Below are 45,391 nucleotides of genomic sequence, written 5' to 3'. Positions count from 1 at the left end.
AAGCACCTCATCTCCGCTCGACTTGCATGTGTTAAGCCTGCCGCCAGCGTTCAATCTGAGCCATGATCAAACTCTTCAGTTTAATATTGCTTAGTGCCTTAAAGGGCACCAATCTTGGCTCATCAATTTTCTGACAAATATTTCTCAAATAAACTTCGAGTAATTTCTACCATCAATCAATGAAAATAATTTCGATCAATCAATCAGTAAAAATCCACACAAGTTGTTCTTCATAAGCTCTTAATGATCTTTCTAACACCTCGTCAGTGCTAGAAGCTGGACTCAATATACTTAACAACTCAGCACTTCATGCTTCGTTCGTTTCCGTCTATCTCGTCGGTATGGGTGCATTCTAGTGGATTTAGAAATCATTGCAAGTGCTTTTAACACCCTGCTTTACTGGGTGTTTCTTTTTTATGCACCAAAATATAGCAAATATCACATTTACATGACTTAAGTTGATAATTTAAAAGCAAAAATATCGTTTTTAACATTTTTGCTTTTATTTTCTTTATTTCTTCACTGCTGGTGCTTTTATCTTCACACTTTGAATCACGACAGGAGTTTCCGGTACATTTTGATGCATGCCTTCGTTTCCAGTGGATACTTTTTCTATTTTATCGACCACATCCATACCTTTAATCACTTTACCAAAGACTGCATAGCCTGCATTCATTGGGCTTTTATTCAAAAAGCCATTATCTGCAGTATTTATAAAAAATTGACTGGTTGCAGAATTCGGATTATTGGTTCGTGCCATTGCCAAAGTACCACGAGTATTCTTTACACCATTATAGGATTCATTCTGAATAGGGGCACGTGTTTGCTTTTCTACTAACTGTATATCCATTCCCCCACCCTGAATCATAAAACCAGGAATCACGCGATGAAAGATGGTGTCGTTATAAAAGCCTGCTTTGGCATATTCTTCAAAGTTTTTTGCTGAAATTGGCGCTTTGTCATTAAACAGCTCTATTTCAACAGTACCTTGATTGGTTTTAACTTCTACAATTGAGTTATCAGCCCAAACATTTAGGCTCATACTTATAAGGGTGGCAAAAAGTGCTTTTTTTAACATTTGTTCACTCATCTATTCAGGTTGTACTTATCTCTGTGTGTATTTTAATCTGTCATTCAAAATAAAGCAGTACTTCTCTCTCACTTTTACAGAGTCATTCCAAGAAAAATCATGCAACTATCTCTATCCATTGTAATAGAGGCTCTGACTTATTCGCTTTATTTGAGCCGTATAATGATTTATTTATTCTGAATCATCCTTTAATTTCGAAACAGCACCTGAGCTTGATACCTAAAGTGCGATATCGCAAGGAAAGTACTATCAGCTTGTACTGCTATTTCATCTTCATTTTTCGAAGCTATATTCTGTGCAATGGGAAAATACATCAAATATTTTACCAACGCTTCTTAAGCCAAATCTTTACTAAACTTTTATATCGCTAAATTTGAATTGGTGTTTCACGTGAAACACCTTTAATCGAATCAGCTGGCTTTTTTATCCCAAAATTTACGGAAATTTTTACCAACTTCAATCCAATACTTTTTAGCCTTATAAGACACTGGAGTTAGGTTGATAAAGCCATGAGTCTGATCAGGATATTCTTGATAATGTACTTTAACGCCTTGTTGACGAAGTTTATGTGAGTAAATCTCCCCTTCATCATGAAGAACATCATAACCAGCAGTAATAATATAGGTCGGTGCTAACCTTTCTAATTTACCAAAAGTTGGAGAGATGAGTGGATCGTCTAGTGCAACCTGATGTTGTTCTGCATAAAAGGTCGTGACATGGTTGATATCTTGTTCCGTGAGTACCAAACCATCTTTATAAGCAAAGAATGAAGGATGTCGACTTTTGAAATCAGTGACAGGATAAATCAGAAGCTGTGCATGTGGCGCATATGCTTTTTGTGCTGTCCGTTGTGCAACAACCGTGGCTATATTGCCCCCTGCACTATCTCCTGCGACCGCAATACGTCCTTTTAGAATTTTTAATTGACGGCTATTTTGAAATACCCACGCCAGTGCATCTTCACAGCATTGTATTAATTGTTTGGGACTGACCTCTGGCGCCAAAGGATAATCAATACTTAAGACCTGTGCTTTTGCATGTAAGGCCAGTAATCTGCAAGCTTCATCATGTGTCTCTAAATTACCCACAACAAAACCACCACCATGGTAAAACACGATCATTGGTAATTTTTTATTGGGCGCAGGATGGTAATGACGCGCAAAGACCGTACCGCTTTGTAAAGGTAAGCGTAAATCTTCCACTTGTTTCACTGCTGTAGGTTTGGTTTTAATTGATTGCATCTGCAAATCAAAAGCTTTACGAGAACGATGTACGTCTGCACCAATAAAACCAGATTTCCCCTGCTTCAACTGAGCAGCCATCATGCATTTAATTAATGGGTCTAAATCTGGAAATAAAAACGGATAACCCAAACCTTTGGCCAAGCTCTCCTGAACAAAGCTTGGTAGTTTATCAAGTGCACGTACTGCCGTGCCCTGACCTTTTTCTAAGAGTTCTTGTAAGCGTTGATTCAATGCCGTCATTGTCCCTATCCTTTATTGATCTTCTTCATCATTCCTACATGATCAGCCTTTATGTGACCATATTCTTATATAAGTCTAAACATCCCAATACAGAGTGCATGCCTGCTTAAGCTATGCTTCTTTTAATGACTTGTCATTGACAATTTACTTTTAGTTTTTGGAGTTTTTTGCAGCTCCTTGAATATAGGATATAGACCATGGCTAAAAAACTCATTCTCCTGTCTTTGGCAACAGTATTTATGGCTGTCGGTTGCGTTGCATTGCCTGAGCAGGGCTACGCTGATGGCCGTTACGATAATGGACGGATTTATGACCGAGGCTATGATGATCGTTATGATCGCGAGCGTGACCGCCAACGTTGGGAAAACCGTCAACAACGCGACCGCATTGAACGTGAACGACGTCAACAAGACCTTAAACGACGCAACTGGGAACAACAGCGTCAAAACCAGCAAAACTGGGAACGTCGAAAACAGGATTTAGAGCGTCATCGCATTGAGCAACAGCGCCAAAAAGCACACAATGAAGGTCAAAAGCATAAAACCCATGACCGCGAAAAAGCCCAAAAGAATGGACAACACCAACAATGGGATAAAGGTCGCCAAGAATCCAATAAGCGTTGGGATGAACAGCGACAGAATCCAAACAAGTCGCAACGACGCGAAAATAGAGACTAATTGATCAGATCAATCTTTAATTGGTCACGTTCTAATCTAAGTGCGATATAGCGCTTAGAAAAACCTTCACGGAATAAAGCATAAATCTGAGATCTTCCTTCTTGAATGAGGTGAGTGTCATTCATGATGCAACTTTGACTTGGGTCGGTCGAAAGCAAAATGCTATCTCATCTCACTTCTGATCTAAATTAATCTCTGTTGCACTTCGTCTGAGACTCTAAGAACAAAAAAAAGCGCATATACAGCTTAGATTAGCTGTGAAAATACGTTTTAGAGGAAGTGATGCTCACTCCGTCCTGTATAGACTCATGTTTTAAAGTACACGTTTTTATCTATTTGGCAGGTTTTTTGATAAAAAAAGTACATTTAATGACTGAGTTCGCTTGAATTTTTATAGACAGCCCCGACTTCTTTAGTAATCAAGAAATTCTGCAAACTCATGGCAGTTCAGAATAAACGCAGTGAATACTGACGCAATAGGAACTGTACATGTTTAAAAACCTATTCAAACGGAGTAAAGCAATGGCGACTGAGCAAAACCACGACGCTCAAGATCTTCAACAAGAGCAAGCTGCAGAACAAGAAACAGCGCAAACTCAAGCTGGAACAGAGCAGAATGAAGTTTCCGTTGAATCTTTACAAGAGCAAATTGCACAACTTGAAGGTGACTTAAAGTTAGAGAAAGCACGTACTGCAAATGCAGTGTATGAAGCACAAAAAAGTGTGGAACGTATTCAACGTGAGTCTGAAAAACATAAAGACACCGTGTTAGAAAAATTTGCTAAAGAGTTACTCGATTCTGTCGATAACTTAGAACGTGCAATTACTGCAGCAGGTGACGACACTTCTGCCTTATCTGAAGGTGTAGTCTTAACGCTTAAATCTTTACTGACTTCTTTAGAGAAATTTGGCGTCGTTGTTGTAGACACAAACAATGGTTTCAATGCAGAACTACATCAAGCCGTGGGTATTGCACCAGATGCGAAAGCCAATGAAATTGGTGTAGTTCTACAAAAAGGTTATAGCTTAAATGGTCGTTTATTACGTCCAGCTATGGTCTTGGTTGGTCAATAAGACCCAAAAATTCGAGAGTTAATGAAAAAAATTAAGTAAATCAACTTGAAAAATTTTGATTGGCTCTCATATCGGATAACAAGCGAAAACATCGTAAAAGAATTTAAGAGGAAACACCCAAATGGCTAAAATCATTGGTATTGACTTAGGTACAACAAACTCATGTGTTGCAGTACTTGAAGGCGACACAGTTAAAGTAATTGAAAACGCTGAAGGCGCGCGTACAACACCATCTATTATTGCGTATAAAGATGGCGAGATCCTTGTGGGTCAATCTGCAAAACGCCAAGCAGTAACCAACCCTAAAAATACATTATATGCAATCAAACGTTTGATCGGTCGTAAATACCAAGATCAAGCGGTGCAAAAAGACATCGGTCTTGTCCCTTACAAAATTATTCAAGCTGAAAATGGCGATGCTTGGGTAGATGTAAATGACAAAAAATTAGCGCCACAACAAGTCTCTGCTGAAATCTTGAAAAAGATGAAAAAGACAGCAGAAGATTACCTTGGCGAAACAGTGACAGAAGCAGTGATTACTGTTCCTGCTTACTTCAATGATGCTCAACGTCAAGCAACCAAAGATGCAGGTAAAATTGCAGGCTTAGAAGTGAAACGTATCATCAACGAACCAACGGCTGCAGCACTTGCATTCGGTATGGACAAAAAAGAAGGCGACCGTAAAATTGCGGTTTACGACTTAGGTGGTGGTACTTTTGACGTATCAATCATTGAAATTGCTGACCTTGATGGCGACCAACAAATTGAAGTGTTATCAACCAATGGTGATACCTTCCTTGGTGGTGAAGACTTCGATAACGCATTGATTGAGTTCTTGGTTGAAGAGTTCAAGAAAGAGCAAGGCGTAAACTTGAAACAAGATCCACTTGCACTTCAACGTTTAAAAGAAGCAGCAGAAAAAGCGAAAATTGAGCTTTCTTCTTCGAATGCAACTGAAATCAACCTGCCATACATCACTGCAGATGCAACAGGCCCTAAACACTTAGTGATTAACATCACTCGTGCAAAACTTGAAGGTCTAGTGGCTGATTTGGTTGCGCGTACTATTGAGCCTTGCCGTATTGCGCTTAAAGATGCTGGTCTTTCGACTTCTGACATCTCTGACGTAATTTTGGTCGGTGGTCAATCACGTATGCCAATGGTTCAACAGAAAGTTCAAGAATTCTTCGGTAAAGAGCCACGTAAAGACGTGAACCCTGACGAAGCTGTTGCAATGGGCGCAGGAATTCAAGGCGCAGTATTGTCTGGCGACAAAACTGACGTACTTTTATTGGACGTGACTCCATTGACACTTGGTATTGAAACCATGGGTGGCGTGTTAACTGCAATCATTGAGAAAAACACCACGATTCCTGCGAAGAAATCTCAAGTATTCTCAACAGCTGCAGACAACCAACCTGCTGTAGACATTTCTGTGTTCCAAGGTGAACGTAAAATGGCGCAGCAAAACAAATTATTGGGTAACTTCCAATTAGGCGATATCCCACCTGCGCCACGTGGTGTGCCACAAATTGAAGTATCTTTCGACATCAATGCTGATGGTATCTTGAAAGTATCTGCGAAAGACAAGAGCACAGGTAAAGAGCAATCAATTCAAATTAAAGCGAACTCTGGTTTGAGCGATGCTGAAATTGAAGCGATGATTAAAGATGCTGAAGCAAATGCTGAAGAAGATCGTAAATTTGAAGAATTAGCAAAAGCACGTAACGAAGCGGATGCTTTAGTTTCATCTTCACAAAAAGCAGTGAAAGATCTAGGCGAGCAAGTCACTGCTGACGAAAAAACGGCTATTGAAACTGCGGTTTCTGAGCTTGAAGCTTCTACTAAAGAAAATGATGTAGAAGAGATTAAAGCGAAAACTGAAGCGCTTCAAAATATCATCATGCCTATTTCTCAGCGTGCTTATGAAGCAGCGCAAGGTCAAGGCGGTGCTGAAGGTTTTGATCCTAACGCTTTCCAAGGCGGTGAAGGTCAACAACAAAAAGCGGATGATGGCGTTGTAGATGCTGAGTTCACTGAAGTTAAAGATGACAAAAAATAATTTGTCGTTTTAACAGACTCGAAAGAGTTAAGAAAAACCGCGCGAAAGCGCGGTTTTTTTATGCACAGAAGCATTTTCAAAGGATAAATTTTCAGCTACATTATTTTAAATATAAAACTTAATAAAGACTTATGCGCATTATTGTCATTGCAATAGTCACGCTGACTATCCTATTTTTCAATTATCAATCTTACACCCATCATCAACTACGGTTTAACTCATGGTCTGACCGTCTATTACACCCTTTAGACACACGCTTGCGCTATCAAATTGCGGAAGTAGATCCAAGGTTTGGTCTCAGTAAAAATGAAGTGATTCAACTCAGTCAAGAGGCCATTCAAATTTGGCATGAAGGTACGCATCAACCCTTGTTTGTCTATGATGACCAAGCCCTGCTCAAAATTCACCTTATCTATGATGATCGACAAGCAGAATACAACGCCTTTAAAAAGACCCAACAACAGTTAAATCGAGAAAATAATAATAACCAAAGGATTTCAAACAACTTAGATCTGTCCAAAAGCAATCTTGACCAAATGCAACGCAGTTTAAGACAACAGCACATTCAACTTCAGGCCGATGCGCAATCGCTTCAACAGCAAAATATGAGCTGGAGCCGCATAGAAAATGCGCATGGTGAAAACCGCCAACATATTGAAAATCAATTTCAGCAACTCAAAGAAAAAGCACGACGCTTAGAGAGTGATATTGCCTATTACAATCAACTCAATCACAATTTAAATCAGCAAGTGAATGAACATAATAGCAATATTGATCATTATAATAAGGGAATCGTGCAAGCTAAAAACCGCTTTCCACCTCATGAATTTCACAAAGGCGTATTTATGGGCAATCAAATTCAAATCTATCAGTTTGATGCGCAAGATGATTTACGCCTAACCCTCGCGCATGAACTGGGACATGCTTTAGGGCTTGGCCACCATGCTGATCCAGAAGCATTGATGTATCCAGTCTTGGGTGAACAAAATTTACAACATTTCAAATTAAAACCCGCAGATCAAAGTTTGCTGTATGCACGCTAAACCGTTGCATGCTGTTGCAAAAAACCATAATTTCTATATGCCTATCCGCATGAATTGAACAACAAAACTTCAATTTCATGCTATTGTGGAAAAGAATAATTTATTTTAAATGTCTGCGAATGGAGAGCATTGTGAGTTACTACCATATCTTAATTGAAGTGAATGACCATATCAGCACAATTGAGCAAACTCGTGATCTCGAAATCTTTGATATTACTGAAATTCAGCCCTATCTCCATTCTGTTTTATTGCCATTTTTTAATGAACAACTGATAGAATTAGAAGATGAAAATTTAGAATTTAAAGATGTCTTGCATCTATCCGTAAAACAAACACTTTTACCCATTCGCGACTTAATTGAAGAAGAACAAAAACTGCTACCAAGTGATACTGATGTCACCATTACCGCTTATGAAGTTTTTAATAATCGTGATTTAAGTCAGGACGTCACCACCATTATTTTTGATCTGCTCGACGCTATTAAACTAGACCCTGAAGCTTAATTTACTTAAATAAAGTCATAAAAAAACCCTCATTTTTTGAGGGTTTTTTTATGACTTTATTAAATATTACATTGAGAATGATGAACCACAACCACAAGTGGTCGTTGCATTCGGATTCTGTACTACAAAACGCGAGCCTTCTAAGCCTTCAATATAATCAACAACTGAACCGATTAAATATTGATAGCTCAATGAATCGACGAGCATTTTTACATCACCATTCATATATTCAGCGTCGTCTTCATTTTGACTTTCTGCAAAATTAAAACCGTACGAGAACCCAGAACAGCCACCACCAGTCACATAAACACGTAGCATCAAGTCTTGATTACCTTCACTATCACGCAATTGACGTACTTTATTGGCAGCATTTTCAGTCAGCACAAGTGTTTGGGCAGTCATGATTGATTCCTCTGTTGAGTTCGAGCATCTTTAAATTGAAAGATAATTTTTCAAGTATAGCATACTCAATATAGGGTCGATTTTGCAGATTAAAAGTCAATTCAGAGTAATTTTATCAAGTTTATTTATAGTTCTCATCCTGTAATGCACATTCAAAGTTTTTAGCATCTTGTTTGCAACGGAATTGCCACAGCAATTTCATCATGCGTTTTTCATATACACCCCGTTTGGTTAAATCAATCCGTGCTTCACGCATCATTTTTTGATAACCCGCTTTATCTGCAGATGGTACATCCATCCAGTATTTTTTAGGAATTTCGGCTTTCATTTTTCCTAAAATATTAAAGGCACGTGGTAGCTGACCTTTAATCCATTCACGTGATTTTTGCCCATATCCCTCAGGAAATTTATCTTGATGAATAATAATATTGCCTGTGACCTGCAAAATTGGATAATTTACAATTGCGCCTTTACTCCCCAATCCCTTATGGAGTTCCAGTGGCTTAAAGACCGCTGCAGGTGCGCCAATAATATCGACCTGACCATTGTTAAATTTAGCCCCGAAATTGGTGACATCTGCACTGACCGCCTGTGCGCCCACTTGTTGCACCATAATTTTCTGCGCTTCGTCATAGTCTAAAACTGCAATTTTCTTTCCAGCAGCTTTTGCAACAGTATTAATACTTCGATCATTTACCAGTAAATAGGCATCACCCACGGGTACCACGCCAACAACTTCATAGCGACCTTTCACCATGCTTTTAGCAAAAGTGGGGCTGGCCAGTCCTTGCATGACTTTAACCGCCAAATTTAAATCTGGAATAGCACCAATGGCATCTAAAGAACCAATAAAGGTATTAAATTGACGACCACGCATCCCCGTCACGCTAATTCCATCACACTTACCTGCTTTAAAATCTTCTGCAATCACAGCTTCATTCTGCCCCACACGAAGTTCAATATCTGCGCCCCAATTTTTGGCAGCCAATTGATAATCTTTCATTAATGCGTAAACATCGCCACTTTTACCAACCAGATCAAATACACAAAGCACTTGTTTGGCCTGTACTGCACCCGCAATTGTCATTAAGCCTGCACTCAGTGCGGCCACTTTCATCCATTGCTTCATCATGATGTCACTTTCCTTATTTCATTATTTTTACTTTTATGGTTTAGGTTTCGATTTTTTATACCCAAAGGCTTACCAGACGAATAGCACTGACAACTCAATGATATTTATTGCTCATTTCACTGCATAACGAGCTGAAAATGCACTTTTACCTACACATCATTACCTGCTTTAAAGCATGACTCAATGGCAACAATGACGAAGATATTCATAAAAAAAAGCCTAGATAAATCTAGGCTTTTTCTTTAAAAATCAAATTATTCGCCACCAAGCGAACATTCAAAATTGGCTTTATCGACAGAACAACGGGCTTTTTTCAATACACTCATCATTGATGCATCATAAATACCGCGTTTGGTCATATCCATACGCCCTTCACGCAACAGTTTTTGATACTTGGTTTTATCTTCAGGTGTTAAATTCATCTTCAATTTCGATGGAATACCCGCTTCTAAACGGCTAATCATAGAGAAGCTTTTTGGTAAATTCTTCACAAACCAGTCACGTGACTTTTGACCAAAACCAGCAGGAAATTGGTCTGGACGAATAATAAAATCAGCCGTCACTTGTAAAACAGGGAAATTAAACATTGCCCCATTGCTACCTAAACCTTTATAAATTTCCAATGGCTTATATGCATAGGCTGGTGCACCGACCATATCGACCTGACCATTATTAAACTTCGCCACAAAGTTAGACACATCAGAAATAACCGCTTGTGCACCTACGCGTTGCACCATAATTTTTTGTGCTTCGTCATACCCTAAGACTGCAAATTTTTTGCCTGCAGCTTTTTCAATCGAATTGATACTTTTATCGCGGACAAAAATAAAAGCTGAACCTAAAGGTGCAATACCCGCAACTTCATATTTTTTGCCACTTAAATTGCTCACCATTTTACTTTCATTGCGTTTATCTAAGGCAAAGGTAATGGCACGTTTAGCAATTTCATTGCTCGGTGCGCCACCTAATGCATCAATAGAACCTGCAAATTTATTGTATTGGCGCGCGCGCATAGCCGTCATAAATACGCCATCACATTTGCCTGCTTTGAAATCATTATCCGCAACAGCTTCATCTTGACGTGGAATCAGATTTACGTCTGCTCCCCAACCTTTGGCAGCCAATGCCCATTCCTGCGCCATTTGAAACGATTCGCCTGACTTGCCGAGCAAATCAAAGACACAGATATCAACTTTGGCTGCTTGTACTGTCCCTGCTAATCCAATTGCAGAGAACGCAACCATAGATAAGAGCGTTTTTTTCATGGTATTGATCCTTTTAAAATCTTTTTTTGTTTGATGGCTATCCATATACGTAGTAAATAATAAGCAAGTTATTTTAATAAAAATAGAGCATTTACTCCATTTTGTGTTGTCATTTCAGCATATTTTGCCAATTTGGTATTATTAAGACACATTTTAAATACATATTATTTATATTTATCAACATATTACGTTACATAAAAAACCTAATAATATTGATACTGAATACTAAAAATTTACAAAGTTATGTAAAAATTTTAGTTATTCCCCACCCAGTGAACATTCAAAGTTGGTTCGCTCTACAGTACAACGTGCTTTTTTCAAGACCGTCATCATCGTCGAATCATAGATCCCTTGCGCCGTGAGATCCATACGACCATCTCGAAGTAGCTTTTGATATTCATCTTTATTTTCTTTGCTCAGGGACACTTTATATTTTGCTGGAATTTCAGCTTCCATTCGTTTCACCATCGCAAAACTTTTAGGTAACTGTTTCACAAACCATGCGCGTGACTGTCCTGCATACCCTTCAGGAAATTTATTTTGGCGCAAGACCAAATCGGCCGTGACATTCACCACGGGAAAATCAATCATCCCTCCTTTTGTACCAAGACCTTTATAAATTTCTAATGGCTTGAAGGCATAGGCTGGTGCAGCCACAATATCGACGTCGTTATGATTAAATTTGCGCACAAAATTAGAAATATCGGACATCACAGGTTTTGCACCAATGCGCTCGACCATGCTTTTTTGCGCCTGATCATAATGTAAGATCGCAAATTTTTTATCTTTAACATCTTGAATAGAATTGAAGTTACGGTCTTTGACAAAAATATAGGCCGATCCAATTTGACCAATGCCTGCCACTTCATAAGTTTCATTGCCAATCTTAGTAACCAGCCGACGGTTATTGCGCTTGTCTAACACATATGCAATGGCTTTTTGGGCAATGCTATTACTTGGCACGCCACCTAGGGCATCAATGGAACCTGCAAATTTATTATAAGCACGTGCACGCATAGAGGTCATATAAAATGCATCACAAACGCCGTCTTTAAAATCTTTATCTACTTTGGCTTCATCTTGATAAGACAATAAATTGACTTCGGCACCCCAAGTTTTACTCAGAAGTGACCATTCTTCCATGAACTTATAAGACTCCCCAGCCTTGCCCAATAAATCAAATACGCACACATTCACTTTGGCCTGAAGCTGTGTGGAACACGTTAAAATTGCCAGTGCCGATAAAGTCAAAATCCTTTTTTGCATTCTCTTTTATCCTCATTATTTTTCATTGGTTTTGTGTCTTGAATATAGGCAGTATTTTAATATTCGACCAGTGAGCTGATCATTTTTCCGACAAATGAGCTCAAAATTACACAGGATGGGGATTGCATAAAAATAAAACTAACGCTTTTTATGTTTTTACTCTGGCTTCCTTTAGAATAGGCGCATATTTTTGTGGTGTTTTGACAATTTCATGATTCAGTTAGATCAACTTTCTATACGTCGCGGTGGACGTGTTTTATTTCAAAAAGCGTCTATGCAGTTACATCCAGGGTGGAAAATTGGCTTAACCGGCGTGAATGGCGCAGGTAAATCGACGCTTTTTTCTGCCTTATTGGGTGGTATGGAATCGGATAGTGGTTCGCTTACACGTCCTGCCACGTGGACGGTGTCCCATATGGCACAAGAAATTAAAGCCTTAGATATGAAGGCCATCGATTTTGTATTATCGGGTGACGAAGAGTTTTGGGATATCCAAAATCAATTAGATCAGCCTGAAAGTTTAAGCGACGATGAACTGGCTCATTTATATGGCCGTTTTGATGAAATTAATGGTTATTCTGCGCCGTCTAAAGCATCTCAGTTAATGGCAGGTCTAGGCTTCTTTGAGCATCAATCTCAACTTGATGTTTCAAGCTTTTCGGGCGGTTGGCGGATGCGTTTGAACCTTGCTCGCACACTGATGAGCCGTTCAGACTTACTACTTCTAGATGAACCGACCAACCATTTAGACTTAGATGCTATTTTATGGCTAGAAGATTGGTTGAAAGCCTATGAAGGCACATTGGTCCTGATTTCGCATGACCGTGATTTCTTAGATGCCATTACCGATCATATTTTACATATCGAAAATCAAGAATTGATTATGTATACCGGTAACTATTCAACTTTTGAACGTACTCGTAGTGAACGTTTAGCACAACAACAACAAGCCTATGAAAAGCAATTAGAGACGCGCGCGCATCTACAAAAATATATTGACCGTTTTAAAGCGCAGGCCACCAAAGCCAAACAAGCGCAAAGTCGTATTAAACAGTTAGAACGCATGCAAGAACTTTCTGCAGCCCATGTTGATACGCCGTTTACCTTTAGCTTCCGTGAACCAACAAAAATGAGTTCACCCTTGCTTGAGCTTGAAAATGCAGATATCGGTTATGGCGATAAACTGATTGTAACCAATGTCGATCTACAAATTACACCGACGAGCCGAATTGGTTTATTGGGGATGAATGGTGCAGGTAAATCAACCCTGATTAAGTCATTGGTCGGTGATTTGCCTTTAATGCAGGGACTGCGTAAAGATTCTGAACTGCTGAACATTGGTTATTTTGCACAGCATCAAATGGATGCCCTAGACGGTAATGCCAGCCCAATGTTGCAATTGGCACGTATTGCCGACAAAAAAATCAGTGAAGCCAGCTTACGTTCCTTCTTGGGTAGTTTTGGTTTTAGTGGCGAACGTATGGATACCCCTAGTGAAAGCTTCTCGGGCGGTGAGCGTGCGCGTTTAGCTTTGGCACTGATTGTTTGGCAACGTCCAAACGTGCTCATTTTAGACGAACCAACCAACCATTTAGACTTAGACATGCGTCATGCTTTAACCATGGCTTTACAAGATTTTGAAGGCGCTGTGGTACTGGTTTCGCATGAACGTCAATTGGTTGCCAGTGTCTGTGATGAACTTATTTTAGTGCATGGTGGTGAAAGTCGTGAATTTGATGGTGACTTGGTGGCTTATGCAGACTGGTTACGTCAAGCACGTATCGACATGATTAAAAATGGTGGGAAGCAACCTGCTACACCCGTCAAATCACAAGTCGAAATCAAACCGACTATTTCTAAATTAGATAAAGAAGCGCAACGTAAAGAAGCTGCACGTCGTCGTGAAGCCAGCCGTCCAATTCGTAAAAATATTGAAAAATTGGAAACTGAAATTGCAAAAATTCAGCCTAAATTAGTTGAAATTGAAACACAATTGGCTGATACCACTTTATATGATGCGAATCGTAAGGATGATTTGCTGAAATTAATGAATGAACAGACTGAACTAAAAGCCAAACTTGCACAGGCTGAAGAAAAGATGTTGGAATTCATGATGGAACTCGAAGAGTTTGAAGGCTCATTTGAAGAATAAATTATCTGTCTCACTCTGCTCAGCAGGGTGAGACTATTTAAATCCCCTCCTCCTGTTCCTCTCTCAAAATTTATCTATACAGCTACTGCTTCAACTCAATGCTTCATATCCATAATACCTACTAAAAAAACATCACTCACTCTTCTTCAACGCCCAAGCCAATAACAACTTTAAAAAAAGAAAAAATGAACAGATAAAATCTAATGTATCTAGAAATTTCAGCTTAGAACTCAGCTCAGGTCTACAGGTCACGCCAAATAAGATCAATCAGTCTATTAAATGACAAAATCAGATGCATGAGAGATCAATATGGATATGCTAAACAGACTTTCTGCGAATCTTAAATAAAAATATAACATATTGAAATTAAAAAAAATTAAGATCATTTTTTTCAAAAAACCCACTGTTTAGTTAATCTTAAAAAGAAAACCAGCACATTGTTTAGTTTTTCTTAACTTGATAGATTTCGAATATTATTCAATTTTGCAAAGTTATCTCTGCACCATAAAGGCTTATGACACAGAAATTTTAGCCCTATAAAACTTTAAATTCAAAAAATGCGCGCAGTGATTCTTTTTAAATTCAAAACCGACTTATTATTTTAAAATTATTCTTTTTAAACCAAGATTGTGGATAAAATTATACTCAGCCTCTCAGGTTTTTAAAAGTTTAAATTTAAAAACCTATCTACAATTGATGATTTTAAGTTGTTTTTTCACAAAATTTTTAATTTTTTATTCACACTAAACTGAATGTGGGACTGTCTTTTTTATTTTTAAAAAGCGTAATTCTTTAATTTTCCAAACACCATCATTCACCCAGAGCTCTCTAATCTGCTGGTGATCTCCTTCTAAAACAATAAGCACCTGACATTCATTTTGGTCATGATTAAACTCAAATTCTTCAGATTCAACATCAGGTTTTTGAGGTTTCCATACCCCATTTTTTACCGCATGTGCAATACGATCATAACGCGTATAATTACTTTCTATCCGCCCATCCTGCTCATAAACCACCTTAAAATGCTCATCTTCATACTGGGCCAAAGTCTCATAATTTCCCGTAAAAAAAGCATTTACCCAAATATCTCGAATTTGTTCTAATTGATTATCCATCATAATGACCTCTCATTTTGCTCAGTAAAAAACCTTATCTTAAGCATCATGACATCGCTATAAGTCAATTTGATAACACACAAATTGACTATAATTCAATCAACTTATTTAACATAGCACAAAAAAAAGCATTCCTAAGAATGCTTTTTTCATCAATTCTGTAAACTATTTACGCATCAATATCCGCATTCAAAGCATTTTCTTCAATGAAAGCACGACGTGGTTCAACATCATCCCCCATCAAACAAGAGAACATACGGTCTGCTTCAATCGCATCATTAATGGTGACTTGCAACATATTGCGGTTTTCAGGGTCCATTGTGGTTTCCCAAAGTTGCTCCGCATTCATCTCACCCAAGCCTTTATAGCGTTGAATCATCATGCCACGACGTGAGTCTTGCAAAATTTGTTGCCAAACCTGATGGAAGTTACTTACAGTAATTTTCCGCTCACCTCTTTGTAAATACGCACCTTCTTCAATTAAGCTAAACCAGCTTTTTGAATTTTTCAATAAGCGCGCATATTCACCTGAACCCAATAAACCTGCATCAAGCAAATAAGCATGTGGCAAGTTATGCACATAGACAGTCAAACGTGGCAAGTAAGTCTGAATTTTCTGTCCGTCTGCCGTTTCTTTTTCAAAAACTTCTAAAGATAATTCAGGACGTAAATTGGGTTGCGTTTTCTCAATCGCAGCCCGAACACCTTCACCCCATTGTTGCACATAGGCTTGATCCGCCATTTGATCTAGCTTAAAGCCTTCAACAGCAATAAGTGCATCTAACAGGCTTGCAGGATAACGTACCGTCAAGCGCGTTATACTTTTTTGCGAGGTTTGATAATCAGCAATCACGTTTGCCAACGCTTCACCACGAATTGCAGGAGCGTCTGCACTGATATGCAATTCAAGCTCATCAATCGCATTCGAAATAAGATAGGTCTCTAAAGCTTCATTATCTTTCAGATACTGCTCTTGCTTGCCTTTTTTCAGCTTATATAATGGTGGCTGTGCAATATAAATATAACCACGTTCTACCAATTCAGGCATTTGACGGAAAAAGAAGGTCAACAATAACGTACGAATATGCGAACCATCGACGTCCGCATCGGTCATGATAATGATTTTGTGATAACGCAGTTTGTCTGGGTTATATTCTTCACGACCAATACCACAGCCCAAAGCGGTAATTAACGTCCCCACTTCTTGTGAAGAAATCATTTTGTCAAAACGCGCACGCTCTACGTTTAAGATTTTACCCTTCAATGGCAAAATGGCTTGCATCTTACGATTACGACCCTGCTTTGCAGAACCGCCCGCAGAGTCACCTTCGACCAAGTACAGTTCAGACAATGCCGGATCTTTTTCCTGACAATCAGCTAACTTCCCAGGTAAACCAGCAATATCTAATGCGCTTTTACGACGTGTCATTTCACGGGCTTTACGCGCTGCATCACGAGCACGAGCCGCATCAATAATTTTACCTGCAATTGATTTGGCTGCTGCCGGATTCTCTAATAAATATTCAGAGAACGACTTATTCATGGCCTGCTCAACAGCAGTTTTCACTTCACTAGAAACCAATTTTTCTTTGGTTTGTGATGAGAATTTTGGATCAGGCACTTTCACCGAAACAATCGCGGTTAAACCTTCGCGTGCATCATCACCAGAAACTGCAACCTTTTCTTTTTTAAGTAGGTTTTCACTTTCAAGATATTGATTTAAGCCTCGGGTTAAAGCTGCGCGGAAGCCAGCTAAATGCGTACCACCATCTTTTTGCGGAATATTGTTGGTAAAACAACGAACATTTTCCTGATAGGTATCATTCCACTGCAATGCCACTTCAACAGTAATACCTGTTTCTGCAGATTCAGTTGTAAAATGGAAAATATCATTCAGATGCGTTTTACCTTGGTTCATGTACTTCACGAACTCAGATAAACCACCTTCATAATCAAAAATGTGTTCTGCATTGACGCGCTCATCACGCAATACAATACGAACACCCGCATTCAAAAATGAAAGTTCACGTAAGCGACGGGCCAAAATATCAACATTAAAAATCGTTTGAGAGAACGTCAGTTCACTTGGCCAGAAACGTACAACGGTTCCCGACACATCCGTATCACCCACAATTTTCAAAGGATAAACAGGATCGCCATGCTGGTATTCTTGCTGATGAATATGGCCTGCGCGTCGAATCGTTAACTCAAGCTTTCTTGAAAGCGCGTTTACAACCGATACACCGACACCGTGTAAACCACCAGAGACTTTATAGCTGTTATCGTCAAACTTACCACCAGCATGCAGAATGGTTAAAATTACTTCTGCAGCAGAAACACCTTCTTCTGGGTGAATATCTGTCGGAATACCGCGACCATTATCTGCAACGCTGACCGATTCATCTTCATGAATGGTCACTAAAATTTCATCACAATGGCCTGCAAGTGCTTCATCAATGGCGTTATCGACCACTTCAAACACCATATGATGCAAGCCTGAACCATCATCCGTATCACCAATATACATGCCTGGACGCTTACGAACTGCATCCAAACCACGTAATACTTTGATACTAGAGGAATCATAAGCCTTTTCTGTGGTTTGTTCTGTTTGGGAAGCAGCTTGTTGATCTTCTGAACTCATGGTTTCTCCCTAATGGAAAATAGGTCTATCCCCAAAATGGGTAAAATCTAAAATCATTGTGTAACAGCTTGGACTTGACCGTCTTCAACGTTGAATAATTGATAAGAAATAGACAAATCATGTAAGTGATTTTTTACTGATTCATGGTCTAAAGTAGTTATAAAAACTTGGCTACCCAGCTGGCTTAATCGATCAATTAAACGCCGTTGGGCGGTTAAATCTAATTCTGCTGTCAGATCATCTAATAATACCACAGTTTCCTTATTACAGGCGTGAAGCATTGCAATCTGTGAGAGTTTTAGCGCCATAATTAAAAGCTTTTTCTGCCCCCGAGATAACACCGCTTCAGCGTCTCCCATTGGGGTTTTTAAACGTAAATCAGCACGGTGTGGACCACACTCGGTATAACGTCGTTCTATATCTTTATAATGACCATTGGTTAAGTCATTTAACAACCCAGTTTCACTATGAAAGCCCGCATTATATTCCAATGTAATATTCAAATCGGGTAGCAAGTGCTTTAAGTCCTGCTCAAAATACCTTTGCCATTGCTCTACTGCACTGGCGCGTTGCACATGTAAAATTTCGCCATAATCACTCAGCATTTTGTTCCACGGCTCGACATCGGAAAGACTCAGATTGCGCTGTGACTTAAGCAGACTGTTACGTTGTTTTAACGCCCGCGAATAATACTGCCAAGCCTGATAAAACTCAGGTTCCACGTGGAACATCATCCAATCTAACAGCTGACGGCGTGGTTTTGCCCCATGGTCAATAATATCAGTGCTTTGTGGATCAATCAGTTGCAAAGGCAGAATCTTCGCCAACTGCCCCTGAGTCGCTACCAGATCACCATTGACCTTAATGAGCTGTTCACCTGACTGCATTTTTTGCATGCCAATCTTATCGGTCGCAGATTGGGCGAAGACAATGGCATCTAAAGCATTATGTTGAATGTAATGTTTGGGGATATGTGTTCTAAAAGATCGGCCTGTTGCCAGTAGATGTACCGCTTCAAGAATGGATGTTTTGCCCGAACCATTGTGCCCATAAAAGACATTAAACGGCTGCAACCCAGAGAGTGCAACCGTTTTTAAGTTTCGAACACGTTCTACATGTAAACGCGTAATATGCATAATCGTTTATATGCTATTAAACACGCATTGGCATGACAACGTAAGTTTGATCTTGCTGGGTCGGATCTTGCACCAACACCGACTGATTTGCTTCAGTCATAATCATAGATACATCATCACCATCTAGCGCACTCAATACATCCAGTAAATACTGCGCATTGAATGACATCTCCATTGGCGTATCGGCGTATTGAATGGCTAAGTCTTCAATCGCTTCATCTTGCTCTGGATTATTAGCACGCAATTGCAAAGTATCTGCATCAAAATTCAGAAACACACCACGTAATTTTTCATTACTTAAAATGGCTACACGTTGCAACGATTGTTTAAATACATCATGTGCAATCATCACGGTTTTATCACCACCACGTGGAATAACACGACGATAATCCGGGAATTTTCCATCAATTAATTTGGTGGTGAAACGCACCGTAATACCCGCTTGCTCTTTATCACGACTGGCTATACTAATCGTCACGTTTAATAATTCACGGCCAATCAGCAAAGATAATTGCTCATCTTCAACACTTAATAAGCGTTGTAATTCACCAACCGCTTTACGTGGCACAATAGCTTGAACCAATTGTGCTGTAGTGGATGAAGCACCTGTTTCACACAGCGCCAAACGGTGACCATCCGTCGTCACAGCACGCAGTTGGTTTTGATCAATTTCAAGCAAGGTGCCTGTCAAATAAAAACGTACATCCTGCACCGCCATCGCAAAAGCTGTTTTTTCAAATAAACGCTTCAATTCACGTTGCGTTACAGTTACTTGCGTGCCCTGGGTGTTTTCAGTATTGAGTAATGGATAATCTTCGGCAGGCAAAGTCCCCAATACAAAACGACTGTTGCCTGATTTTAAAATACAGCGCAAATCTTCAGTAATTTGTAAATCAATTAACGCAGCAGATGGTAAGGATTTACAAATATCCATGAGCTTACGTGCAGGAACTGTGGTTTCTCCGGCTTGTAGGCAAGCCCCTTCCAACAAAGGTGTGCTTGCAACCAATTCAACCTCTAAATCAGAGCCTGTAATCGTAAGCGCTTGTTCAGTAACCTGAACCTTAACGTTGGATAAAATGTTTAAGGTATGGCGACGTTCAACCGCTCCTACGACATGTGATAGAACATTCAGTAAGCTTTCTTTCGCGATTTTCAAACGCACGATACTTTCCTCTAAAAACTGAAGATGAATAACAAATAAATTAATTTTTTAGCAGTGTACTATGCGGCAGTTAATGCCACATTGCAAGAACAGAGTTTAAGCAAAAAATGATCAACTTTGTAGTAAGCGAAGTAAGTTTTTATAGTCTTCATTAAAGATCGGATCTTCTTGACGCAAGCTCTGGACTTTTTCACATGCATGCATAACTGTACTGTGATCACGACCACCAAACGCCATACCAATTTCAGGGAAGCTATCCCCCGTTAGTTCACGTGAAAGCCCCATTGAAAGCTGACGCGGACGTGCATAAATACGGGTACGTTTTGGCCCAACCAACTCTTTAAGCGGGATACGGAAATATTCGCTGACCACACGTTGAATATTCTCTGTGCTAATGGTGCGGGCACGAATAGCCAGAACATCCTTCAAGGACTCGCGTACCACTTCCAAATCAATCGGAGTGCCTTTAAAGCGTGAAATAGCCACGACCTTATTTAGCGCACCTTCCAATTCACGGACATTGGCCACCACTTGTTGGGCAATAAATAACGCACAATTACGTGGCAATTCCACATCATTGCTTTCTGCTTTTTTCAGCAAAATTTCAATACGCGTTTCAATATCGGGTGGTTCAACCCCGACAGATAAGCCCCACGAAAACCGTGAAACTAAACGGGGGTCTAATTCAGTCAACTCTTTAGGATAACGGTCAGAAGTCAAAATAATTTGCTTTGACTCATCCAATAACGCATTAAATGTATAAAAGAACTCAACTAAGCTGGCTTCTTTTCCAGCCAACAAATGAATATCATCAACTAAAAGCAAATCTAAAGAACGGCAGTTTTTCTTAAACTCTTCTACTTTGCCTTGTTGCAATGAACTGACAAAATCTTGTACAAAACTTTCAGCCGTCATATACATGACGCGTGCATTCGGTTTTGCTTGCAACAATGCATTGCCTACCGCTTGCATTAAATGGGTTTTACCCAAACCTGTTGGCCCATAAAGAAACAATGGATTATGTTGAGAAGCGCCCAATTGTGTCAGTACTTTGCGACAGGTTTCCGCCGCCATCTGGTTAGAGCGACCTTCAACAAATGAAGAAAAACTAAATAAGGGATTTAACTGACGCTTACGACCATTTTTAGTTGGTAGCTCATCTTTTTCTTTTTTGATTCTTGGGGCTGAAACAGGTCTAGTTTCTAAAGCGGCTGTTGTGGTAGCCGGTTGCTCGCTGGCAGATAGAATTGCACCAGGACGAGAATCTACTAAAATTTCAACCTTGCGAACACGCCCTTCAGACAATTGTTCTGCCAAAATTGTAATCAGCTCTAAATGATGCTCTTGAATATAACGTGTCCAATAAGGATTAGGTGCAAATAACCGCAAGGTATCTCCAACCTCTTCGGCCACTAGTGGCCTGATCCACATTGTAAAGACATTGCCAGATAACTCTTGACGTAAACGAGTTAAGCAGTCTGTCCAAAGCATATGTGAAACCCCTATTTTCAATCCATTGTGTATAAAAAAATATCTTGCCCGCTCTAGCGGGTCGCCATTCTAACCAAGTTATCCACATCTGTCATGACTAATTCAGCTTTTTCTAATAAAAATTGATTAATTTTAAATTTAAAACCACTTGTGGATAACATTCAGCAAGGGGTGTGGATAAAATATAACACAAAGTTATCCACAAAGTATCTAAATTATAAAAACATAGTTATTCACAAGATAACTTAATGTTATAATTAAATTAAAAGCACTTCCCCACAGAAAAACAGCTCCCTAATAGTAATAAATTTAAATTTATAAATTTGAATTTAATAATAAGAAGCCACTAATTTGTGGATAACAGAGCTATGTTTTAAATTTAAATTCAAAAAGTACCAAGCACAGTTTACTTGTGGATAAACCTGTATAAAAAGATATGGATAACTAATTAATAATTGAATAACAATAACTTAAATTGTGATTATCTTATTTTTTAAACAAAAAGAGCTTTAAACCATTTTTATCCCAAGTTTCAAACAATTTTGAAAGAAACTTTGTTTTTCATTGACAGCTCAAGCAATGAGCACTAAAATCGCGAACCTTTATACAAGATCAATTTTGGAGTTTCAAAATGAAACGTACTTTCCAGCCTTCTGAATTGAAACGTAAGCGCGTTCACGGTTTCCGTGCTCGTATGGCAACTAAAGCAGGTCGTCAAGTTTTGGCTCGCCGTCGTGCTAAAGGCCGCCATAGCTTAACTGTTTAATTAGTTAGAGCTAAACTGAATTGGGCGTCATGACTACGATTTATGGTTTCAGCACAGACGTACGTATACACTGTGCTGCTGATTATAAAAGTGTGTTTGATGGTGCGCTTTTTAAAGTGCATCAGCCCCATTTCTTATTTCTTGCAAAATATACCGAACAGCCGAATAGCCGTTTGGGCATTGTTGTTGCTAAGAAAAAAGTGCGTCGAGCACATGAACGAAATCGAGTAAAACGTCTTGCCCGCGAAAGTTTTCGCTTGCATCAACAGCAATTAGATCAATTAGATATTGTTGTCATGCCAAAAAATGGTATTGATGCTATACCTAATGCTGAATTGCATCAGCAATTACAATTTGCTTGGCAAAAACTTAACCGACTTGCCAAAAAGCATTCAAAAATAGCTCCCTCCCCGCAAAAGTAGAGATGGCCAATGGTACATTTACTGCATTGGTTGATCCGTTTTTATCAGATTGCGATTAGTCCATTACTTGGACCACGCTGTCGCTATATTCCCACATGTTCTCAATATTCATTGGAAGCAGTCCATATGCATGGTGCTGTACGTGGAGTCTGGCTGTCTGCTAAACGTATTTGCCGTTGTCATCCTTGGGGTGGATCGGGTTATGACCCAGTGCCGTGCAAGGCAGTTCGTTTTATTTCATTTCAGCAAATAGATTCTCAAACGCTTCACGTTGCTGTACCCTTTCGTGATCGTTTATCGAACCAAAATCACTCTAACCACTTGGGGTAATAGATATGCAACAATGGGCCAGAATTGCAATTCTCGGGGCCATGTTTGTTGTCGCATATTTGCTCATTTTGGCTTGGCAAAAAGATTACGGCCATGTGGACAGTAAACCTCAGCAAACCGCTGCAGTTGTGTCTCATGAAGTATCTGCTGACTTGCCAAATGGTCAAACTGTTGCAACATCATCCGATGTGCCACAGGCAAATATTGCATCACAGCAGACAGCAGATGCCACTGCACCTGTCAGTCAACAGCTTATTTCAGTTAAAACTGATCTTTATCATCTTTGGATTAATGCTAAAGGTGGCGATATTGTTCGTGTTGAATTACTCAATCATGACAAAAATAAAGACAGTGATGAACCTTTTGTTATGCTGGAAAGCGATGCTAAGCGTACTTATGTTGCTCAGTCTGGCTTAATTGGTTTGAATGGCCCAGACAGTAGTCGTGGTGGTCGTCCAGCATATGAAGTAGAAAAAGCCTCTTATAGCTTGGCTGATGCAAAATCAGTACAAGGTCAGGATGGTAAAACTGAAAAAGTTTTATCTGTACCAATGGTCTTTAAAACGGCTGATGGCGTAGAAATTATTAAAACCTTTACCTTTACGCAAGGTCAGTATCCTATTTCTGTTAGCCACAAAATTGTGAACCGTAGTGCTCATAACTGGCAAGGACAAATGTTCGGTCAGTTGAAGCGCGACAATTCAGATGATCCTGGTAAAACAGATCAAGGCATTTTCACTTTAGGTACATTCCTTGGTGGCGCATGGGGGTCACCAGAAGAACACTATAACAAACTCAAATTTGCCAACTTTAACGAAGAAAAACTAAACGTTGAAGCAAAAGGTGGTTGGGTTGCTATGGTACAACACTACTTCGTGAGCGCATGGGTGCCGGGTCAATTGAAATTGACTCAAGGCAATGGTCAAGAATATGCAGCCAAATTAGAGTCGCGTAAATCAACGGATGATATGAATATCATTGGATTTACCTCACCAACCATCAACGTGCCTGCAGGTACGGCTGCTGAAGTTGATGCGACTTTCTACTCTGGCCCTAAAATTCAGTCTGAACTGAAAAATCTGGCAGTAGGCTTAAACCAAACTGTTGATTATGGTTGGTTGTGGCCAATTGCGAAGTTGTTGTTCTTGGGCTTGCAATTCTTCCATGGTTTAGTCGGTAACTGGGGTTGGTCAATTATTCTTTTGACTGTGCTGGTAAAACTTATTCTTTGGCCATTATCTGCTAAGAGCTACCGCTCAATGGCAAAAATGCGTGTGATTGCACCTGAAATGCAACGCATGAAAGAAGAATTCGGTGAAGACCGCATGCGTTTCTCTCAAGAAATGATGGCACTGTACAAACGCGAGCAAGTGAACCCGCTGTCTGGCTGTTTACCACTCTTACTTCAAATGCCAATCTTCCTTGCGTTGTATTGGGTATTGATGGAATCGGTTGAACTACGTCATGCACCATGGTTGGGTTGGATTCAAGATTTATCTGCAATGGATCCATGGTTTATCCTGCCATTGTTGATGGGTGTAACGATGTTTATTCAGCAAAGTTTGAACCCACAACCTGCGGACCCAATGCAAGCGAAAGTGTTCAAAATCATGCCGATTATGTTCACAGTGTTCATGCTATTCTTCCCTGCTGGCTTGGTGATGTACTGGATTGTCAACAACAGTATTACTATCTTGCAACAAAGCTTGATTAATAAGAGCGTAGCAAAAGAGCGTGAAAAACGTGATGATGCGACCCCAGCAAACTAAGTGTTGCTGATGAGCTGAATAAATCCGCTTAAGATGGTAATCTTAGGCGGATTTTTCTTTGGCCCTTATTTACATATTTTTAGGTGAATGTTATGCAAAATTTAACCACTATCGCTGCAATTGCCACACCGCCAGGTCGTGGTGGCGTAGGGGTCATTCGTCTGTCTGGGCCAAAGTCCTATGCTATTGCCGAGGCATTGACACAAAAAACCTTACCCAAAGCGCGTTTTGCGGGCTTCCGTCAGTTTTATGATGTTACGGGTGAGGTGATGGATGAAGGCTTGGTAATTTGCTTTCCCAATCCGCATTCATTTACTGGTGAAGATGTAGTGGAACTACAAGGCCATGGTGGCCCTGTCATTCAAAATGCACTGTTGGCACGCTTACTCGAGCTTGGTGCAACGGCAGCCAAAGCGGGTGAATTTTCCATGCGTGCTTTTGAAAATGGTAAGCTTGATTTGGTTCAAGCGGAAGCCATTGCTGATTTGATTGATGCAACATCTCAAGCAGCAGCACGCTCGGCAGTTCGTTCATTACAAGGTGCATTTTCAGCCAAAGTGAATGCGGTATTAGAAAACTTAATTCACTTGCGTTTGCATGTAGAGGCTGCCATTGATTTTCCAGAAGAGGAAATTGATTTTTTGGCCGATGGTAAAATTTTAAAACTATTGGATCAAGTCAGTACTTCTGTGACTGCTGTTCAGCAGTCTGCACGCCAAGGTCAGCTGTTACGTGAAGGCTTACAAGTGGTGATTGCAGGTAAACCCAATGCAGGTAAATCATCACTGTTGAATACATTAGCAGGCAATGATCGTGCGATTGTGACTGATATTGCAGGGACAACGCGTGATGTACTACATGAAAAGATTAGTTTAAATGGTTTACCAATTACCTTGACCGATACGGCGGGTTTGCGTGAAACAGGCGATGTAGTCGAAAAAGAAGGTATTCGTCGTGCTATTAAAGAAATTGAACAAGCTGATTTGTTACTGTTGGTGTATGACTTGAGCCAAGGCGAAGACCCATTACAATTGGCACAAAACTATTTTGCTGAACATATTGAGCCAAAGCGCTTGATGCTAATTGGCAATAAAGCTGATTTAACCAATGTAACTACTGAAATTGGGGATGTTCAAGGATTTCGTCATATCACAGTGTCTGCCAAGCAGGAAACAGGCGTTCAAGCGCTTATAGATGCGATTACAGCACATGCAGGCTTCCAACCTGAAGAAGATACCTTTATTGCGCGTACTCGCCATCTGGATGCAATGAAGCGTACTCAGTGGTATTTGGCTGAAGCGCGTGAGCAATTGACTGTGTATCAGGCAGGTGAGTTGGTGGCTGAGTCATTGCGTTTGGCGCAAAATGCTTTAGGCGAAATTACGGGTGATTTTAGTGCAGATGATTTGTTGGGTAAGATTTTTGGATCATTCTGTATTGGAAAGTAAAGTGTAAAGTAATGTTCTGACTAAAAAAGTGCTCATTTTGAGCACTTTTTTATGTTTTGTATTTGAATATTTCTGGTTTTATGGTGCGTTGAAATATGAGTAACCCTAAACACAACAGCCCAATACAAACACAAAAGGTTAAGACACCGATACTTAAACCGAAATGGTCAGATAAATAGCCGACGCCAATAATGGGAACAATAGTACCTAAATAACCAATAAATAAATAAGTCGACATGACTGCAGCACGGTTGTCTATATTGGTCATGCCGTGAATCATGCGAAAAGTACCCAATAAACCTAACCCATGCCCGATTCCGACTAGTATCACGCTGATAAAAAAGAGCGGACTCCATTGTATTTGCATACAGAGGCTCAACAGAACATAACTCAAAATGAATGAAATTAGCCCTGCGCGTACAGCCGAATTTGGGGGGTATTTTTTTGCAATGAATTGCACTAAAGCCGACACCATTAAGATACTGGCAATGGTCGTGCCACTGACCAACGGGCCATGCCAAGGAATGATATCTCTAACAAAAGATGGAGCCAACGATGCAAATAAGCTAAAGGATGCAAAGGCACTAAAAGCCGTAAAACCTGCAATATAAAACAATCGATGGTATTGCAATACGGGCAACTGTAAATGTGGTGCTATGGAAAAAGGTTGCTTTTGCCTGCTACTCTGGGCGAGTTTAATCCGTGTTAACCCGATAAAGCATAAAATCGCGCCGACAATAACGGGTACGTAGGGAATGACCAAAGGCAATGATGAAAATTGAGCAATAATCCCCCCAATAAAAGGGCCTAAGCCAAAGCCAATAACCGTAATAATCGAACTAATTTGTGGTGCACTTTGCTTATGGCTATCGGGAATGGTGTAAATCAGCCCCAACATCGCCGATGTGCTGATTAAACCAGAGGCAATACCAATTAGAAACCGCGCCAAAGACAAAAACAGTGCATTCGGAGAAACCGCAGAAAGTACAAGCCCTACAATGACAAAGAGGATGCCCATTTGCAGTGTTTTTAAGAAACCAAAACTGTTGCTGGCACGCCCTAAAAATAGCAATGTCGTTAGACAGCCGAACATATAGGCCACAAAAATGAGTGTGATCTGGCTGGGAAGTAAATGCCAAAGTTCCTGATAAATAGGATACAGCGGACTGGCTAATGCCGTGCCAATTGTTCCCATAATCAGGGCAAGACTGACCATGATGAAGGGTCGCCAAGACTGAGAATTTGTCATTAAGTGCGTCACAGTGTAGCTCAGCGTATAAAAAGAAAATTCATACTGTGAGAAAATTAGGAGATATTAGTGTAGTTTAAATGTGAAACACTTTAATGGTCAAACCATCACATGTAACGGCTTATGCATCACGTGTTAATAACTTAAGAAATTTTACCCATTCTGCTTCATTGATAACATTGGTATTTGCAATGACATGATGGTGCAAATACGCTTTACTCAGTTCATCCATTAAGTTATTTACAAACCTTTATAGGGTTAATAAAAGAAACGGGAAAACTCGATTAGATATCGAAATGGATCATCCCCATTGTGAATGAAACTTGTGAAGTCATTGAAAATTTATCCATTGATGTCAAAATTACTGATTTATATGTGTGAAACGTCGCGACACGTAAATTTTCTGTATTTTGGCCCTAAAGTCTGAACATGTATTCACAGCGGATCACGTACGCGAAGCATTTTCTATTCATGATGAACTGGTGCATATTTCGATTGAAATGAATACATACTATACGATGGAATATGTTCCACGTGAAACAGTTTAGGGGCTGTTGTTTTTCAGTAAGCAGCTTGAAAAATGATATGTATAAGGCTGTATTCCAAGTAGAATTCGCAGTATAAAAATTTATGTAGTTAACATGATGATGAAAAAAATATGTGCCCTGCTAGTGGCGAGTGTACTTTCACAGTGGGCAATGGCAGATGCAACATCGATACAAAATCAGCTGAAAAGTAAATATCCTACTTTGAATATTGAAAATGTAAAAACGACGGAAATGCCTGGAATTTACAGTGCCACTGTCGCAGAGCAAGTGATTTATACTGGTGAAGATGCAGAACATATTTTAGTGGGTTCGATGATTCGCTTAAAAGATCAGAAAAATTTAACCAATTCTCTTATGTTGATGCAAAATCAAGTTGATTGGAAAAAACTGCCTTTAAAAGATGCAATTAAAAGTGTGAAAGGTACAGGTAAACGTCAGTTGGCGATCTTTTCTGACCCAAATTGCCCGTATTGTAAACAGCTTGAAGTAGAGTTGAATAAGCTCAATGATGTGACGATTTATACTTTTGTCTTGCCATTGAAGCCACAATCTATTGCGCCATCGAAACAGCTTTTTTGTGAAAAAGATCAAGCCTTGGCTTGGGAAAACTTGATTGCGAAAGGGATTCAACCAAGCACCAAGAAAAATTGTACGAATCCGATTGAACGTAATGTGCAGTTGGCCAAAACTTTGGGTTTAAATGGGACACCTGCCATTATTTTTTCAAATGGTACAAAGTTGATGGGTGCATACCCTGCACAGGAAATTGAAAAAGTTTGGAAAGAATTGGGCCTATAATCTTTAAATAAAAAAATCCCCTACTTCAGGGGATTTTTTACAAGAGCAGTATTTTAAGCTGACGTTTTTTTAGAAACCAGATTGTAAATAAACAGAATCACAAGTGCACCAATTACGGATGCGATAAAACCAGCAGCGGAGTTTTCACCATATAAGCCAAGTAAACGCCCGCCATAGGTCGCAAGTAGTGAACCTGCAATACCCAGTAAAGTGGTAACAATAAAGCCTGCTTTATCATTTCCAGGATGAATCGCGCGGGCAATTAAACCTGCTATAAAGCCAACCACAATTGCAACAATGAGTGACCACATGAGTACTCTCCTTTCTTATCATGTATTTATTTTGCATTATGTTCAAAATCTATATTGAGATAGAACGATGAGCAGTAAAAGGTAAATTAAGCTAAAACATGTTGTTTTTTTGTGCATTGCTAAGAGTGGAAATAAAAAAAGTGGCCTTTGGCCACTTTTAAATAGCTTAATAGACTTAAAGGCCAATTTCACCAATAAAAGGAATATGGCGGTACTTTTGATTGTAGTCCAAGCCATAACCAACAATAAATTTATCTTCTATTTCAAAGCCCAAAAAGCGAACATGTAAGTCAATTTCACGGCGTGAAGGCTTACTAATTAATGTGCATAATTCAATGGAGTTTGGGCCACGTGTTTGTAAAATTTCTAAAACTTTACTGAGGGTATTACCTGAGTCAATAATGTCTTCCACCACCAGGACATCTTTGCCTCGAATGTCACCATCTAGGTCTTTAAGAATTTTTACATCACGGCTAGAAACTGTACCACTACCATAGCTCGATACGGTCATAAAATCGAGTTCATGCGTTTTGGTAATGGTACGGCATAAATCAGCCATAAAAATAACTGAACCACGAAGTAAGCCAATCAGTACCAATTCTTTGTCGCTATTGGCATAGTGCGCATCAATGATTGCGCCAAGCGCTTTTACTTTAGCTTGAATTTCTTCAGTGGAAATCAATACGCTCATTTGAACGGTCATGGGTAGATACCTAAAAAATCAAATCAAAAAATAAAAAAGGCGTTGACTGGCAACACCTTTAAAGATAATTCGATTTTAATACAACTTCATTTTTGATGCATCTTTTTTACCGCTTAAAATGTAATCATCACCTTTTTTGAATGCAATTTTCATTGAGTAAGGTCACAACAATCTGTATAAAGATCGCCAATTAAAAGCGCTTATTGTGTCGATGTTGATGCTTTGACATATACGCATTGTCCATACACATAGGTACGGTGAATATTGCGGTCATCCCCCATCATCATCAGCGCAAAAAGTGAATCTTCTAAACCTCTAGCTTTCGATTGACGTAGTTGTTGTAAGGCTGTGGGGTTTAAATCTAGTACAACAAAATCGGCTTCTTTGCCAATGTTAAAGTTACCCAATTTATCGGCTAAATCGAGCGCGTTTGCGCCCCCTAAGGTCGCATGATACAGCGCTTCAAATGCGGATAATTTATTGCCTTGCAGTTGTTGCACTTTATACGCTTCTTGAATGGTTTGCAGTTGATTAAATGACGTACCTGCACCAATGTCTGTGCCTAAACCGACTTTCACTTGTTTGTCCCAAGTGGTTTTAAGTGGAAACAAACCACTGCCTAAAAATAGATTAGAGGTTGGGCAAAACGCAATTGCAGAATTGGTCTTGTGCAGGCAATTCCATTCGTCATCTTCTAAATGTACACAGTGTGCAAAGACAGAACGTGATCCGGTTAAACCATAATGGTCATAGACATCTAAATAACCTTTTTGCTCAGGGAACAGTGTGTTGACCCACGCAATTTCATTTTTATTTTCGCTTAAATGTGTATGCACATAAACATCAGGATATTCCGCTTTGAGTTGGCCTGCTTTTTGTAATTGTTCAGGGGTAGACGTTGGCGCAAAACGTGGCGTAATGGCATATAGGTTACGACCTTTACCGTGCCATTTTTCAATCAGTTGTTTCGATTCGCTGTAAGCTATTTCTGCCGTGTCACATAAGTCTTCGGGTGCATTGCGATCCATCAAGACCTTGCCAGCAATTAAACGCATTTGGTGCTGTTCTGCAACTTCAAATAAGGCATCGACAGATTGCGGATGCACAGTACAGAACACCAACGCCGTGGTGGTACCGTTTTTTAACAGTTCCTGTACAAAGAATTGTGCAATTTTTTGTGCATATGCAGGGTCTGAAAATTGTAGTTCAGTTGGAAATGTATAGGTGTTGAGCCATTCGAGTAGCTGTTCACCATAGGCACCAATAATTTCAGTTTGTGGAAAATGAATATGTGTGTCAATAAAACCCGGAACAATCAGTTGATCGGGATAATGAGCCACTTCAATCTTGGCGGGTAGATGGTGTTGTCCATTTTTCCAATCACCAAACCAGCGAATTTTGCCGTTTTCAGTGATCATTAAACCATCTTCTACATATCGCACTTGGCCGTGAATGTCATGGGCTTGGGCAACTGTATTCTGAATATCCAAGAAGCGTCCGCGGATAGCGGTCAGTGCATTGATAGAAGACATTGAGAACCTATGATTGTTAATTTTTTCAGTTGATTGTAACGTAAAAATTATTACGAAAGATGCATGCTTTACAGATATCTGTTCATTTGATGAGGTTGTAGAATTGAAAGAGGACGAATTATAGAAAGCTATAAAATGCCAAGGTAGCTTTTAAATGATGCTTGCATAAAATATGGAGGATTGAATGGGATGAAAAAAATAGTGCCCTGCCCTGATGCCGAACGGTTGCTTAAATGCCTTTCTGAAAATCGAGTTTTCATGGCATTGTTAAAAGCACTATATTTCATTGAGCCATCCGCTTATCTGGCCGCCGGAGTCATCCGTAATAGTATTTGGGCACATTTGCATGATCAGCACTATGCATTGAATCGGATTGAAGTTGATGTGATTTTTTTCAATCCACAAGACAATGGCTATCATGAACAGCGCATTCAAAAGTATCTTGAAGCCATTTTTCCGAAAATCATTTGGGATGTCACCAATCAGGCCTTGGTACATCAGTGGTATCAACAAGAGAATGGTGAAGGTATTGCACCGCTTACTTCTATTGCTCACGCACTTTCATTATGGCCTGAAACTGCCACGGCGGTTGCTGTACGTTTAAATGCACAAGATCATTTGGAATTTGAAGCACCTTTGGGTTTACAAGATTTATTTGAACTGAATTTAAGATGGAATTCTGCCTTAGTTAGTCAGGCCGTTTTTATGGAACGGATACAGACCAAACAATTTTTAGAAAAATGGCCTCTACTCACGTTAGTTCCTCCTCATTTCACGCAATAAAAAGGCCTTCTTAGAGAAGGCCTTCAATTTAGCTTAATTGAACGTTAAAGCGTGGTTTGATGATGCTTTTTACTATGACGGATAGACAACCATGCGGTAATGCCTAATGTAATAATAATAAACCCGAGTGAAATCCAGATTGGCATATGGAACACATCTAGCATTAGCATTTTGAAACCAATGAACAGTAAAATAATACCTAAACCATAAGGTAAGTAATGCATCTTAGATGCAGCCCCAGACAGCAAGAAAAACATGGCACGCAGGCCTAAAATTGCCATCAAGTTTGCGGTCAGGACAATAAACGGGTCAGAAGTTACTGCAAAAATAGCAGGAATCGAGTCGACGGCAAAAATTACATCCGATGCTTCAACTAAAATCAGCACCAAAAATAGCGGTGTTGCCCAGATTATGCCATTTTGACGAACAAAGAATTTATCACCCTGCATTTGTGGGGTAATACGCATGTGTTTGCGCAGCCATTTCAAAATCGCCATATCTTCAATATTTTTGTCTTCATCGTCTTGCCCTTTTAAGAACTTAAAGCCGGTGTAAACCAAAAATGCGCCAAAGATATATAGCACCCAAGAAAACTCTTGAACGAACCATGCACCAATAAAAATAAAGATGGTACGTAGCACAATTGCACCGAGTACGCCGTATAACAACAGTTTACGTTGTAATGCTGGTGGAATTGCAAAGGCTGCAAAAATCATCAACCACACAAAGACATTATCGACTGCTAGAGATTTTTCTAATAAATAACCCGCAAAGTATTCCATTACCTTGGTATTGGCGACGGTCACTCCTGCTGTTTGCTGTAGATAGAGCCATAAGCCACCACCAAAGAGTGTCGCGACTGAAACCCAAGCAATACTCCAATAGGCTGCAGTTTTTAGTTTAACTTCTTGGCCTTTATTCTGTTTAAAGCCTAAAAAGTCGATGATCAGCATGACGGTAACTAAACCGAAGAATGCTAAATATAGCCACAATGAGCCAATTGTTTCCATGTGAATCCTCCACATCTGACAATCGGCCATAAAAAAACCTTGACCTGCTGTCAGATGAATAAAACATCTGTGACAACATGATCAAGGTCTTGCCTACATTGTTCATCTTGAAGATGATCAATGCTCAGATACCGACTTTTTGCAAAGTGTAATGACGATATTCTGACACGCATTTACTGAATAAAAAGCAAAGCGTTTGGAGGAGGCTACTCCCCTTGTTCAACTAAATTTTGTTTTGGACACTGTCCAAATATGGCCAAATGATGGCAGATTTTTAATTAATAAGCAAATCATCAGTCATTATTTTTGTGAATATCAGGCATTAAATAAAGTCACGGCGTTGCACCAGTAGCGTGGCCAGTATGGTGCCAAAGACAGCAATAATCCCGCCAACAAGGCCAATACTGGACAAGCTATAATGGACAGAAACCATACCCCCCAGTAGCGCGCCGGCACCAATTCCGACATTGTATAAGCCTGAATAAATGGCCATAGCCACATCTGTAGCATCTGAGGCTAAGGTTAATGTTTTTGCTTGCAAAGCTAAACTAAAACCAATAATTCCAATACCCCAAAATAAACACAAGATACTAAAAGTATTCAAGCTGGCTGAAAGAGGAAGCATGAGTAACATTGAAATTGCGAGGCAACTGGTAAAAAATGGAATGGCTAAACGCGGGAAGCGAGCGCCGAATTTACCAAATAAATAAGAACCAATAAAACCTGCTCCGCCGTAAACCAATAAAAGAGCGGTGGTTTCTGATGAGGTAAAGGCTGCAATATTGAGTGAAAAAGGCTCAATGTAACTATAGGCGGTAAATTGCGCGGTGATGATAATTACCGTTAATGCAAAAACCAGTATTAAACTTGGCCGACCTGCGAAATCTTTTAAACTGCGGAGTGAACCTGAGTTTTGACTGGGTAACTTAGGCAAAGTTTTGGCAAGTGTGATACAGATAATCGTAGCGCCTAAGCCAATGAAAGCAAAGGTATTACGCCATCCGTAACTTTCCCCAATCATTCGTCCAAAAGGAATGCCAAGTACCATTGCCAACGCTGTGCCCGTGGCCAATAAGCCCAAGGCTTGAAATTCTTTGCCTTGAGGTGCGACACGCACAGCCAATGATGCGGTAATGGCCCAGAACAAGGCATGTGAAAATGCAATCCCCACACGACTAATCAGAAGGACATTAAAATTCCATGCCAAATACGACAGTAAATGGCTGACAATAAAGACCATAAATAGCGTAATAAGTAGAAAACGGCGCTCAATATTCTTGGTCAGTAGCATTATGGGGAGTGAAATCGGAGCGACTATCCACGCATAGAGCGTAATCATCAGACCAACATCGGTGGCAACCATATTAAAACTTTGGCCAATGTCACTTAGTAATGCGATTGGAATAAATTCGGTGGTATTAAAAATAAAAGCAGCAAAGGCGAGCGTAATCACGCTGACCCATTGCTGTGAACGACTGGGAGCCGTTTCGGGAGAGAGAGCTGACATGGTCATGCGTTCAAAAAAAATCTTGGCTATTTTAGATTTATAGTGATGAATTGTTAAGCGCTATTGAAAACTAACCTCAAATTTAATAAAAACAAAGAGGAATGAAAATAATACGATGAAATTTGAGGTTGATTTATGATCGTACAACAGCGTGATAATGAGCACAAAGGTGAATTTTTTGTAGAACAAGAAGGTGAGCGTTTAGCTGAAATGACTTACTCGTGGGCTGGAACAGATAAATTTATTATTGATCATACCGATGTCAGTGATACTTTGCGTGGTCAAGGTGTCGGACGATATTTATTAGATGCGGCTGTTCAGTTCGCACGTGATCGTCAGGTCAAGATTATTCCGCTTTGCCCTTTTGCAAAATCAGTGTTTCAAAAAGATGCCAACATACAAGATGTTTTAGTTTAAGCCTTTAAAACGCCCTTAACTTGTACAGAATGCTTAAAATTAAGGGAGAAGATAGAGTGAAATATCAATTATTTTACTCAATAGAATGACATTGCTCAGAAACGCGATTTATACATCGAAATTCCAATTAATAAAGCAATGAGCAATAAAAACAGGACAGCAATCAGATAAATATCCATACAACCCCAGCAAATAAAATGATGGTGTTAATCTAGGAGAATACGTCCTTTTTGCCTATCACTAAAATTGGGTATTTTTTTTAAAATCTGGATATAAATCAATAAATAAAAAATCATGTTATATCATAAGTGAAAAGAACAGGAGATTTAGCGCATGCAACACACCGACAATGGTCAAAAAGGTGAATTTTTTAAAGCCGATGCTTCGGGTAAGCGCATGGCTGAAATAAGCTATATTTGGCGTGATGACTCAACCATTGATGCCAACCACACATGGGTGGATGACTCACTTCAAGGTCAAGGAGTCGCTCGTCAATTATTAGATACCTTGGTTGAATTTGCACGTAAAAAAAAGGTGAAAATTGTGCCCACGTGTTCATATGTAGATGTGATGTTTAGGCGCGAAAAAAGCTTTACGGATATTGTGGCTTAGATATATTGTTATATTCAAATAAAATAAAAGGACTATAAAGATAGTCCTTTTATTTTAAACTATATCTGTTGTTATGCTTTTAAAGCACCAATCAGTTTTTGGTGTAGCCCGCCAAAACCGCCATTTGACATAATCACCACAGCATCGCCCTCACCTGCTTGAGTCGCAATCGTTTGAATAATTTCATCCAAAGTACGTGCAATCACTGCATTATTGGGTGCAGCCTCAATCACAGGTTGTAAATCCCAATCTAAACCTTCAGGTTGATACCAAATGACTTCATTCGCCAAACGTGCAGAATAAGCCAAACCATCTTTATGGCTCCCCATACGCATGGTATTTGAACGTGGTTCAATCACTGCCCAAAGTTTTCGTTCACCTAAGCGCTTACGGGCACCTTCTAAAGTGGTGTCAATTGCAGTCGGGTGATGGGCAAAATCATCATAAACCTCAATCCCACGGATTGTACCCAAAAGTTCCATACGGCGTTTTACACCGCCAAAATTCGATAAGGCTTCACAAGCTGTTTCAATAGAAACCCCAACATGCTCGGCTGCGACAATGGTTGCTAAGGCATTGGCAACACTGTGTTGTCCAGTCATATTCCACTTCACTTCACCTTTGACGACACCGTGTTGTAGTACTTTAAAGTGAGAGCCATCTGCTGATAGTTGCTCTGCATAAACTTCAGCAGCCTCGTTGGCATCTAAAGATGTACGAACGACTGGCGTCCAACAACCCTGCTCTAAAACTTCATCAATATTGCTTTCAGTAATGGGGGCAATAATGCGACCTTCGCTTGGAATGGTACGAACCAAATGATGGAATTGCTTTTGAATGGCTGCCAAGTCATCAAAGATATCGGCATGGTCAAATTCAAGATTATTTAAAATGGCGGTTTTCGGATGATAATGAACAAATTTAGAGCGTTTATCAAAGAAAGCAGAATCATATTCATCGGCTTCTACGCAGAAATATTGTCCACCACCTAATCGTGCACTTTCACTAAAACCTAAAGGTACACCACCAATTAAGAAACCAGGATTTAACCCTGCTTGATCCAATACCCAAGCCAACATCGTCGTGGTCGTGGTTTTACCGTGTGTTCCTGCAACGCCTAAGACATGTTTGCCTTGTAGGACGTGATCAGCCAAAAACTGTGGGCCTGAAATATAAGGTAGGCCTGCATTGAGCATATATTCCACGGCATCAATACCACGTTTCATGGCATTGCCGACAATGACTAAATCTGGGTGAGGTTGCAAATGACTACGATCATAGCCTTGCATTAAAGTAATGCCTGCATTTTCAAGTTGGGTCGACATTGGCGGATAAACATTTGCATCCGAACCTGTTACTTTATGGCCTAAATCACGTGCTAACAGCGCCAAAGAACCCATAAAGGTGCCACAAATACCCAAAATATGCAGATGCATATGCTTAACTCCACTGCTTTTATAGACACATCACTTCATTGTTGTGGTGTTGTCGTGATTAATTCGATTTAAAAGCAACGATAGCAAGGGTTTGAGTGAAAAGATAGTTTTTCTTGTATCTATTCAGAGGTTTTAAAACCCTTTTTTATAGCTATATTTTTTCTCTCTTTAAGGCAAGTATCATGGTCAAAAAACACATGTATTCTGCTGAGAACATCGTAAACTATGTTCCAAAATTTTGGATACAAAACTATGTCCCTCCCCCTTTTACTGCTGATTATTTCAAACTGTTTTATGACGTTGGCATGGTATGGGCATTTAAAATTTTTACACGGTGCGCCTTTGTGGCAAGCGATTTTATTTGGTTGGCTGATTGCACTGCTTGAATATAGCTTCATGATTCCAGCAACCCGCATGTTGGCCGCCGATGGTTGGTCTATGGGACAAATGAAAATTACCCAAGAAGTGCTCACCCTATTGGTTTTTGTTCCATTTATGATTTTGCTGTTTAAACAGCCTTTTAAGCTGGATTATTTATGGGCTGGGTTTTGCTTGCTGGGTTGCGTGTATTTTGTCTTTCGGAGCCAATAAGTTATTTATCTGTTTCGAAGCAATGATTTTTCTTAGATTTTTAGAGATTTAAGAGAAAATAATAAAAATGAGCACTTAGTTTGACGGTTAAATTTTGGTGAGATGGAAAATCAGTCTATAATATGGGGCTCTTATTAAAGCTTGGCTCTAGTCGAGATTTATCTCTCTTAACTATTTCTGGAAACATTGCAATGAATGCGGCCGCTTCACAAGACACACCTCTCGTTGGAATTATCATGGGTTCTCAATCCGATTGGGCAACCTTAGAAAACACTGCCAATATGCTTAAACAGCTTGGTGTCCCATTTGAAGCGGAAGTTGTGTCCGCACATCGTACTCCAGACCGTTTATTTGAATATGCTGAAACTGCGCGTGAACGTGGTATTCAGGTGATTATTGCGGGTGCAGGTGGTGCAGCGCATTTACCGGGTATGTGTGCAGCCAAAACTGATCTTCCTGTATTGGGTGTGCCAGTAAAGTCATCTATTCTAAATGGTGTAGATTCTTTGTTGTCAATCGTGCAAATGCCAGCAGGTATTGCTGTGGGAACATTGGCAATTGGTCCAGCAGGCGCAACCAATGCAGCCATTATGGCCGCTCAAATTTTAGGTTTAACGCGTCCTGACATTGCAAAAAATGTTGCCGATTTCCGCGCTGCTCAAACAGATAAAGTGGCAAGTAAAAATATTCCGGGCCAAGTTTAAAAAGAGACACAGATCATGGATAAAACCATCGGTATTTTTGGTGGCGGCCAACTGGGCCGAATGATGGCACAAGCAGCATTGCCATTGAATATTCAATGCACTTTTTTTGAAGCCAATACAGACTGCCCTTCAGAAATTTTGGGTCCTGTATTTTCAACCAAAGCTGAAAACGGACTGCAACAGTTTATTAACAGTGCAGATGTATTCAGCTTAGAATTTGAAAATACGCCATTAAGTGATGTGGATGTATTGACCAAAAGCAAAACTTTGCATCCGCCCCGTCAAGCTTTGGCCATTGCACAACATCGTTTGTCTGAAAAAGCTTTGTTTGATGAATTAGACATTCCTGTTGCGCCGTATAAAGCGGTCAATTCGTTGGACAGCTTAAAGAATGCCGTGACTGTTTTAGGCTTACCGATTGTGCTGAAAACGGCCACTGGTGGTTATGATGGCAAAGGTCAATTCGTTTTACGTAGTGAAGATCAGATTGATCAAGCGTGGATGGAACTTGGCCCTGCTGGTGAATTGGTTGCAGAAAGTTTTGTAACCTTCTCACGTGAAGTGTCGATTATTGCCGTGCGTGGTCAAAATGGTGATGTAAAAACTTGGCCATTGGCTGAAAATCATCATCATCATGGTATTTTGTCACATTCTATTGTCCCTGCACCGAACAGTGCAGATTTGCAACCTGTAGCACAAGACTACATTACTCGCCTGCTGAATCATTTGAATTATATCGGTGTTTTGACTTTAGAGCTGTTTGTTACAAGCCATGGTTTATTGGCCAATGAGATGGCACCTCGTGTGCACAATTCAGGTCATTGGTCGATTGAAGGTGCAGTTTGTTCGCAGTTTGAAAACCATGTCCGTGCCGTGGCAGGCTTGCCTTTGGGTTCAACAGAAGTGGTGCGGCCGACCGTTATGGTCAATATTATTGGTCAATATCCAAAAACTGAAGATGTTTTGGCTTTAGAAGGTGTTCATTTACATCTGTATGATAAGACTGAACGCGAAGGCCGTAAGATTGGCCACATTACTTTAATGCCAAATGATTCGACTAAATTGACAACATTATGTCGTCAATTGGCGAAAATTTTACCCAATCCTTTGTCATTAAGCGAAGATATGACCATTTAAACTTAAGTTTGAATGATAAAAAAGCGGTCATGCCAATGACCGCTTTTTTTGTGTCTATAGTTCAGGCATCATTGCGCCTCTTTTGAAAGACCAACTCTATATTGGATGCTTAATACTTATTGTTGAGTATCAAATGTTCGGCTGTTTATATTAAAAAATAATTTAAAAAACTACTTTGAATTTAAAGTTGAAGAATGAATTTAAAAGCGCGGTTTGAATTCAAAAAGAAATGAATTTGTAAAAATAGTTTGAATTTAAAACAGTTTAGGCGGTTTTTGCTGTAAATGAATTCAAAGTTCGTGATTTTGAATTTAAATTTTGAGAGTTTAAATTCAAAATTGAATGCAATTGTTTTTGTTGAGTATATTTTAAAAATTGTGGATAACTTTGTTTGAATTTAAAGATATTGATTTTTAAATTCAAAACAATTTTCTGGAAAATGAATTTAAATAATCGCTGTGGATAAAATTTTAAATTTAAAAGTGGTTTTTGAATTTAAAACACTAAAATGAATTTGAAATTACAGATCTTCATCTTTTATTCATGTGTAGTGATGCTATGGTGTACTCATCATTTGAGTTTAAAAAGATGAAGGATGTCATGCGCCAATTAGTATCAGTCTTAGGTTTAGCTATATTTGCAATGTCTCAGGCGCAAGCGGAGCTAATTATTAATGGTCAATCTGTTACAACGACAGCCAACCCAATAATGTCAAATTCGCAATCGTCTTATTCTTCTCAAAATAATTTTCAAAACTGTTTAGCAAATTTACGAAGCCAAGCCATCAATTCTGGTGTTTTAGCGAATACTTATGACCGCTACACACAAAATTTAACGCCTGATTATTCAGTGATTGAGAAACTCAACTATCAACCAGAATTTTCCACGCCAATTTGGGATTATTTATCTGGTTTAGTGGATGATGAGCGCGTGCAGCTTGGTCAACAACAATTGGTGCAACATCGTGCTGTATTGAATCGTGTTGCGACCACATATGGTGTTCCTGCAGAAACAGTTGTTGCTGTTTGGGGTGTAGAAAGCAACTTTGGTGGTATTTCGGGTTCTTATCCTTTATTACAGTCTTTGGGTACGCTGAGTTGTGAAGGGCGTCGCCAAGGTTATTTCCGTGGCGAATTTTTTGCAGCTATGCGTATTTTGCAACGTGGCGATTTAACCGAGCAGCAATTGAAAGGTTCTTGGGCAGGCGCATTTGGCCATACGCAGTTTATGCCGTCTACCTATGAAGAACTTGCTGTCGATTTTGATGGTGATGGTCGTCGTGACTTGGTTTCCAGTACGGCAGATGCCTTGGCTTCTACAGCCAATTTCTTAAAAAAGCGTGGTTGGCAAACAGGACAGCCATGGGGTTTTGAGGTAAAAATACCGCAAGGTCTATCTATTGGTGGTGAAAGTCGACGCAATAAAAAATCCTTAAGCAGTTGGGTGGATCAAGGCATTGTGCGAGCGGATGGCTCACCGCTGATTCAGGGGGCTTTAACTGAAAGCTCACAAGCAGGTTTAATGGCGCCAGCGGGTGCAAATGGGCCGGTGTTTTTAGTCTTTAAAAACTTTGATGCTATATATAGTTATAACGCAGCTGAAAGTTATGCCTTAGCGATTGCGCATTTATCAGATCGTTTACAGGGTAACGGTGGTTTTAGTACGCCTTGGCCTACAGATGATGCAGGTACATCACGTGTAGAGCGTCGCGAAATTCAGCAATTTTTACTCAATCGTGGCTATGATATTGGTGCAGTCGATGGTTTGATTGGGGATAAGAGCCGTCAAGCTATTCGTCAGGAGCAAATTCGTTTGGGCTTCAGTCCAACAGGGCGTGCCGGACAGCAAATTTTAAGTGCGTTTCGTTATGAAAATGCCAAAAAGATGATGCGCTAAGTTTTATGCTGAAAAAACCTGCAATTGCAGGTTTTTTCATTTTTATGGGGGGAATATTAAACGGCGGTAATGGTCCCTAAAATACGCTTACCTTTAGCACCTGTCACAGCGGGTAAATTACCACTAAGTTGCTTCATAAAGCGCATGGCCAGCCAAGCAAAAGCTGTGGCTTCTACCCATGTTGGGTTTAAACCTAAGTCTGCTGTACTTTGTACCGTCCATTGGTGTTTGCGTAAACGCCATCTTAATTGTTCTAATAAATGTGAATTATAGGCGCCACCACCACACACATAGACTTCACCCGTGTCCATATCTGAGCGATAAATGGCTTTTTTAATCGCGCGCGTGGTGAGTTTAAGTAAAGTGGCTTGTACATTTTCAGGACTATCTTCTAGCTCATTATATTCTTGGTCATTACGCCAATCGGCGATTTGTTCATCCAACCATTCTAAATTGAAATCTTCTCGGCCTGTGCTTTTCGGGGGCTCTTTAGAAAAATATGCATGGGCTTGCAAGCGATCTAAAAGGTTACGAATAGGCGTGCCATAGGCGGCCCAATTACCATTTTCATCATAGGGTTGGCCGGTATAACGGTGACACCAAGCATCCATTAAGATATTGGCTGGGCCTGTATCGAAACCATAAACAGCATCAGGATGGCCTGCGGGTAATAAACTGACATTGGCAATGCCACCTAAATTTAAAATTACGCGGTGGATGCTGGGGTGTTGGAAAACATCTTGATGAAATGCAGGAACCAATGGGGCACCTTGACCGCCTGCCGCCATATCACGACGGCGAAAGTCAGAGATGACAGGGATTTGGGTCATTTCAGTAATAATGTTGGGGTCGCCAATTTGCAGGCTAAAACCATGTTCGGGACGATGACGAATGGTTTGCCCATGCGAGCCAATGGCTTTAATTTGACTCCGATCTAGGTGATTTTCTTCAATTAAGCGATTAATGCCATGACCAATCATAGTGGCCAATGCCACATCGGCCACACCCATACGGTCAATTTCGTTATCACTGGGCAGTGTGAGCGCCATGAGTTCATCACGTAAATTGGGGTCAAATTCCAGTGTGAGCGTGGCATGAAGTTGTAATGGATCAAAAGAAGTCGCAGCAATATCTACACCATCCATACTTGTACCGGTCATTACTCCAATATAGATCGCTGTCATGATGATTCTAAAGCCTGCAATGTGCTGAAAAAATGTTAGTATATCGCACAAATTGAATAACTGATGTGTTTGGGTTTTGTGATGTCAAATTTCCTGCCGGCTGAAGAACAACTTGCTCTCATTCAACGAGGCACTCACGAAATTATTTCTGAAGAAGATCTTCTGAAAAAATTGAAAGAAAATCGTCCGCTTAAAATTAAAGCGGGTTTTGATCCGACTGCACCCGATTTACATTTGGGTCATACGGTCTTAATTAATAAGTTAAAAGTGTTTCAAGATTTAGGACACGATGTCACATTCTTGATTGGCGATTATACCGCCATGATTGGTGATCCAACGGGTAAAAGTGCCACACGTCCGCCATTGTCACGTGAACAAGTGCTTGAAAATGCAAAAACTTATCAAGAACAAGTGTTTAAAATTCTTGATCCGAAGAAAACCAAAGTTCGTTTTAACTCAGAATGGTTTGCTGAAAAAACCGCAGCTGATTTAATTCAGTTGGCTTCGCAACAAACAGTAGCGCGGATGTTGGAACGTGATGATTTTACGAAGCGTTACAATAATCATCAACCGATTGCGATTCATGAATTTTTGTATCCTTTGGTTCAGGGTTATGACTCGATTGCGCTAGAAGCAGATGTAGAGTTAGGTGGAACAGATCAAACCTTTAACTTGTTGATGGGACGTACTTTACAAGGGCGTTTTGATCAAGAAGCACAGGTATGTATTACTGTACCCATCCTTGAAGGTTTAGATGGCGTAAATAAAATGTCTAAATCTTTAGGCAATTATATTGGTGTGTTTGATGCACCAGGCGCGATGTACCAAAAAGTACTGTCTATGCCAGATAGCTTGATTGAGCGTTATTTTGACCTTTTAAGCTTTAAATCCATTGAAGAAATTCAACTTCTATTAAAAGAAGTGGCTGAAGGGTGTAATCCTCAGGATGTGAAAAAAATTCTTGCACTGGAATTGGTTGAGCGTTTTCATGGAAGTGATGCGGCTGCACATGCGCATAAAGGGGCTGGAAATTTAATTACGGAAGGTGAATTGCCAGAAGGTACACCTGAAGTGACAATTTCTCGTGCAGAATTTGGGGGCGAGCTTTTTATTACCTCTATTCTACGTGAGGCGGGTTTAACCAAGAACGCGGCACAAGCCAAAGATGCGATTGCGCGCGGTGCTGTAAAAGTGGATTGGAATACTGTTGATGCTTCATTTTCGGTTAAAGAAAATGTAACTTTAATTGTTCAAGCCAGTAAAAAAGCCATCGCAAAAGTAATTTTTATCGATTAATTTAAGCTAAAGCATTGAAAAAAGCAGACTTTGGTCTGCTTTTTTTTGAATTAGTATATTACTAAAATAGATAAGTAAATTCAAAAAAAACCTTATGAAAACAAGAGTTAAATTTTGCCAAATGGATTGCATTTTAATATTATTATGTATAAGATTTATTCGTCTAGAGAATGATAGAAAAAAGAAAATCTAGAGGGTGGGAAATAGTACTGACTTCACGATTTAAAGCTTCTTCCCCCAGAAGACTATTTTTCGTAAGTTGTTTAAAAATAACTATAATTATAATGCGATGGATCGATTAAAGATTCAACTCCAAGGAAGAGATTTTGGGAGAGATCTCTTCCTTTTATTTTTCTAAATTTAACAATCCTATTTTTTAACGACATGCTTACCTTATTTTCTTTTGGGTGGTACAGGTTTTTTAAGTCGTGCTCATAATAATATTGTCTAAGGTGCTATCGCTCTGCATTTTCTAAAGTATTAAGGTGAGAAATCTATCTAATGTCAATTGCATCCCTTGTGGTTTTACTTGCGACTCATGGGTTGAGCCTTAATAAATGGCCATACGTCAATAAAAGCTCAGATTTAAAAACCCTCAGTATTGCTGTTTAGGTGTCGCCATAAGTATTGAGTTGATTTGGTTGGAGCAAAAAAAGTAACTCAGGTTTTTGGGATCAAGTGATATGTCGTTTTATCTATATAAGTGGTGTAAGTAAGCTTAGTCAACAAAGTCGTCATTCATGAAAAAATACAAACAACGATATAGATAGAGAAATATTGAAGTGTTTTATCTTAAAAGTTATCAGAGAGAAGTTTTTTGCAATGAATAGGTATATTTGAAAGATAAATTCGAATAAATACGAAATTTTTATAAAAATTGACTAAAAAATAGATAAAAAAGCACTTTTTTTGCCATTTTTGTAGAAAAAAAATACATCCGTTAAGAATAACCTAAATTAGGGGTTGCAATGATTTCTAAATCCACTAGAATGCACCCATACCGACGAGATAGACGGAAACGAACGAAGCATGAAGTGCTGAGTTGTTAAGTATATTGAGTCCAGCTTCTAGCACTGACGAGGTGTTAGAAAGATCATTAAGAGCTTATGAAGAACAACTTGTGTGGATTTTTACTGATTGATTGATCGAAATTATTTTCATTGATTGATGGTAGAAATTACTCGAAGTTTATTTGAGAAATATTTGTCAGAAAATTGATGAGCCAAGATTGGTGCCCTTTA

40 protein-coding genes and 1 rRNA gene are annotated in these 45,391 nt (G+C 39.6%); 20 read left to right on the top strand and 21 right to left on the bottom strand.

The window, feature by feature from the left end; all coding sequences use genetic code 11:
* The 3 genes from BBP83_RS04145 to BBP83_RS04135 all read right to left on the bottom strand — a co-directional run.
* Window positions 1-82, bottom strand: a 16S ribosomal RNA gene (locus tag BBP83_RS04145); the annotation flags it as partial.
* Between the two features lie 429 nt (window positions 83-511).
* Window positions 512-1,078, bottom strand: coding sequence for a peptidylprolyl isomerase (locus BBP83_RS04140; RefSeq protein WP_068886158.1), 567 nt, complete (start codon window positions 1,076-1,078; stop codon window positions 512-514).
* A 422-nt stretch (window positions 1,079-1,500) separates the two neighbouring features.
* Window positions 1,501-2,574 carry an alpha/beta hydrolase gene (locus BBP83_RS04135; RefSeq protein WP_068886153.1) on the bottom strand — a complete coding sequence of 358 codons (1,074 nt, stop codon included), beginning with the start codon at window positions 2,572-2,574 and terminating at the stop codon, window positions 1,501-1,503.
* Between the two features lie 197 nt (window positions 2,575-2,771).
* On the opposite strand from BBP83_RS04135, the gene BBP83_RS04130 reads away from it, so the two are divergent.
* Window positions 2,772-3,251 (top strand): hypothetical protein, encoded by a 480-nt coding sequence (locus BBP83_RS04130; protein WP_068886152.1) that lies wholly within the window; start codon window positions 2,772-2,774, stop codon window positions 3,249-3,251.
* Here BBP83_RS04130 and BBP83_RS15570 read toward each other — a convergent pair.
* On the bottom strand, window positions 3,248-3,376 hold the full coding sequence (locus BBP83_RS15570; RefSeq protein ID WP_281181001.1) for a hypothetical protein: 129 nt from the start codon (window positions 3,374-3,376) through the stop codon (window positions 3,248-3,250). The two genes, BBP83_RS04130 and BBP83_RS15570, sit on opposite strands and share 4 nt — an antisense overlap.
* A gap of 397 nt (window positions 3,377-3,773) precedes the next feature.
* Here BBP83_RS15570 and grpE point away from each other — a divergent pair, with 397 nt between their 5' ends.
* The 4 genes from grpE to BBP83_RS04110 all read left to right on the top strand — a co-directional run bounded on the left by grpE (window position 3,774) and on the right by BBP83_RS04110 (window position 7,933).
* Window positions 3,774-4,325, top strand: coding sequence for a nucleotide exchange factor GrpE (grpE, locus tag BBP83_RS04125; protein ID WP_068886157.1), 552 nt, complete (start codon window positions 3,774-3,776; stop codon window positions 4,323-4,325).
* A 121-nt stretch (window positions 4,326-4,446) separates the two neighbouring features.
* Window positions 4,447-6,387 (top strand): molecular chaperone DnaK, encoded by a 1,941-nt coding sequence (dnaK, locus tag BBP83_RS04120; protein ID WP_068886151.1) that lies wholly within the window; start codon window positions 4,447-4,449, stop codon window positions 6,385-6,387.
* A gap of 131 nt (window positions 6,388-6,518) precedes the next feature.
* Window positions 6,519-7,430: a matrixin family metalloprotease gene (locus BBP83_RS04115; RefSeq protein ID WP_068886150.1), complete on the top strand. Its 912-nt coding sequence runs from the start codon at window positions 6,519-6,521 to the stop codon at window positions 7,428-7,430.
* 119 nt (window positions 7,431-7,549) lie between these two features.
* The gene (locus BBP83_RS04110) at window positions 7,550-7,933 is read left to right on the top strand and encodes a hypothetical protein (protein WP_171258031.1); all 384 of its coding nucleotides are present in this window, start codon (window positions 7,550-7,552) and stop codon (window positions 7,931-7,933) included.
* Window positions 7,934-7,999: 66 nt separating this feature from the next.
* On the opposite strand, the gene erpA is transcribed toward BBP83_RS04110, so the two are convergent.
* The 4 genes from erpA to BBP83_RS04090 form a co-directional block, all read right to left on the bottom strand.
* Complete coding sequence (gene erpA / locus BBP83_RS04105) at window positions 8,000-8,335, bottom strand: iron-sulfur cluster insertion protein ErpA (RefSeq protein ID WP_068886149.1); 336 nt, start codon at window positions 8,333-8,335, stop codon at window positions 8,000-8,002.
* 121 nt (window positions 8,336-8,456) lie between these two features.
* Window positions 8,457-9,452: a putative solute-binding protein gene (locus BBP83_RS04100; RefSeq protein ID WP_171258032.1), complete on the bottom strand. Its 996-nt coding sequence runs from the start codon at window positions 9,450-9,452 to the stop codon at window positions 8,457-8,459.
* A 269-nt stretch (window positions 9,453-9,721) separates the two neighbouring features.
* Complete coding sequence (locus tag BBP83_RS04095) at window positions 9,722-10,732, bottom strand: putative solute-binding protein (protein WP_068886147.1); 1,011 nt, start codon at window positions 10,730-10,732, stop codon at window positions 9,722-9,724.
* A 258-nt stretch (window positions 10,733-10,990) separates the two neighbouring features.
* On the bottom strand, window positions 10,991-11,998 hold the full coding sequence (locus BBP83_RS04090; RefSeq protein WP_068886146.1) for a putative solute-binding protein: 1,008 nt from the start codon (window positions 11,996-11,998) through the stop codon (window positions 10,991-10,993).
* Window positions 11,999-12,209: 211 nt separating this feature from the next.
* Between BBP83_RS04090 and BBP83_RS04085 the strand changes: the two genes are divergently transcribed.
* On the top strand, window positions 12,210-14,150 hold the full coding sequence (locus BBP83_RS04085) for an ATP-binding cassette domain-containing protein (protein ID WP_068886145.1): 1,941 nt from the start codon (window positions 12,210-12,212) through the stop codon (window positions 14,148-14,150).
* A 743-nt stretch (window positions 14,151-14,893) separates the two neighbouring features.
* On the opposite strand, the gene BBP83_RS04080 is transcribed toward BBP83_RS04085, so the two are convergent.
* The 5 genes from BBP83_RS04080 to dnaA form a co-directional block, all read right to left on the bottom strand.
* Complete coding sequence (locus tag BBP83_RS04080) at window positions 14,894-15,268, bottom strand: hypothetical protein (RefSeq protein ID WP_078055396.1); 375 nt, start codon at window positions 15,266-15,268, stop codon at window positions 14,894-14,896.
* 166 nt (window positions 15,269-15,434) lie between these two features.
* Entirely contained in the window at window positions 15,435-17,909 is a 2,475-nt protein-coding gene (gyrB, locus tag BBP83_RS04075; protein WP_068886143.1) for a DNA topoisomerase (ATP-hydrolyzing) subunit B, read from the bottom strand.
* A gap of 53 nt (window positions 17,910-17,962) precedes the next feature.
* Window positions 17,963-19,045 (bottom strand): DNA replication/repair protein RecF, encoded by a 1,083-nt coding sequence (gene recF / locus BBP83_RS04070; protein WP_068886142.1) that lies wholly within the window; start codon window positions 19,043-19,045, stop codon window positions 17,963-17,965.
* A gap of 16 nt (window positions 19,046-19,061) precedes the next feature.
* Window positions 19,062-20,210: a DNA polymerase III subunit beta gene (dnaN, locus tag BBP83_RS04065; protein WP_068886141.1), complete on the bottom strand. Its 1,149-nt coding sequence runs from the start codon at window positions 20,208-20,210 to the stop codon at window positions 19,062-19,064.
* Between the two features lie 111 nt (window positions 20,211-20,321).
* Complete coding sequence (gene dnaA, locus BBP83_RS04060) at window positions 20,322-21,701, bottom strand: chromosomal replication initiator protein DnaA (RefSeq protein ID WP_068886140.1); 1,380 nt, start codon at window positions 21,699-21,701, stop codon at window positions 20,322-20,324.
* A gap of 631 nt (window positions 21,702-22,332) precedes the next feature.
* Here dnaA and rpmH point away from each other — a divergent pair.
* The 5 genes from rpmH (at window position 22,333) to mnmE (ending at window position 26,436) form a co-directional block, all read left to right on the top strand.
* On the top strand, window positions 22,333-22,467 hold the full coding sequence (gene rpmH / locus BBP83_RS04055; RefSeq protein ID WP_000831329.1) for a 50S ribosomal protein L34: 135 nt from the start codon (window positions 22,333-22,335) through the stop codon (window positions 22,465-22,467).
* A gap of 29 nt (window positions 22,468-22,496) precedes the next feature.
* The gene (gene rnpA / locus BBP83_RS04050) at window positions 22,497-22,889 is read left to right on the top strand and encodes a ribonuclease P protein component (protein ID WP_068886139.1); all 393 of its coding nucleotides are present in this window, start codon (window positions 22,497-22,499) and stop codon (window positions 22,887-22,889) included.
* A gap of 9 nt (window positions 22,890-22,898) precedes the next feature.
* Window positions 22,899-23,219 (top strand): membrane protein insertion efficiency factor YidD, encoded by a 321-nt coding sequence (gene yidD, locus BBP83_RS04045; protein WP_068886138.1) that lies wholly within the window; start codon window positions 22,899-22,901, stop codon window positions 23,217-23,219.
* Window positions 23,220-23,224: 5 nt separating this feature from the next.
* Window positions 23,225-24,988: a membrane protein insertase YidC gene (yidC, locus tag BBP83_RS04040; RefSeq protein ID WP_068886137.1), complete on the top strand. Its 1,764-nt coding sequence runs from the start codon at window positions 23,225-23,227 to the stop codon at window positions 24,986-24,988.
* Between the two features lie 92 nt (window positions 24,989-25,080).
* Window positions 25,081-26,436 (top strand): tRNA uridine-5-carboxymethylaminomethyl(34) synthesis GTPase MnmE, encoded by a 1,356-nt coding sequence (gene mnmE / locus BBP83_RS04035; protein ID WP_068886136.1) that lies wholly within the window; start codon window positions 25,081-25,083, stop codon window positions 26,434-26,436.
* 49 nt (window positions 26,437-26,485) lie between these two features.
* Here the strand turns inward: mnmE and BBP83_RS04030 are convergent, their stop codons facing one another.
* The gene (locus tag BBP83_RS04030; RefSeq protein WP_078055395.1) at window positions 26,486-27,685 is read right to left on the bottom strand and encodes an MFS transporter; all 1,200 of its coding nucleotides are present in this window, start codon (window positions 27,683-27,685) and stop codon (window positions 26,486-26,488) included.
* A 644-nt stretch (window positions 27,686-28,329) separates the two neighbouring features.
* Here BBP83_RS04030 and BBP83_RS04025 point away from each other — a divergent pair.
* Window positions 28,330-29,031, top strand: coding sequence for a DsbC family protein (locus BBP83_RS04025; RefSeq protein WP_068886155.1), 702 nt, complete (start codon window positions 28,330-28,332; stop codon window positions 29,029-29,031).
* A 53-nt stretch (window positions 29,032-29,084) separates the two neighbouring features.
* Here the strand turns inward: BBP83_RS04025 and BBP83_RS04020 are convergent, their stop codons facing one another.
* The 3 genes from BBP83_RS04020 to guaD all read right to left on the bottom strand — a co-directional run bounded on the left by BBP83_RS04020 (window position 29,085) and on the right by guaD (window position 31,577).
* A complete protein-coding gene (locus BBP83_RS04020; RefSeq protein ID WP_068886134.1) occupies window positions 29,085-29,342 on the bottom strand; it encodes a GlsB/YeaQ/YmgE family stress response membrane protein in 258 nt (85 codons plus the stop codon).
* Between the two features lie 175 nt (window positions 29,343-29,517).
* Window positions 29,518-30,045 carry a hypoxanthine phosphoribosyltransferase gene (hpt, locus tag BBP83_RS04015; RefSeq protein WP_068886133.1) on the bottom strand — a complete coding sequence of 176 codons (528 nt, stop codon included), beginning with the start codon at window positions 30,043-30,045 and terminating at the stop codon, window positions 29,518-29,520.
* A gap of 200 nt (window positions 30,046-30,245) precedes the next feature.
* A complete protein-coding gene (gene guaD / locus BBP83_RS04010; protein WP_068886132.1) occupies window positions 30,246-31,577 on the bottom strand; it encodes a guanine deaminase in 1,332 nt (443 codons plus the stop codon).
* A gap of 189 nt (window positions 31,578-31,766) precedes the next feature.
* Between guaD and BBP83_RS04005 the strand changes: the two genes are divergently transcribed.
* Window positions 31,767-32,360 (top strand): nucleotidyltransferase family protein, encoded by a 594-nt coding sequence (locus BBP83_RS04005; RefSeq protein ID WP_141689948.1) that lies wholly within the window; start codon window positions 31,767-31,769, stop codon window positions 32,358-32,360.
* A gap of 44 nt (window positions 32,361-32,404) precedes the next feature.
* Here BBP83_RS04005 and BBP83_RS04000 read toward each other — a convergent pair whose 3' ends face one another.
* Together BBP83_RS04000 and BBP83_RS03995 are read right to left on the bottom strand one after the other, a co-directional pair.
* On the bottom strand, window positions 32,405-33,370 hold the full coding sequence (locus BBP83_RS04000; protein ID WP_068886131.1) for a TerC family protein: 966 nt from the start codon (window positions 33,368-33,370) through the stop codon (window positions 32,405-32,407).
* 322 nt (window positions 33,371-33,692) lie between these two features.
* Window positions 33,693-34,877, bottom strand: coding sequence for a sugar transporter (locus BBP83_RS03995; protein ID WP_068886130.1), 1,185 nt, complete (start codon window positions 34,875-34,877; stop codon window positions 33,693-33,695).
* A gap of 135 nt (window positions 34,878-35,012) precedes the next feature.
* On the opposite strand from BBP83_RS03995, the gene BBP83_RS03990 reads away from it, so the two are divergent.
* Window positions 35,013-35,294 carry a GNAT family N-acetyltransferase gene (locus BBP83_RS03990; RefSeq protein ID WP_068886129.1) on the top strand — a complete coding sequence of 94 codons (282 nt, stop codon included), beginning with the start codon at window positions 35,013-35,015 and terminating at the stop codon, window positions 35,292-35,294.
* 333 nt (window positions 35,295-35,627) lie between these two features.
* A complete protein-coding gene (locus BBP83_RS03985) occupies window positions 35,628-35,906 on the top strand; it encodes a GNAT family N-acetyltransferase (RefSeq protein ID WP_068886128.1) in 279 nt (92 codons plus the stop codon).
* A gap of 71 nt (window positions 35,907-35,977) precedes the next feature.
* On the opposite strand, the gene mpl is transcribed toward BBP83_RS03985, so the two are convergent.
* Complete coding sequence (gene mpl, locus BBP83_RS03980; RefSeq protein WP_068886127.1) at window positions 35,978-37,342, bottom strand: UDP-N-acetylmuramate:L-alanyl-gamma-D-glutamyl-meso-diaminopimelate ligase; 1,365 nt, start codon at window positions 37,340-37,342, stop codon at window positions 35,978-35,980.
* Window positions 37,343-37,594: 252 nt separating this feature from the next.
* Between mpl and BBP83_RS03975 the strand changes: the two genes are divergently transcribed.
* From BBP83_RS03975 to BBP83_RS03960, 4 genes are all read left to right on the top strand, one after another.
* Window positions 37,595-37,933, top strand: coding sequence for a DMT family protein (locus BBP83_RS03975; RefSeq protein ID WP_068886126.1), 339 nt, complete (start codon window positions 37,595-37,597; stop codon window positions 37,931-37,933).
* A 191-nt stretch (window positions 37,934-38,124) separates the two neighbouring features.
* On the top strand, window positions 38,125-38,637 hold the full coding sequence (purE, locus tag BBP83_RS03970; protein WP_068886125.1) for a 5-(carboxyamino)imidazole ribonucleotide mutase: 513 nt from the start codon (window positions 38,125-38,127) through the stop codon (window positions 38,635-38,637).
* Window positions 38,638-38,652: 15 nt separating this feature from the next.
* Entirely contained in the window at window positions 38,653-39,774 is a 1,122-nt protein-coding gene (locus BBP83_RS03965) for a 5-(carboxyamino)imidazole ribonucleotide synthase (RefSeq protein WP_068886124.1), read from the top strand.
* A 600-nt stretch (window positions 39,775-40,374) separates the two neighbouring features.
* Window positions 40,375-41,670: a lytic murein transglycosylase gene (locus BBP83_RS03960; protein ID WP_068886123.1), complete on the top strand. Its 1,296-nt coding sequence runs from the start codon at window positions 40,375-40,377 to the stop codon at window positions 41,668-41,670.
* 56 nt (window positions 41,671-41,726) lie between these two features.
* Here BBP83_RS03960 and BBP83_RS03955 read toward each other — a convergent pair whose 3' ends face one another.
* Window positions 41,727-42,854, bottom strand: a complete 1,128-nt coding sequence (locus BBP83_RS03955) for an anhydro-N-acetylmuramic acid kinase (RefSeq protein WP_068886122.1) — start codon at window positions 42,852-42,854, stop codon at window positions 41,727-41,729.
* A 63-nt stretch (window positions 42,855-42,917) separates the two neighbouring features.
* On the opposite strand from BBP83_RS03955, the gene tyrS reads away from it, so the two are divergent.
* Window positions 42,918-44,150 (top strand): tyrosine--tRNA ligase, encoded by a 1,233-nt coding sequence (gene tyrS / locus BBP83_RS03950; RefSeq protein ID WP_141689947.1) that lies wholly within the window; start codon window positions 42,918-42,920, stop codon window positions 44,148-44,150.
* The last annotated feature ends 1,241 nt before the right edge of the window (window positions 44,151-45,391 follow it).

Source organism: Acinetobacter celticus (assembly GCF_001707755.1).
Taxonomy (GTDB): Bacteria; Pseudomonadota; Gammaproteobacteria; order Pseudomonadales; family Moraxellaceae; genus Acinetobacter; species Acinetobacter celticus.
The sequence above is the reverse complement of the archived record's forward strand: the minus strand, read 5'-3'. Positions and strand labels throughout refer to the sequence as shown.

Excerpts from the sequence above, each read along its gene's own strand:
- BBP83_RS04115 (WP_068886150.1), top strand. The coding sequence starts at position 6,519 with ATGCGCATTATTGTCATTGCAATAGTCACGCTGACTATCCTATTTTTC.
- BBP83_RS03990 (WP_068886129.1), top strand. The coding sequence starts at position 35,013 with ATGATCGTACAACAGCGTGATAATGAGCACAAAGGTGAATTTTTTGTA.
- yidC (WP_068886137.1), top strand. The coding sequence starts at position 23,225 with ATGCAACAATGGGCCAGAATTGCAATTCTCGGGGCCATGTTTGTTGTC.
- dnaK (WP_068886151.1), top strand. The coding sequence starts at position 4,447 with ATGGCTAAAATCATTGGTATTGACTTAGGTACAACAAACTCATGTGTT.
- BBP83_RS04100 (WP_171258032.1), bottom strand. The coding sequence starts at position 9,452 with ATGAAAGTGGCCGCACTGAGTGCAGGCTTAATGACAATTGCGGGTGCA.
- erpA (WP_068886149.1), bottom strand. The coding sequence starts at position 8,335 with ATGACTGCCCAAACACTTGTGCTGACTGAAAATGCTGCCAATAAAGTA.
- BBP83_RS04085 (WP_068886145.1), top strand. The coding sequence starts at position 12,210 with ATGATTCAGTTAGATCAACTTTCTATACGTCGCGGTGGACGTGTTTTA.
- grpE (WP_068886157.1), top strand. The coding sequence starts at position 3,774 with ATGGCGACTGAGCAAAACCACGACGCTCAAGATCTTCAACAAGAGCAA.
- BBP83_RS04020 (WP_068886134.1), bottom strand. The coding sequence starts at position 29,342 with ATGTGGTCACTCATTGTTGCAATTGTGGTTGGCTTTATAGCAGGTTTA.
- tyrS (WP_141689947.1), top strand. The coding sequence starts at position 42,918 with ATGTGTTTGGGTTTTGTGATGTCAAATTTCCTGCCGGCTGAAGAACAA.
- mnmE (WP_068886136.1), top strand. The coding sequence starts at position 25,081 with ATGCAAAATTTAACCACTATCGCTGCAATTGCCACACCGCCAGGTCGT.
- BBP83_RS04110 (WP_171258031.1), top strand. The coding sequence starts at position 7,550 with ATGGAGAGCATTGTGAGTTACTACCATATCTTAATTGAAGTGAATGAC.
- BBP83_RS03975 (WP_068886126.1), top strand. The coding sequence starts at position 37,595 with ATGTCCCTCCCCCTTTTACTGCTGATTATTTCAAACTGTTTTATGACG.
- BBP83_RS04025 (WP_068886155.1), top strand. The coding sequence starts at position 28,330 with ATGATGAAAAAAATATGTGCCCTGCTAGTGGCGAGTGTACTTTCACAG.
- hpt (WP_068886133.1), bottom strand. The coding sequence starts at position 30,045 with ATGACCGTTCAAATGAGCGTATTGATTTCCACTGAAGAAATTCAAGCT.
- BBP83_RS04130 (WP_068886152.1), top strand. The coding sequence starts at position 2,772 with ATGGCTAAAAAACTCATTCTCCTGTCTTTGGCAACAGTATTTATGGCT.
- BBP83_RS04135 (WP_068886153.1), bottom strand. The coding sequence starts at position 2,574 with ATGACGGCATTGAATCAACGCTTACAAGAACTCTTAGAAAAAGGTCAG.
- BBP83_RS03960 (WP_068886123.1), top strand. The coding sequence starts at position 40,375 with ATGCGCCAATTAGTATCAGTCTTAGGTTTAGCTATATTTGCAATGTCT.
- rnpA (WP_068886139.1), top strand. The coding sequence starts at position 22,497 with ATGACTACGATTTATGGTTTCAGCACAGACGTACGTATACACTGTGCT.
- rpmH (WP_000831329.1), top strand. The coding sequence starts at position 22,333 with ATGAAACGTACTTTCCAGCCTTCTGAATTGAAACGTAAGCGCGTTCAC.
- BBP83_RS03965 (WP_068886124.1), top strand. The coding sequence starts at position 38,653 with ATGGATAAAACCATCGGTATTTTTGGTGGCGGCCAACTGGGCCGAATG.
- BBP83_RS04140 (WP_068886158.1), bottom strand. The coding sequence starts at position 1,078 with ATGTTAAAAAAAGCACTTTTTGCCACCCTTATAAGTATGAGCCTAAAT.
- BBP83_RS04030 (WP_078055395.1), bottom strand. The coding sequence starts at position 27,685 with ATGACAAATTCTCAGTCTTGGCGACCCTTCATCATGGTCAGTCTTGCC.
- BBP83_RS04080 (WP_078055396.1), bottom strand. The coding sequence starts at position 15,268 with ATGATGGATAATCAATTAGAACAAATTCGAGATATTTGGGTAAATGCT.
- BBP83_RS04005 (WP_141689948.1), top strand. The coding sequence starts at position 31,767 with ATGAAAAAAATAGTGCCCTGCCCTGATGCCGAACGGTTGCTTAAATGC.
- BBP83_RS04000 (WP_068886131.1), bottom strand. The coding sequence starts at position 33,370 with ATGGAAACAATTGGCTCATTGTGGCTATATTTAGCATTCTTCGGTTTA.
- BBP83_RS04090 (WP_068886146.1), bottom strand. The coding sequence starts at position 11,998 with ATGCAAAAAAGGATTTTGACTTTATCGGCACTGGCAATTTTAACGTGT.
- purE (WP_068886125.1), top strand. The coding sequence starts at position 38,125 with ATGAATGCGGCCGCTTCACAAGACACACCTCTCGTTGGAATTATCATG.
- BBP83_RS03985 (WP_068886128.1), top strand. The coding sequence starts at position 35,628 with ATGCAACACACCGACAATGGTCAAAAAGGTGAATTTTTTAAAGCCGAT.
- BBP83_RS03955 (WP_068886122.1), bottom strand. The coding sequence starts at position 42,854 with ATGACAGCGATCTATATTGGAGTAATGACCGGTACAAGTATGGATGGT.
- dnaA (WP_068886140.1), bottom strand. The coding sequence starts at position 21,701 with ATGCTTTGGACAGACTGCTTAACTCGTTTACGTCAAGAGTTATCTGGC.
- BBP83_RS03995 (WP_068886130.1), bottom strand. The coding sequence starts at position 34,877 with ATGTCAGCTCTCTCTCCCGAAACGGCTCCCAGTCGTTCACAGCAATGG.
- BBP83_RS04095 (WP_068886147.1), bottom strand. The coding sequence starts at position 10,732 with ATGAAAAAAACGCTCTTATCTATGGTTGCGTTCTCTGCAATTGGATTA.
- gyrB (WP_068886143.1), bottom strand. The coding sequence starts at position 17,909 with ATGAGTTCAGAAGATCAACAAGCTGCTTCCCAAACAGAACAAACCACA.
- yidD (WP_068886138.1), top strand. The coding sequence starts at position 22,899 with ATGGTACATTTACTGCATTGGTTGATCCGTTTTTATCAGATTGCGATT.
- guaD (WP_068886132.1), bottom strand. The coding sequence starts at position 31,577 with ATGTCTTCTATCAATGCACTGACCGCTATCCGCGGACGCTTCTTGGAT.
- mpl (WP_068886127.1), bottom strand. The coding sequence starts at position 37,342 with ATGCATCTGCATATTTTGGGTATTTGTGGCACCTTTATGGGTTCTTTG.
- recF (WP_068886142.1), bottom strand. The coding sequence starts at position 19,045 with ATGCATATTACGCGTTTACATGTAGAACGTGTTCGAAACTTAAAAACG.
- BBP83_RS15570 (WP_281181001.1), bottom strand. The coding sequence starts at position 3,376 with ATGAATGACACTCACCTCATTCAAGAAGGAAGATCTCAGATTTATGCT.